Annotated in this window: 40 protein-coding genes and 1 pseudogene (1 of these 41 running past the window's edge); 25 read left to right on the forward strand and 16 right to left on the reverse strand. The window is 43.5% G+C overall.

Annotated features, from left to right (window positions below; translation table 11 throughout):
* Both Q0Q74_RS05440 and Q0Q74_RS05445 read right to left on the reverse strand, forming a co-directional pair.
* A partial coding sequence (locus Q0Q74_RS05440; RefSeq protein WP_294429236.1) for a PD-(D/E)XK nuclease family transposase occupies positions 1 to 277 on the reverse strand: 277 nt, incomplete at its 3' end.
* Positions 278 to 595: 318 nt separating this feature from the next.
* On the reverse strand, positions 596 to 3,499 hold the full coding sequence (locus tag Q0Q74_RS05445; RefSeq protein ID WP_294429238.1) for an amino acid permease: 2,904 nt from the start codon (positions 3,497 to 3,499) through the stop codon (positions 596 to 598).
* A 90-nt stretch (positions 3,500 to 3,589) separates the two neighbouring features.
* Between Q0Q74_RS05445 and Q0Q74_RS05450 the strand changes: the two are divergent.
* Positions 3,590 to 3,793 (forward strand): annotated as a pseudogene (locus tag Q0Q74_RS05450) (DnaJ domain-containing protein); the annotation flags it as partial.
* A gap of 450 nt (positions 3,794 to 4,243) precedes the next feature.
* Here Q0Q74_RS05450 and infA read toward each other — a convergent pair.
* Positions 4,244 to 4,465, reverse strand: coding sequence for a translation initiation factor IF-1 (gene infA, locus Q0Q74_RS05455; RefSeq protein WP_184661244.1), 222 nt, complete (start codon positions 4,463 to 4,465; stop codon positions 4,244 to 4,246).
* Between the two features lie 121 nt (positions 4,466 to 4,586).
* On the opposite strand from infA, the gene Q0Q74_RS05460 reads away from it, so the two are divergent.
* On the forward strand, positions 4,587 to 4,943 hold the full coding sequence (locus Q0Q74_RS05460; RefSeq protein WP_294429240.1) for a TraR/DksA family transcriptional regulator: 357 nt from the start codon (positions 4,587 to 4,589) through the stop codon (positions 4,941 to 4,943).
* Positions 4,944 to 4,976: 33 nt separating this feature from the next.
* Here the strand turns inward: Q0Q74_RS05460 and Q0Q74_RS05465 are convergent, their stop codons facing one another.
* From Q0Q74_RS05465 to Q0Q74_RS05475, 3 genes are read right to left on the reverse strand one after another with little or no spacing between them, the layout of a single operon-like run.
* A complete protein-coding gene (locus Q0Q74_RS05465; RefSeq protein ID WP_294429241.1) occupies positions 4,977 to 5,843 on the reverse strand; it encodes a histidinol-phosphatase in 867 nt (288 codons plus the stop codon).
* Entirely contained in the window at positions 5,840 to 7,501 is a 1,662-nt protein-coding gene (locus tag Q0Q74_RS05470; protein WP_294429242.1) for a response regulator, read from the reverse strand. Before Q0Q74_RS05470 ends, Q0Q74_RS05465 begins: the two co-directional genes overlap by 4 nt.
* Positions 7,488 to 8,732, reverse strand: coding sequence for a response regulator (locus Q0Q74_RS05475; protein ID WP_294429243.1), 1,245 nt, complete (start codon positions 8,730 to 8,732; stop codon positions 7,488 to 7,490). Before Q0Q74_RS05475 ends, Q0Q74_RS05470 begins: the two co-directional genes overlap by 14 nt.
* Positions 8,733 to 8,862: 130 nt before the next feature.
* Here Q0Q74_RS05475 and Q0Q74_RS05480 point away from each other — a divergent pair, with 130 nt between their 5' ends.
* Entirely contained in the window at positions 8,863 to 9,486 is a 624-nt protein-coding gene (locus Q0Q74_RS05480; protein ID WP_294429244.1) for a DJ-1 family glyoxalase III, read from the forward strand.
* Between the two features lie 65 nt (positions 9,487 to 9,551).
* On the opposite strand, the gene Q0Q74_RS05485 is transcribed toward Q0Q74_RS05480, so the two are convergent.
* The 4 genes from Q0Q74_RS05485 to Q0Q74_RS05500 all read right to left on the reverse strand — a co-directional run bounded on the left by Q0Q74_RS05485 (position 9,552) and on the right by Q0Q74_RS05500 (position 13,027).
* Positions 9,552 to 10,886 carry an acetate kinase gene (locus tag Q0Q74_RS05485; RefSeq protein ID WP_294429245.1) on the reverse strand — a complete coding sequence of 445 codons (1,335 nt, stop codon included), beginning with the start codon at positions 10,884 to 10,886 and terminating at the stop codon, positions 9,552 to 9,554.
* Between the two features lie 106 nt (positions 10,887 to 10,992).
* A complete protein-coding gene (locus Q0Q74_RS05490) occupies positions 10,993 to 11,607 on the reverse strand; it encodes a response regulator transcription factor (RefSeq protein WP_294429247.1) in 615 nt (204 codons plus the stop codon).
* A complete protein-coding gene (locus Q0Q74_RS05495; protein WP_294429249.1) occupies positions 11,604 to 12,428 on the reverse strand; it encodes a sensor histidine kinase in 825 nt (274 codons plus the stop codon). The genes Q0Q74_RS05490 and Q0Q74_RS05495 overlap by 4 nt, the downstream gene beginning before the upstream one ends.
* Entirely contained in the window at positions 12,419 to 13,027 is a 609-nt protein-coding gene (locus tag Q0Q74_RS05500; RefSeq protein ID WP_294429251.1) for a hypothetical protein, read from the reverse strand. The genes Q0Q74_RS05495 and Q0Q74_RS05500 overlap by 10 nt, the downstream gene beginning before the upstream one ends.
* 233 nt (positions 13,028 to 13,260) lie before the next feature.
* On the opposite strand from Q0Q74_RS05500, the gene panB reads away from it, so the two are divergent.
* The 9 genes from panB to Q0Q74_RS05545 all read left to right on the forward strand — a co-directional run bounded on the left by panB (position 13,261) and on the right by Q0Q74_RS05545 (position 20,083).
* Entirely contained in the window at positions 13,261 to 14,043 is a 783-nt protein-coding gene (panB, locus tag Q0Q74_RS05505) for a 3-methyl-2-oxobutanoate hydroxymethyltransferase (protein WP_294429252.1), read from the forward strand.
* A 181-nt stretch (positions 14,044 to 14,224) separates the two neighbouring features.
* Positions 14,225 to 14,980: a pantoate--beta-alanine ligase gene (panC, locus tag Q0Q74_RS05510; protein ID WP_294429253.1), complete on the forward strand. Its 756-nt coding sequence runs from the start codon at positions 14,225 to 14,227 to the stop codon at positions 14,978 to 14,980.
* On the forward strand, positions 14,980 to 15,525 hold the full coding sequence (locus tag Q0Q74_RS05515; RefSeq protein WP_294429255.1) for a flavoprotein: 546 nt from the start codon (positions 14,980 to 14,982) through the stop codon (positions 15,523 to 15,525). The genes panC and Q0Q74_RS05515 overlap by 1 nt, the downstream gene beginning before the upstream one ends.
* Positions 15,522 to 16,199: a phosphopantothenoylcysteine decarboxylase gene (locus Q0Q74_RS05520; RefSeq protein WP_294429256.1), complete on the forward strand. Its 678-nt coding sequence runs from the start codon at positions 15,522 to 15,524 to the stop codon at positions 16,197 to 16,199. Before Q0Q74_RS05515 ends, Q0Q74_RS05520 begins: the two co-directional genes overlap by 4 nt.
* Positions 16,196 to 16,966 (forward strand): type III pantothenate kinase, encoded by a 771-nt coding sequence (locus tag Q0Q74_RS05525; RefSeq protein WP_294429257.1) that lies wholly within the window; start codon positions 16,196 to 16,198, stop codon positions 16,964 to 16,966. The genes Q0Q74_RS05520 and Q0Q74_RS05525 overlap by 4 nt, the downstream gene beginning before the upstream one ends.
* A gap of 9 nt (positions 16,967 to 16,975) precedes the next feature.
* Positions 16,976 to 17,329, forward strand: a complete 354-nt coding sequence (gene panD, locus Q0Q74_RS05530; RefSeq protein WP_294429258.1) for an aspartate 1-decarboxylase — start codon at positions 16,976 to 16,978, stop codon at positions 17,327 to 17,329.
* A 15-nt stretch (positions 17,330 to 17,344) separates the two neighbouring features.
* Positions 17,345 to 18,337: an omptin family outer membrane protease gene (locus tag Q0Q74_RS05535; protein ID WP_294429259.1), complete on the forward strand. Its 993-nt coding sequence runs from the start codon at positions 17,345 to 17,347 to the stop codon at positions 18,335 to 18,337.
* 20 nt (positions 18,338 to 18,357) lie between these two features.
* On the forward strand, positions 18,358 to 19,497 hold the full coding sequence (locus Q0Q74_RS05540) for a hypothetical protein (protein ID WP_294429260.1): 1,140 nt from the start codon (positions 18,358 to 18,360) through the stop codon (positions 19,495 to 19,497).
* Position 19,498: 1 nt separating this feature from the next.
* Positions 19,499 to 20,083 carry a Smr/MutS family protein gene (locus Q0Q74_RS05545; RefSeq protein ID WP_294429262.1) on the forward strand — a complete coding sequence of 195 codons (585 nt, stop codon included), beginning with the start codon at positions 19,499 to 19,501 and terminating at the stop codon, positions 20,081 to 20,083.
* 16 nt (positions 20,084 to 20,099) lie between these two features.
* On the opposite strand, the gene lysS is transcribed toward Q0Q74_RS05545, so the two are convergent.
* Positions 20,100 to 21,728, reverse strand: a complete 1,629-nt coding sequence (gene lysS, locus Q0Q74_RS05550; RefSeq protein WP_294429264.1) for a lysine--tRNA ligase — start codon at positions 21,726 to 21,728, stop codon at positions 20,100 to 20,102.
* Positions 21,729 to 21,921: 193 nt separating this feature from the next.
* Here lysS and Q0Q74_RS05555 point away from each other — a divergent pair, with 193 nt between their 5' ends.
* Genes Q0Q74_RS05555 through Q0Q74_RS05565 form a run of 3 tightly spaced genes read left to right on the forward strand, consistent with a single transcriptional unit; the run spans position 21,922 to position 24,166 of the window.
* Positions 21,922 to 22,716, forward strand: coding sequence for an ABC transporter substrate-binding protein (locus Q0Q74_RS05555; protein WP_294429265.1), 795 nt, complete (start codon positions 21,922 to 21,924; stop codon positions 22,714 to 22,716).
* A gap of 13 nt (positions 22,717 to 22,729) precedes the next feature.
* Positions 22,730 to 23,389 carry an amino acid ABC transporter permease gene (locus Q0Q74_RS05560; protein ID WP_294429267.1) on the forward strand — a complete coding sequence of 220 codons (660 nt, stop codon included), beginning with the start codon at positions 22,730 to 22,732 and terminating at the stop codon, positions 23,387 to 23,389.
* An 18-nt stretch (positions 23,390 to 23,407) separates the two neighbouring features.
* Complete coding sequence (locus Q0Q74_RS05565) at positions 23,408 to 24,166, forward strand: amino acid ABC transporter ATP-binding protein (RefSeq protein WP_294429268.1); 759 nt, start codon at positions 23,408 to 23,410, stop codon at positions 24,164 to 24,166.
* Between the two features lie 78 nt (positions 24,167 to 24,244).
* Here the strand turns inward: Q0Q74_RS05565 and Q0Q74_RS05570 are convergent, their stop codons facing one another.
* Positions 24,245 to 24,904: a response regulator transcription factor gene (locus tag Q0Q74_RS05570; RefSeq protein WP_294429269.1), complete on the reverse strand. Its 660-nt coding sequence runs from the start codon at positions 24,902 to 24,904 to the stop codon at positions 24,245 to 24,247.
* A gap of 242 nt (positions 24,905 to 25,146) precedes the next feature.
* Here Q0Q74_RS05570 and Q0Q74_RS05575 point away from each other — a divergent pair, with 242 nt between their 5' ends.
* The 4 genes from Q0Q74_RS05575 to Q0Q74_RS05590 all read left to right on the forward strand — a co-directional run bounded on the left by Q0Q74_RS05575 (position 25,147) and on the right by Q0Q74_RS05590 (position 31,935).
* Positions 25,147 to 30,420 carry a hypothetical protein gene (locus Q0Q74_RS05575; protein ID WP_294429271.1) on the forward strand — a complete coding sequence of 1,758 codons (5,274 nt, stop codon included), beginning with the start codon at positions 25,147 to 25,149 and terminating at the stop codon, positions 30,418 to 30,420.
* 155 nt (positions 30,421 to 30,575) lie between these two features.
* Positions 30,576 to 31,007, forward strand: coding sequence for a hypothetical protein (locus Q0Q74_RS05580; RefSeq protein WP_294429272.1), 432 nt, complete (start codon positions 30,576 to 30,578; stop codon positions 31,005 to 31,007).
* 2 nt (positions 31,008 to 31,009) lie between these two features.
* Positions 31,010 to 31,576 (forward strand): hypothetical protein, encoded by a 567-nt coding sequence (locus tag Q0Q74_RS05585; RefSeq protein WP_294429273.1) that lies wholly within the window; start codon positions 31,010 to 31,012, stop codon positions 31,574 to 31,576.
* On the forward strand, positions 31,573 to 31,935 hold the full coding sequence (locus tag Q0Q74_RS05590) for a hypothetical protein (protein ID WP_294429274.1): 363 nt from the start codon (positions 31,573 to 31,575) through the stop codon (positions 31,933 to 31,935). Before Q0Q74_RS05585 ends, Q0Q74_RS05590 begins: the two co-directional genes overlap by 4 nt.
* A gap of 15 nt (positions 31,936 to 31,950) precedes the next feature.
* Here the strand turns inward: Q0Q74_RS05590 and Q0Q74_RS05595 are convergent, their stop codons facing one another.
* The 3 genes from Q0Q74_RS05595 to Q0Q74_RS05605 form a co-directional block, all read right to left on the reverse strand.
* Positions 31,951 to 32,793 carry an Rpn family recombination-promoting nuclease/putative transposase gene (locus Q0Q74_RS05595; RefSeq protein ID WP_294429275.1) on the reverse strand — a complete coding sequence of 281 codons (843 nt, stop codon included), beginning with the start codon at positions 32,791 to 32,793 and terminating at the stop codon, positions 31,951 to 31,953.
* 210 nt (positions 32,794 to 33,003) lie between these two features.
* Positions 33,004 to 33,996: an Rpn family recombination-promoting nuclease/putative transposase gene (locus tag Q0Q74_RS05600; RefSeq protein WP_294429276.1), complete on the reverse strand. Its 993-nt coding sequence runs from the start codon at positions 33,994 to 33,996 to the stop codon at positions 33,004 to 33,006.
* A gap of 368 nt (positions 33,997 to 34,364) precedes the next feature.
* Entirely contained in the window at positions 34,365 to 35,756 is a 1,392-nt protein-coding gene (locus Q0Q74_RS05605) for a discoidin domain-containing protein (RefSeq protein WP_294429277.1), read from the reverse strand.
* 729 nt (positions 35,757 to 36,485) lie between these two features.
* Here Q0Q74_RS05605 and Q0Q74_RS05610 point away from each other — a divergent pair.
* Positions 36,486 to 50,198, forward strand: a complete 13,713-nt coding sequence (locus tag Q0Q74_RS05610) for an Ig-like domain-containing protein (RefSeq protein ID WP_294429278.1) — start codon at positions 36,486 to 36,488, stop codon at positions 50,196 to 50,198.
* 9 nt (positions 50,199 to 50,207) lie between these two features.
* Here the strand turns inward: Q0Q74_RS05610 and Q0Q74_RS05615 are convergent, their stop codons facing one another.
* On the reverse strand, positions 50,208 to 51,095 hold the full coding sequence (locus Q0Q74_RS05615) for an AraC family transcriptional regulator (RefSeq protein ID WP_294429279.1): 888 nt from the start codon (positions 51,093 to 51,095) through the stop codon (positions 50,208 to 50,210).
* 78 nt (positions 51,096 to 51,173) lie between these two features.
* Between Q0Q74_RS05615 and Q0Q74_RS05620 the strand changes: the two genes are divergently transcribed.
* From Q0Q74_RS05620 to Q0Q74_RS05640, 5 genes are all read left to right on the forward strand, one after another.
* Positions 51,174 to 52,562, forward strand: a complete 1,389-nt coding sequence (locus tag Q0Q74_RS05620) for an MATE family efflux transporter (RefSeq protein ID WP_294429280.1) — start codon at positions 51,174 to 51,176, stop codon at positions 52,560 to 52,562.
* Between the two features lie 60 nt (positions 52,563 to 52,622).
* The gene (gene asnS / locus Q0Q74_RS05625; protein WP_294429282.1) at positions 52,623 to 54,071 is read left to right on the forward strand and encodes an asparagine--tRNA ligase; all 1,449 of its coding nucleotides are present in this window, start codon (positions 52,623 to 52,625) and stop codon (positions 54,069 to 54,071) included.
* Between the two features lie 81 nt (positions 54,072 to 54,152).
* The gene (locus Q0Q74_RS05630) at positions 54,153 to 55,439 is read left to right on the forward strand and encodes a YhjD/YihY/BrkB family envelope integrity protein (protein WP_294429283.1); all 1,287 of its coding nucleotides are present in this window, start codon (positions 54,153 to 54,155) and stop codon (positions 55,437 to 55,439) included.
* Between the two features lie 127 nt (positions 55,440 to 55,566).
* Positions 55,567 to 56,844, forward strand: coding sequence for a ribose-phosphate diphosphokinase (prs, locus tag Q0Q74_RS05635; RefSeq protein WP_294429284.1), 1,278 nt, complete (start codon positions 55,567 to 55,569; stop codon positions 56,842 to 56,844).
* Between the two features lie 136 nt (positions 56,845 to 56,980).
* Positions 56,981 to 57,671, forward strand: partial view of a hypothetical protein gene (locus Q0Q74_RS05640; RefSeq protein WP_294429285.1) — the 5' portion only. 434 nt of this gene lie beyond the right edge of the window; only the first 691 of its 1,125 coding nucleotides appear in the window; the start codon lies at positions 56,981 to 56,983; its stop codon lies beyond the right edge, outside the window.

Here is a 57,671-nt window from a genome sequence, read left to right on the forward strand (position 1 = left end):
CACTCCCGTCCGCCAGCTTGCAGTGGATGTCGAGTCGCGGAAACTTGCCGTCTGTGCGGGTTGGAAGCAGTTCGGGGTTCAGCACTTTTGTTTCTGTGACTTCCTGCCCGATTACCGCCGAAAGCATTTTGCGTCTGCAATAGGCAGACTCCGGGCACTCTTTTGAGAAGAAGGATTTGAATACGATGTCGTTTTTTAGGTTGAGAATCCTTCCTTCTGCGACAGCGCGTGCGGCCTGTTCCTTGACTTCATCGTCGATTATGATTTGATATTTCATATCGCCACCTTTTTTACAAATAAGTTTTGCATAAGGTGTTCTTTTCCCCATGCATATATTTATTTGAAAAAAAAGTCATGTTTCGGCAATGTCCACAGATAATAATTTGTTATAATTACAGAAAAGGCCGCTCCGCTATGGAACCCCGAAGTTGCCAGCTTGCTGGCAATGAGCGCGAGCGAAGGGTGGAACAGCGGCAGACAAAGAAATTTGCGCAATAAAAACTCATTCGTAGCGAAGTGGCGACATCCATGTCGCCCTCTTGTGAAAGCATTTTGCGTCAAAAAAAACAATTTATCGTTGATTGCTTTTTCCGACTTATTTAAGCACTGAATTCAACACTTCGAGCAGGCGTTCTTCATCGATTGGCTTTGCGACATGGGCATTCATTCCGGCGGCGTAAGCGTTTCGTTTGTCTTCCTCAAAGGCATTTGCGGTCATTGCGATGATTGGAATCTCGGCTTTTTGTTTGTCGGAAAGAAGCCGAATGTGCTTTGTTGCTTCGTATCCATTCATTTCTGGCATCTGAATGTCCATTAGTATCGCGTCGAAATAATCTGACGGCATCGACTCAACTTTTTGGAGGGCGTCTTTGCCGTTTACAGAAGTTTCGACCATGAATCCCATTTCTCCGAGAAGCATCGCCGCAATCTCGCGGTTTACTTCAACATCATCGACAAGAAGCAGGCGTTTTTTAGTGAAATCGATTTTGTTATTCGAATCAGAATCTTTGGTTTCGTTCGGCTGTTCTGGATTCGCTTTCTGTTCAAGATTTTCGCAATTTTCTGTCTGAGTGTCGCTTGACTCCTGAACCCGGAGCGTCAGCTGGATTACAAATTCTGTGCCTTTTCCCTGCTCTGTATTGACGGTGATTTCGCCACCCATTAGGTCGATTATGCTCTTCGTGATTGCCATTCCAAGGCCTGTGCCCTGAATTCCGCTGACTGTGCTTGTGCGTTCCCGTTCAAAGGCCTCAAAGGCTCGTTCGGCAAATTCCTTGCTCATTCCGATTCCAGAATCTTTTACGATGATTTCGTAACTTGAAATGCCGTCTTTTTCTTCGCCTGTCTGAAGAATCTTAAGCGTGACTTCTCCATCTTCCGGGGTAAATTTGTAGGCATTGCTCAAAAGATTCAAGAGTACGCGGTTGAGCCTGTTTTTGTCGCACCAAACTTTGGGATTATGCAAATTCTCGCAGTCCACATTGAAGTTAATCCGCTTGATTGACATTTGCGTAGCAAAAATATCTTGTACTTCCTTCAAAAGTTCCCTGAAATCGCACGGACTTTCTTCGATTTCCATTTTGCCGCTTTCGATTCGGCTCATTTCAAGGACATCGTTAATCAGCGCAAGAAGATGTTTGCTCGAAGAATCGATTTTTGAAAGGAACTCCCGCATTTCCTGTAGCGAAACGCCTTCTTTTTGAGCGAGTTTTGTATAGCCGATAATTGCATTCATCGGGGTTCGTATGTCGTGACTCATGTTTGAAAGAAAGGCCGTTTTTGCCTTGTTTGCCCTGTGCGCCTCCAGTTTTTCTTCCTCAAGGATTTTTTCTCGGCTTCTCATTCTTGAATAGACACTGAACATGATTCCGAGCGCAACAATAATCATAACGAGCTGGACAAGACTGTTGTTCATAAGCTCGTCGAGGATTACAGACAGCTTGGAGTTGATGAAGGTCGTTGCTGAAAGCTGCAATTCTCTGTTCGCGACGAAGCCACGACTCTGCATTTCATCAACATAGAATTCATTGATGTCGTTCAAGACAGTTTCGGTCGTTTTATGAGTTTTCTGGCGCATCCACATGATTGAAGTGAAAAAGACCATGAAGATGAGGACAATCCAGACTATGGTTGATTTTCCGAAACGGCGTTCTTTGTCGTTCGTAAATACCGTGCGGAAGTAAAGGAAGCCGAATACACTCCAACAAGCCAGAATGAGGTATGATTCGGGCGAGAGCGCGTTGATTGACCAGAAATTCGGAACCATAAGGAAAAGGCTGAAGAAAATTGCCGAAACGATGCCTGTGATGCCTGTGAGCTTGATAATGAGGTTTTTCTCTGTTTTGGCAATTTTGTACGCGCAGGCAGATGTGTAGCCGTATGAGATTGCCGCTCCGATTGTGGTGACATCGACTATCCAGCCGATTGCAGTGCGACCCAAAAACGGGATGATTGCACAGGTGATGGAGATTAAAAGAATTGCGTTTACCGGAACCCCTTTTGAAGAAGTCTTTTTAAAGAAGGAAGGCAGAATTCCGTCATCGGCCATTGAATAGAGCAGCCTGCTTGCCGCGATTAAATTTCCGATGATTCCCGTGATGATTGCCCCAAAGACTGCAAGTGAAAGTATGATTGTGCCGGTTTGGCCAGCGAAAGTCTTGATTGCGAAGAATACCGGCATGCTCACGAGATTGTATGCCGGAACGGCCGTGTAAGTGAGCAGCGTGTATGCGGCGAATCCAGCAAAAATCGCAATAAACATGATTGGAAGAGACTTTTTGCGCGAAAAGCGGAATTCTCTTGACGAATGAGAAATTGATTCAAATCCGATGAAAGCCCAGGGTGAAAGTGCTGCGATTGAAATGACTTGAATGAGCGGCTTGTCCATTGATTTCAAATTGTTGAAGGCGTGATTAAAGACCGTGTTGAATGATTCTGAAGATTTAATGGTAAAAAAGCACCAGAGTACGCCAAAAATCAAAAGGAAGGCAAGCACGGTCTGAATAATGACGGCCGTTCTTTTTGCGAAAATGCAGGTCAGCGTGATGAAGATGAGCATGGAGATTTCAAGAAGAACTTCGCCAAAATAAATGCTATAACCTGCTATAGAATAGTAGAAACCGAACTGAAAGAGCGTTCCAAAGATATTCCGCGCGATTAGTGCAAGCGCCGTGACATTTGCCCATGTAATCGCAATATATGTAAGCGAGAGAAACCACGCGCTCAAAAAGGCATGGTCGTAACCAAAAATGTTCTTTGTATAGGAATAAGTGCCGCCAGCGTCATCATAGCGGTTTATCATGAAGTGATAGTTCGCGCCAATCAGAAGCATGATTAGTGAGCCGAAAGCCATTCCGAGCGCGGTTCCAACAGGACCTGCAATCGGGAGAAATGTGGTGCCGGGCATGACGAATGCACCCCAGCCGACCGCAGAGCCGAAAGAAAGAGCCCAGGCTCCCGCAGGTGAAATATACCGTTCAAGATTTGCTTTTTCTGTCATAAGAAAATTCCTATTACAAAATATTATACACGATTTTTGGAAATTTGCTTGTATCTTTGAGAAATTATATGTATTTTTAATATAGATAATATGGAAGATTTATACGAAGTTTTAGGAATAACAAAAACAGCGACTCAGAGTGAAATAAAATCCGCTTATCGAAAACTTGCGGTCAAATACCATCCAGACAAAAATCCGGGTGACAAGGCCGCAGAAGAAAAATTCAAAAAAATTACTGCCGCTTACGATGTTCTTTCTGACGAAACAAAGCGCCGCCAGTACGATTCATACGGCTCTACAAACTCTTACGGTTCAGGCTCTTCTTCAAATCCATATGGTTCTTACGGATGGAATCAGCAGGGAACCTGGCAGGGCCAGTGGCAGAGAGGCGGATGGAATGCCGAAACTCAGGATGATTTTAATGACGCGTTCAATCAGTGGTTTAATTACGCAAATTCACAGCGTCAGAACGAGCAGAATACCTACTACTATGATTTTAAGCGCGCAAGTGAACCGCAGACAAAATCAGAGAATATAGTTTACATTCTTCAGAAACTTGCGATTCTTCTGATTGGAGCATGGTCACTCAAATTCTCATGGATTTTGCTCCCATTCGGCCCGATTTTGAGCTTTGCAGCTATTGTTCATGGCTTTACGGGAATCACAAGGGGTGTGAGAAGATTATTGAGATAGGATTTTACTGAATTGAGAAAGCCTGACCGTGCAATGCACGGCAGTGCCCGATTATCGTTCGCGGAAAATGATACGACCGCGATTTAAATCGTATGGTGAAAGGGCAACTTTCACGCTGTCGCCCGGTACGATTTTAATGTAGTGCTTTCGCATTTTGCCAGACAAATGCGCCATAACGACATGACCGCCGTTTTTGAGTTCAACTCGGAACTGTGTGTTTGGCAATGCTTCTTTTACAATGCCTTCGACTTCAATAGCTTCTTCTTTAGCCACGATTCCTCCAAAAAATTGTACAAAAATCTTGCTGAAAAAATTATAGATTTTCCTTGTCTTTTCAAGATTTCTCCCTTATTATTATCTAATAATAAAAAAAATTGTCAACATGGGAGTAATCATGGAACAGGCATTCATTGAAAAAATGCAGGTAGCTCTTACGGAGCAAAAAGAACAAATCTTAAAATCATTGGCGGACAAACATTCTGAATATAAAAAGATGGTTGAAAGCGGAGAGCCGGGAGATGAAGTTGATATCGCATCTGATGTAATCGACGGTGCATTGCTCGAATCTTTGGGCGCTCAGGATGCTAATCGTCTCACGATGATTAACAACGCTTTGGACAGAATCCAGCAGGGCAAATACGGCATTTGTCTCAAATGTCACAAAGAAATCCCTGTGGAGCGACTTGAAGCAATTCCTTACGCGTTCATGTGCATTACCTGTCAGAGCGAAAACGAACGCAGAAACAGATAGATTTTCAGCTTCTATTTTGAGGCGTGCACTTTGCTAGATTCTGCAGAATTTATAGCCGGTTCGGTCGATGTCGTAAATGACTTCGCTGTAACCGGCTTTTTTTGCGAGTGCGATTGTCTGGTCAAAGGCACAGTCGAGGCTTTCTGCTGCGTGCGCGTCTGCCGTAATTGCGACAGGAACGCCTTCTTCATAAAGAAGACCCAAAAAATACTCGCTGGGGTAGGGCTTTGAAAGCCAGTTCCTGCTGATTGCACCGCTGTTGATTTCTGTGGCACGACCGCTTTTTGCGATAGCCTTTGCCATTTCTTTCAGTTCATTTTTGTACCATTCTTCATTTTCATCAAAAAACGGAAATTTCTCGTTAAATTTGCGGATTAAATCAGGATGACCGAGAAGTTCAAAATCTCCCTTTTCAAGCATTTCCCGTTGGAGAGCAAAATAATCTGCGATGGCGGCCTTCATATTTCCGTTGTAGTGTTCAGCGACACCGTTTGCCCAAACTGTCGGCGTATTGTCGACTCCAAAAACTCCGTTCCGCTGAAAAATATAATGCACTGAGCCAATGAGATAGTCCGGCTTGAATTCCGCGTAATTTGCATGGCGCGGGAAAGTGATTCCGGGAATAAAATCTGCTTCAAAAGCAAGGCGAATCTTGATTTTATCCTCGTACTTTTTTTGAAGACGGTGGATTTCCTGGCAGTAAGCGGGAAAATCTTCGACCTTCATGTTACATTCAGTCCAGAACGGGTACATTGAATGCGAGGTAAAACCAAGCACGCGGATTCCTTTTTGAATTGCCGAAAGCACATTTTCTTCGGGCGTGTTTTTTCCGTCGCAGAAAGTTGAATGTGTATGCAGGTTTGATTTTATGTATTCGTTTTCGATTTTCTCTGTGTTCATGATTCGCCTTCCTCCTTTTTCATGAAAAAGTTGCTTTCTTTATTGAGAATTTTTATCTGCTCGAAAGACATTGTTTGCATTACTGTTTTCCATTTTTCTATCATAGTCTTTAAGGTTTCGCTTTTAAATGGCTTTAAGAGGATATCATTGATTCCGATTCGCTTGTATTCGGCAAAATCGTTCGTGTCGTTGTTTGCGGTACAGGCGATGATGATTTCATTGAAGTGCATCGCCCGAAGCTCTTTTGCGGTTTCGATTCCGTCTTTTTTGGGCATAAAAATGTCCATGAAAATCATGCGGATTTCACTCTGTTTTTTGATGATTTCAAGGACTTCCTCACCGTTTTGCGCAATGTATACATCCGCCCCAAAGCGCCTGAGAAAGGTCTCCATGAGCTTTCGATTCATCGGGTGGTCTTCCGCGACAAGAATTTTGATTCCTTCTGCAATTTTTTTCTCATCGAAGGTCTGCGCTTCAAATTTCTTTTTTTCATAGACGGTCAGCGGAGGAAGTTCTTCGGGCTCAGAAAACTGTTCTTTTAATAGTTCAAGAAGTGGTTCCCGTTTAATCGGTTTGTAGAGATAGGCTTTGAAAAGATCGAGCACCTTCATTTTTGCTTCTTCGTGCATCTGACCTTCTGGCACAAGAAGATAGAGGGCCGGAGTTTTTTTGAGTTTTTCAGAATGAACTATGTCGAATGCAACATGCCATCCGTCATTTCCGCCGTCAAGAATCATATCGATGAAAACTGCCGCGAACGGAAATCCTGCTTCTTCCGCCTGCCTTATTATTTCGCCCACTTTTGCGCTCTCACAGCAAATTTCGACCTGTGAAAATCCGAGAAATGCAAGCTTTCGTTTAAGGCTTTGTGCTGCCAGAGAAATGTCGTCAACAATCAGGATGCGCTGCTTTTCGGGGGAGTTGAACGCCCAGTTCTTGTGTGCCTTTTCGACCGCAATTTTTAGAGGAAGTTTTACCCAGAAAACGGAGCCTTCGTTTGGTGCTGATTTTACGCCGATTTGCCCGTTCATAAGACTGACAAGATTCTTGCAGATGGAAAGGCCCAGCCCGGTGCCGCCAAAGAGACGGTAAGTTGAAATGTCTGCCTGAAAGTATTCGGTGAAGAGCTTTTTTTGCTTTTCTTCGCTGATTCCGATGCCTGTATCCGTGACCGTGAAGCAGATTCCGTATTCCTTTGTGTAGTCAACTTCTATGCGCACAAATCCTTCGTTTGTGAATTTGACCGCATTGCTGATAAGGTTGTGCATGATTTGCCGGACGCGCATTGAATCGCCTGTTACGAGTGCCGGTACTCCTGCCTTGATGTCAAGAATCAGCTCAACGCCCTTGTTGAATGCCTTTACGCTTTCTGAATCGACCACATGTTCGCAAACATAGAATATGTCAAAAGGAATGTTTTCGATTTTGAACCCGTTTTGATTCATTTTTGCAAGGTCAAGGATGTTGTTTGCGAGTTCCAGGAGACCTGTTGAACTGAAAAGGATTTGCCTTATATATTCGGTCTGCTCTTTGTCGAGCTTTGTATCCTGCATTAGTTCCGCAGCACTGATTATTGTTTGAATCGGTGTGCGGATTTCGTGAAGTGTGTTTGCCAGAAATCTTGTCGTGCCATTGAGTGACTGACTATTGCTTTGCATTTATGATTTCCAGAACTTTCTGCAATATGACTTCTGAAGGTTGCGGCTTTATGAGATAGCTTGATGCTCCCATTTTAAGCGACTGCATGATGAGTTCTTTTTGGACGATGCGTGAATAGATTATTACAGGCAGGTCAATGCGCTTTTCGATGAGATATTTGAGAACATCAAGGCCCGTGACTTCGGGCATGTACATTTCTGAGATGACAATATTAAACTGATTTGGTTTAAGCTGTGCGAGGAAGTCTTTTGCGCTCATGAAGACCGTGATTTCACCGATTGTTTCAAGAGTGTCCTTCAACTGCTTTATAGTCGCTAATTCTGGATCAACGACTGCGATTTTAACCTGCTCTGTAAGGGCATCTGATTTATCTGAATTTTTGTGAGCGTCTGAATTGAATCGGAGCTCGATGGAACCCTGGTCACTGTCCTTTGATGCAGTGAGGATTTTATCTGAAATCATGTCTTCGAGGCTGGAATTTACATCGCCTTCGACAAGGGAATTGAGGACTGCCGAAAGATTCTGCACGACCTGAATGCCTTCGTAGATTTGATGGCCTTCGATGAAGTCAGAAACAAATTTGTCGAGTGACAGGATTTTTATATTGCGCCGTATGATTCGTTTGTCGGCCGTGATGTTTTCCAAAAGAAGTTCCATGTTGAGGCCGTCAACATAGCTGAGACTCAAATCAGTCATCATAATGACGACTTTTGGAAGAAGAAGCTTGTTTTTTTCAATCAGTTCCGAAAGCTTGTACTTTAGGAGCATGATTTTTTCGCGGTTTAAGCCCATCGCCATTTCGATGAAGATGATGTCGTGGTTCAAGTGAATGTCGAGGACTGAAGGTGTGTGGTCAACTGCAAATGCGAGATGAAGAACTCGCCCGATTGCGTCAAAATAAAGGTCAAACTGAATTGGCCGTGTAAAGTATTTTATGACTCCGTACTGAACGAGTTCGCTTGCTTCATAGCGTTCGATTTCTGGGCCTGACATGATGACGGGTATTTTTTTACCGTTTGGATCAGACTGTTTTTTTTCAAGGAAGTCGATTATGTCGATGACCGACTGTTCAATGTTTATGATAAGCAGATCTGGAAGCATCGAAAGGAATTTAGGCAAAGCATCTCTCTGGCCATCGGCTGTTTCAACCGTAACTTGCTCGGCAGAAAGCTTTTCTTTGAGAAATTCCCTTAGCATGGGTGGTGCATCAACAATCAGAACACTTTTCATAATACAAATATGATACCGCATTTGCAGCGGATTTTCAATTAAGTATTTTCCCAAAACTCAAAAAATCTGATTTCCGTATTTGCTTTTCTGTGTTACACTTTATTTGTTCCGATGGGAACAGGAGTTTTTTATGGCAGATGTTGCTGTTTTTTTAGCACCGGGTTTTGAGGAAATTGAAGCCCTTACAGTCGTTGATTATCTTCGCCGTGCGAATGTGAATGTCATTACAGTCGCAGTTCCGCTCAATTCTGATGATTCTCCAATGAGCGTTACCGGCAGTCACAAAGTTACGGTCATCGCAGATACTAGCCTCAAGGATTTTATTGAAAAAATGGACGGAGAACTTCCTGATGCGGTTTATTTCCCAGGTGGAATGCCGGGCGCAAGCAATCTGGCTGCAAATCAGTATCTCTTCCAGTTGATTACAAAAATGGACAGAAGGGGCAAACTCGTGGCGGCAATGTGCGCGGCTCCTGCTGTGGTTCTTGCCAGAACAGGAATTCTTGCAAACAGAAAGTGGACCTGCTACCCTGGAATGGAACAGAATCTTGCTGAATATTGCGGCTCAGAAGTCGGGGCGCGTGAATTGACAGAAAATACAAGGCATATTGAGAATGTGCCTTTCGTCTTTGATAATAATGTGCTTACAGGAAGAGGCCCGGGAACAGCCGAGCAGTTTGCGATGAAGTTTGTGGAGCTTCTGGCAGGCGCAGAAACCGCCGTAAGAATTCACGACGGCTCGTGCCAAAGATAATTAAATTAACAAATTAGCAGTGAGCAATTAGCAATTAAAAACATCCTATTGCTCACTGCTATAATCTACGGTCTAACGATGATGCTTGCGAGGTCTGGGTGTTTTTCCAAATCCTTTTTGAGACCTTCTTCGCGGGCCTTGTTGCGGTATGCTGGGTCCTGGAAAGAATATGTGAAGTTTGTGTGAACATCGTATGTGCCCTGCATGATTGCAAAAGCATCTTCTGTCATTACAAGCTCTTCGTCTGTTGGGATAACGAAAACTTTGACCTTTGAATCGTCTGCTGAGATGCAAGTCTCGGCATTGCCTGTATTTGCAAGAGCGTTCTTTTTTGGGTCGATTTTAACGCCGAGCCATTCGAGGCCTTCGAGAGCCTTTGCACGGATTGTAGCTGAGTGCTCGCCAACGCCTGCTGTGTAAACGATTGCGTCAACCGGGCCGATTGCTGCCATGTATGCACCGAAGTATTTCTTGAGGCGGTAGCATTCCATGTCCATTGCAAGCTGGCAGTCTTTGTCACCTTTTGCAGCATTTTCTTCAACATCGCGGCGGTCAGTGTATTTGCCTGTGATTCCGAGCAAGCCTGATTTTTTATTCATTGCTGTGTCCATTTCATCAGCAGACATTCCTGTCTGGCGCATGATATAGAATGGAAGAGCGCAGTCCATGTCGCCTGAGCGAGTACCCATTACCAAACCTTCGAGAGGAGTGATACCCATTGATGTGTCGTAGCAGCAGCCGTTCTTTACAGCACACATAGAAGCACCGTTACCGACATGCGCGATGATGACATTCGTGTCTTTTGGAGCTTTGTGAAGAAGTACAGAAGCGCGTTTTGCTGTATAAAGGAAAGAAGTTCCGTGGAAACCGTAGCGGCGAGCACCGTATTTTTCGTACCATTCTTTTGGAATCGCGTAGCGGAATGATGAAGCGGGCATGGTCTGATGCCAAGCCGTGTCCAAAACCGCGACATGCGGAACATTCGGGAGAACCTTCTGAGCAGCTTCGATGCCCATGATGTTCGCAGGGTTGTGCAATGGTCCCAAATCCTGAACCGAGCGGAATGTTTCCAAAACTTCTGGAGTAACTTTGACAGATTTAGTGAATTTGTCGCCGCCGTGAAGAACTCGATGGCCTACTGCACCGATGACGCTCATGTCAGAGATAACGCCATGGTCTTTGTCTGTGATTGCGTTCAAAATCAATTCGATTGCTTCTTTGTGAGTTGGACAAGGGCTTTCGAGAACGAATTTGTCTTTTCCTTTTGGCTTGTGTGTGATTACAGAACCGTCCTGTGTAACGCGTTCAACAACACCTGTAGCCAGAACATCTTTGTTGTCCCAGTCATAGACCTGATACTTTGCGGAAGAAGAACCGCAGTTCAAAGTTAAGATTACCATAAAAATCCTCTATGTGTGATATAATAAAATTTACGAAAATATTATAAAAGTTTGAGAATATTTTTTCAATTAAAGTACTTTGTAAAAGAATGGCGTTTATTATTCTTTAACCGAACTGTGCGATAAGCTCATCATTGTTGCGGCATCCGGTTTTTGCACGAATCCTGGACAGGTAGCTTTCGACCGTTCTTGTGTCCATGTCGAGGGCGGCCGCCATCTGATTCATGTTTTTGCGTTCCAGAAGCTTTTTGAGGACGCTTTGTTCGCTTTTAGTAAGGCTCGCGAGAATGCATGTGTATGTCTGAAGCCTTTCGATAAGACTCTGCTGGATGTAAGTTTTTCCTGAAGAAATTTCTTTGATTGCCGTTACAAGCTCTTCTTCGGAACTTGCCTTTGAGACGAATCCTTTTGCGCCGCTTTCAAGCACAAGGCTTACGATTCCAGGATTTGAATACATAGAATAAACGACTACTTTAATAGAAGGAAAATGCCTGTTTACTTCGCGGAGAATGTCGATTCCTGAATATTCGCCCAAAAACAGGTCAAGAACTAAAACTTCCGGCAGAGAGCCTGTCATGTCAAGTTCGGTCAGTTTTTCAAATGCTTCTGGCTCCGATGAGGCAAAACCTGCACAGTTGAGGTCGGTGTTTGCCTGCAAGATTTCACGGATTCCTAAATTCGTGAGGGCATGGTCTTCTATGACAAAAAAAGAATGTTTCATTGCTGCTTTCCTGTGTTTTTGTTTAGTTTAACTATGGTGATTTGTGAACCTTCCCCATATTCGGAGTTGATTTCAAGTTTTGCATCGATAAAATCGGCCCGCTGTTTCATTCCGACGAGTCCGAAATGATTGAAACCTGAGGCGTAATTCTTTTGCGTGTCAAAGCCCACTCCGTCATCAGTGATGAATATGTAAAGTCCCTTTTCTTCTGAACCGATTTCATTTCGCATCATGACGGTGACTTCTGAGGCGTGCGCGTGCTTTGATATGTTGGTGAGTGATTCCTGGACGATTCTGTAAAGATTGAGGTTTTCTTCGCCGGTTAAGAAGCTTGTGTCGATTTTTTCAGGGGCGACCATTCTGAAATCAGTTCCCGAATACTGCTTGAAATTCTGACATAGATTCATGATATTTGCCGCAATGTCGTTTTTGGTGACATCTGGAGGCGCAAGATTGTAGCTCATTGAGCGCACTTCCGTGACCGATTTTTCAAGGATTTCAGACAGAGACTTTTGAAGTTCTGGCTCAGTGATTTTGTTGACGAGACTCCTGCAATAACGGAGATCCTGTGCAACCGTGTCATGCAGGTCGCGTGCGATTCGTGCCCGTTCTTCTTCCTGACCGCGGATTGTGTAGCGCAGGTAATTTCCTGAGGCATGAAGGCTTCGCTTTGATTTTAAGAATCTGATTGAAATCATTATGATGCCGAGAAGAAGTGCAATAAAAACGGTATCAAAAATGAGGAAGAAGGTTGCATAATTTCTGAGGATTCCCTGAAGCCGTTCGATTTCAGCAAGAGCGCTTTCAAGTGTCATTTCCATCGTTCATTTCCCATAACTCGAACCATGCAGCGGTAAACTCCATAGCCCGCAAAAGTTGTAATCATCCTGTCTGTGAGCGATACAGGAATTTGACCAAGAAAGCATGATGCAAGAAGCGAATAATGCAGGCTTCTGAAAGTGTCGGTAAAATCTTTGATTGGTGCCATGCGGTCCGGCAAGTCAGCGAACGTGAATCTGATGCAGTCGATTACTCCGCCGGCAATTACGGACATGAATGAAGAAACCAGTGCAATCAGAATCAGGTAAAGAACTGTAATCGTCTTTGAAATGCGGAAATCTTCTTTATGGCGTGCAAAAAGCCAGGTCGAAAAGGCGACAAGTGCACCGCAGATTGCGAAAAGCATTGCGTAAGGTTCAAAGGTATAGTCCCTGATTGGAAAGGTGAGGGTTGCTATAACATTATAGAAGATTGCGACAAGGACACCCGGCAGAAGTCCGCAATAAAATGTAATCGCGACGGTAAAAATCGTGTCCATGAAAAGGGGAAGTTGAAGCGTATCGTAAAAGATATATGCGGTTATTAAATTGAGGGCTTCCGCAACAATACAAAGCAAAATCGTTCTTGTTGAAATATGCATAGAATCTCCGTCTCCTTTTTGAAACTATAACACATTTAGCATGTGCTGTTAACACCTTCGTAAGCTCGGAAAATCGGGCGGTATTTGAACATTTTTTGCATTTATTATAATATCTTCGTCATGGCAGAGACTTTCGTTGGAAGCTTTGACCTTTGACATTCATGTCACACATTTTTCTTACATTTTAGGCTTGACCTGAGCTGGCTTAAAGCTCAATCAATAAGGCAGGTACTATGACAACTCTCGATTTTCACAAATTTAAAAGCGAAAACCGCAAAATTTCAATGGTGACTTGTTATGATTCCACCTTTGCGCGAATCATCAACGACTCAGACATTGACTGCATCCTGATTGGAGACAGTGCTTCGATGGTAATGCACGGCGAAAAGACCACTGTTCCGGCAAAAATGGAATGGATGGAAGAGCACACCCGAAGCGTCCGTAACGGTGCGCCCGACAAATACATCGTCGCGGACATGCCGTTTTTGACAACTCGCAAAGGACTTGAGCATGCAACGGACTGTGCAGGCCGTCTTCTCGTGGCAGGAGCAAATTCCGTAAAGATTGAAGGAATTTTCGGTCAGGAAGAAATAATCGCGCACATCGTTCAAAGCGGCATTCCTGTAATGGCTCATCTTGGCTTGACCCCGCAGTTTTACAATGCGTTCGGAGGGCACAAAATGCAGGGACGCACGGAGGAAGCAGCCGAAAAAATCATTGAAGAAGCAAAACTCGCAGAAAAGCTCGGATGCTATGCAATCGTTCTTGAGTGCATTCCGGCTGCTCTTGCGGCAAAAATCACAAAGGCTGTCTCAATTCCGACGATTGGAATCGGTGCGGGCGTTGAATGTGACGGGCAGGTTCTAGTGCTTTTTGACATGCTTGGCATGACAGGGTTCAAAATCCGATTCGTGCGACAGTATTTGAACGGATTAGAGCTGATTAAGGGCGCGCTCAATCAGTACAGCGCGGATGTGCACTCGGGTGACTTCCCTAAAGGGGAAGAAATAAAGTAACGGGGCGTTGCGGGTAGGGAGCGACGGCGTAGCCGGCAAAAGTCGTGAGACGACTTTTGAGCGAGTCTCGGTGAGAGCTGTGCTCGAACCGTCTCCCGCAGAGAGGGTGGTGGAAGACTGCGAAGCAGGCTGGAACCAGGGGGAGACTTCCCCCTCCCAATTAAATATATCGAGGCGAAATATGAAAATTATTAAGACTGTTGAAGAATTTAAGGAAATTAGAAAAACTTTTGGTGATAAGAGCGTTGGTTTTGTGCCGACTATGGGCGGGTTGCATAACGGGCATTTGAGCCTGATGAAGAGGGCGATTGCTGAAAACGACATCAGCGTGGCAAGCGTTTATCTGAATCCGACTCAGTTTAATGACAAAAAGGATTTGGAGACTTACCCGGCTAATTTTGCTGATGACTGTGCCCTGCTCGAAAAGGCCGGCGTGGACTATCTTTTTGCACCGACTTACCCGGTCATGTACCCGGATGACTATGCTTACATGTTGACAGAAAAACGCTTCAGCAAAGAATTGTGCGGGGCAAAACGACCGGGCCATTTTGACGGTGTTCTCACTGTTGTAATGAAGTTTTTCAACATCGTTCGCCCGACCCGCGCTTATTTTGGTGAAAAGGACTATCAGCAGTACAAACTCCTTGACGGAATGGTAAAGGCTTTCTTTATGGATATCGAACTTGTTCCGTGTCCGATTGTCCGCGAAGAAAACGGCCTTGCAATCTCAAGCCGAAACCGCAAATTGAGCAAAGAAGGTCTTGCGCTTGCTCCGAAGTTCCATGAGATTCTTGCAAGTGGCGGTTCGGAAGAAGAAATTGCGGCTAAACTTGAGGCTGCGGGCTTCAAAGTCGATTATGTCACAATCAAAGACAACCGCATTTATGCCGCCGTCTTCCTCGAAGAGGTAAGATTGATTGATAATTTGGAGCGATAATGAAAGATAAGCACATCCTGTTGCATGTGACAGGCTCAATTTCCTGCTACAAAGCATGCGAACTCACAAGTCTTCTCGTAAAGGCCGGTGCTGAAGTTCAGGTAACCATGAGCGAAGGTGCCTTGAAATTCCTTCAGCCCGCTGTGTTCGAAGGATTGAGCCGCCGCGAAGCACTCACGCCTGACATGTTTGCGCGTAAGCCTGACTGCATTCCGCACATCACTTTGGCTCAAAAATGGGCTGATTTGATTATCGTGTATCCGGCTTCGGCAAACTGCATTGCTCGCCTTGCTTCTGGCCTGAGCGATGACCTTTTTGGTGCGACATTCCTTGCCAACAATTTTGAAAAAACGGTGCTTTTGGCGCCCGCAATGAACTCAAGCATGTTCGCTCATCCGTCAACGCAGGAAAACCTCAAAAAGCTGGCAGGCTGGGGCACAAAGATTCTTCCGACCGAAGAAGGCCGTCTTGCTTGCGGGGCAGTTGGATTGGGAAAGTTGATTTCGCCAGAAAAGGCACTGGAATTTATAAAAGAAGCGTTATGAAAATTTTGATAACTGGCGGCGGATGCCGGGAATATATTGATAGTGTTCGCGTGGTGACTAATTCTTCGAGCGGTCGGACTAGTGCCGAGCTTGCGGAGGAGCTTTTTGCAAAGGGCTTTGAAGTCACGCTGATTACGGCAAAAAGTGCTATAAAACCGCAGGTTTCTTCTATTAATATGCGTTTCTTTGAGACTGGAGAAGAACTTGCTGTGGCTATTCGGAAAGAGCTTACTTCATGCCAGTACGATGCCGTGATTCATGCGGCGGCCGTGAGTGACTTTGTGCCAGAAACAATCCAGATTGCAGGCGAGACGATAAAGGCCGGAAAGAATGCGAAAAAACTCCCTTCCGGCGGCGAAATGACCGTAACCTTTAAGGCCAGTCCGAAAATCGCTGACAGCTTGCACGAATGGGCAAAAATCGGCGGAAACGCAAATGCAAAGGTCGTGTGCTTCAAACTTTTGAACAATGCAGATGAAGAGGCAAAAACAAAAGCCGTTTCGAGCCTCTTCGGTCATTCAAAAGCCGACTTCGTTGTGTACAATGATTTGAGCCAGATTACAAAAGAGAGCCATCCGTTCAAGATTCTAAAAACTAACGGAGAATGTGTTGCAACAGGAAATACAAACGCAGAAATGGCGGACGCTCTTTGCAAGGTTTTGGAGAAATTATGATTTTAACACTTGATATCGGGAATACTCAGCTTTCGGGCGGGGTTTTTAAGGACGACAAGATTACGCTGACTTTCCGCTGTGCGACGACTCACGGAACTTCGAGTGATGAACTGGGAATCTTTTTGCGGTCGGTGCTGCGTGAAAACGGAATTGATTCTAAGCTGATTTCGGACATTGCGGTCTGCTCGGTCGTGCCTTCGCTGAACTATGCGGTCACAAGTGCCTGCCTCAAATATTTCGGAATCGAGCCGCTGATGATTCGTTCTGGCATCAAAACAGGACTCAGACTGCGCTATTCAAATCCGCGTGAAATCGGTGCGGACAGAATCGCGGCTGCAATCGGAGCAAGCGCGCTCAAACTGGAAAATCACCTGATTGTCGTTGACATGGGCACTGCAACAACGGTCGATGTAATCACAAAGGACTGCGAATATTGGGGCGGTGCGATTCTGCCTGGAATCAACATGATGATGCACGCACTTTCTTCAGGAACGGCACAGCTTCCAAGTGTCGAAATCGTTGAGCCAGAAAAGGCATGCGGAACTTCAACCGTAACGGCAATTCAGTCTGGCCTTTACTACGGCACTCTCGGTTCAATCCGGGAGCTAATCACGCGCTTCACAAAGGAAGTGTTCAAGGGAGAAAAGCCAATCATAATCGCAACAGGAGGCTTCTCAAACCTCTTCCGCGACTCCGGCCTTTTCGACCGAGTTGAAAGCCAGCTGGTTCTGGATGGATTAAGAATCGCGCTGGAATTAAATAAATAGGAGAAAATTGTGAATATCGAAGTTTTGAAATCTAAATTGCATCGTGCTACTGTGACTCAGACTATTTTGGATTATGAAGGGTCCATTTCTATTGATACGGAGCTTGTTAAAAAGGCGGGGATGCATCTTTGGGAAAAGGTTGAGATTTTCAACATCAACAACGGTGCGCGACTTGCAACCTACATCATTCCTGGAAAGAAGGGCGAATTCTGCCTTAACGGAGCGGCCGCTCGTCTTGCACAGCCGGGAGACAAAATCATCGTCGTTACTTACACCTGGATTGACGAGAAGGACGCGGATTCATGGAAGCCGAAGATTGTCCTTTTGAACGACGACAATTCGGTTAAGGAAGTCAAAGAATAGACCTGCGCGCTCAAGATGAAGTCTCGTTTTTTCCTGGCATTTTTTAGTTTTCTTCCGATTTTCTCTTTTGCGGAGATTCCGCTGCATTTTTCGCTTGAACCGTATTTTGCTTATTCGCAGGGGCAGATAAATGAACTTCTGTATGATGAGTGGCATTCCGGGCGGATTTTGAGCAGTCTTGAATGGGACAGGAATTTGTTCTTAATCGGTGTGGATTCCGCGTGCTCTTTTGGGCGGCTCAATTTGTCGGTTGATTTTTCATCTTCGGTGCCACAGGATAGTGGCAACATGCAGGATTCTGACTGGATGAACCAATCGGCTCCACAAATGCGTACGACTTATTCTTGCGGGACTAACGAAGCTGTTCAGAATTATGACACGAATCTTTCGCTTTCCTTTGATTTTTTTCCTTTTAATTCGGCGGATGAGAGGGTACTGGTTTTTTCGCCGATGGCACAAGTTCAATATGCCTACGATTCTTTTGAGCGCACTAAGGCAAAGGGCTGGTACGGTCAGGGCACCTACTCTTCGGATTCTAAAAATCACTGGTGGTACGAAGAAGAAGCAAAGCGTTTCCCGGTGACTTACTGGAACGATTCAAAAGGCCGCTATGTCACCCAAAGGCTTGCCGGAGTTTCCTTTAGTCAGCATATTTTTTCAACTTTTATCGGGGCGAAAATTGCTGCAAGAGTCTCAAAAAGGCTTTCGTTCGATTTTTCGGCTTTATTTTCACCATTTTCATACACTGAATTTACGGACACTCATCACGGAAGCGAAACGCGCTATTCCCATGCAGGCAGAAATTTCTGGAAGCAGGCAAAATATTCTTTTGGCGGAGACTTTGCTTTTTCAAAAAGACTTTCACTGAATCTTTCTGGCTCAATTTTTTCTTTCCAGCGCACCAAGGGCACTTTTTACATTGATGGAATCAAAGATTATGCCCATAAGAACGGAACGGGGCGTTTTTCGATGACGGCAAAGGCCGGGATTCGCGTGAAAGTTTTATGATTTTGTGCTATACTTTCCGCATGAAGCGCACTTTTCTTCTATATATATTGTTTTTTTTCTCCATTCCGATTTTTGCGCAGTTTTTCTCGAAGAACAAATTCCGTGATTTGCAAGTCAAAGCTCACTCGGAGATTTTCTTTACGCAGACCGAAAATTGTTATGCGCTTGAACTTCCAGGGGTAGACCCGTCTTTGATTCAGATGGAGCTTCCTGAACTTCCTTTGGGCACAAAATTCATTTCATCAAAAAAAGAAGGATTCCGTGCGGATTCGGGCGAGTTGGGCACAGTCATTTCGCTTTGGTTCAATTTCGCGTATTCGGGTGTCACGCGTATTCCGCCGCTGCTCGTAAAAATCAAAAACAGAACTTACTACTTTGAATTCGAAAAGGTGATGGTTCATGAAAATCCGAGCCTGATTTCCCCGGTTCTTGAAATCGTGTTCGAAAATCCCAAAAATCTGATTTCTGACAAAAAAACTGGCCGCAAAACGCTGAAAGTCCGCAAGGGCGAAAAGATTTCTTTCGTGCTCTCTTTGCGCTATGCCGTTCAGGTTCTTGATTTTTCATGGAAGATTCCAAAGGATTCAATTTTTACTGAAACCGAACGGTTTGATTTTGCGAACGGAATCACTAAAATCACTCAGTTTACGGGCGATGCAAAAAATCTTTCAAGGTTTGATTGGCAGATTTTAAAAGACGGCACTTTCAGCTTGCCAGAAATTTCGGTCAGGGCACTGGCTTACAACGGTTCGCAAAAAGAACTTCATCTGAATCAGAATATTGCGCTCGCTGTTTCCGGGGTGGCATCTAATCTTTCTGATGACAAAGGAATCAAAGGCAGTGATGTTTTTTCTGCGGCGTTCGAAAAACCTTCTGAGCAAGATTTTGCCGAAAAGCAAAAAGCTTTCACCCGCGAGGACTGTGAAATCATGTCTCAAAAAGAAAGGCGCTCGCTGATGCAGAAACTTTTCGGGAAAAAATATGCAGTTTTTTCTGGTGGCGAGATTTATCCTGTTCCCGAAAAAAAATCAAACGGGCAGGCCTTTTCCGGCGGTCAGAAAGTAAAAGTCAGCGAGCAGGCCGGGGAATGGGCTTTCGTGGAATGTAACGAATTTTCCGGCTGGACATTAAATGAAAATCTGTTTGAAATAAGAGGATAATATGGATTTTGGTGATATTTTGAATCAATGGGGAGACATGCAGAAAAACGAGAAAAAAGTGGCCCGCGAAAAATCTAAAGTGCCTCAGATTTCTCGCAAAATGGCAAATGCTCCCACCGCTGAAGAAAAAGCCGCACGCAAAAAGGCAAAACTTGCAGCAGAAGGCAGAAGTTACGAAGAGCAGATGGAAGCTGATTCCAAAAAGACGATTAATCCGATGGAACTGTGGCTGCGCCGTTATGGGGTTACTGACAAGGACAAGGCCGCAGACGAATATGCAGAACGCACCAAGATGGAAAGCCGTGAATATCTCAGGACAATGCGCCCCGAAGCCAGAATTGATTTGCACGGACTTACCCGCGATGAAGCATGGGCTAGGCTTTCTTCATTTGTAAATGATTGTATTCGTCGTGGATTAAAAAAGATTTTGATTATTCATGGAAAAGGAAATCACTCTCACGGAAGTGACCCTGTTCTTGGCGCGATGGTAAAGACTTTCATCGAGCAGAACAAAAATCTGGGCACTTCCGGTCACCCCGACCGCAGCATGGGCGGAAGCGGGGCAACATGGGTGATTATAAAGTAAGTGTTCTCTTTGAACCTTAGTAAACGCTCAAGATTTCAGCAAGTCGGTCTTTGCCGATGATTTTCATGAAGCTTGCAAGGCGCGGTCCCTGATCTTTGTTAATCAGTGCGTGATAGAGCGCGGTGAACAATGCCTTTGCTTCAATACCAAGCTCTGTTGCGATATCGTACATTGCCTGCTGGCAGTCTTTGTCTGTAGCGAATGAGCCGACCTTTGGAACGACTTCATCACGAACGCGTTTAACTGCTGTAAGAAGGTCGCCTGTGATATCGCTTGATTTGCTTCCGTCTGTGCGGAGAGAGAAACACATATCCGCGGCACAGTCAGGAGCAGATTCGTTAATCCAGTACCAAGCACAGGCACATCGTTTGCGCAAAGTTTCTTCCTGTTCTGGTTTTACATCGCCCAAAGACTTGATTACTGCATCAACATCACCTGAATATGTCTGCAAGAGAGTTGTGAGCAATCGGAACGGAACCTGATATGGCATGACTTTTGGCATCTCGCCAATCTGGCTCAATTCATAAAGTCGTTTTTCGCGGAGAAGAAGCTGTTCTTTTTTTGCAGGATCCTTTTCTTTCGGCTCTTCAACTCCCCAAACCAATCGTTCTGTTCGGTCGTATGCTTCGTAAATTGTGATTACATCAAGGTCGAAGCTGATACTGAATTCGTGGTCAACTTTGTTTGAAGCGAAAATGTATCGCAAAACTTCCGGCTGATAAACTTCGAGGGCATCAACCAGAGAAATTACCTTTCCTTTTGAAGAAGACATTTTGCCAGGAACGCCCTTGAGCTTAACGAAGTCGTACTTCATTGTGACAGGAGCATCCCATCCGTAAAGGCGTTTTGAAACGAGTTTAGCTGTGTCGTAAGAGCCGCCTGGACTGATGTGGTCTTTTCCGCCTGGTTCGAAGCAGACTTTTTCTTCATTCCAGCGCATTGGCCAGTCAACACGCCAGCCGAGCTTGAATTCTTTTGATGTGCGCAAGTCGCCCTTTTCAACATGACCGCAGGCATTACACTTGTAAGTGATTCCGTACTCGCCGTCGTATTCGAGGATTTCTGTTTCGTCTTTGTTACATTTGCAGCAGAATGCGGCAACAGGCCAGTAAACATCGCTGTCCTTCATTTTGTGCTCGTCGTCGCGGTACTCGTTGAGGCACTGCTTGATGACATCACGCTTCTGCATAGCGATTTTCATGCCCTCTGTGTAGCGGTTTGCACGGTAGCGGCTTGCCTGATACAAAAATTCCGGGTGAATTCCAACTCGTGGAAGCTGAGTCTCAATATCGACCTCATGGTGGCGCGCATAGTTCTCGTCACGGCCGAAGGTGTCTGGAACCATTGTGATTGGGTAGCGGAGGTATTTTTCAAGAATCTCTGGTTTTGGCATGTTTCCAGGAACTTTTCGGAATACATCGTAGTCGTCCCATGAATAAATGAATCGGACATTTTTTCCGTGGTCACGCAAAGCGCGTACAACCAGATCAACCGTGATGATTTCGCGGAAGTTACCGATATGAACAGTGCCCGAAGGAGTGATTCCCGAAGCACAGGTGTATGAAGGCAAATCGCCCTTCTGTTTGATGATTCGTTCAGCCTGCTGGTCAGCCCAGTGGCATAATTCTTTAGGGTCTCGTGACATAAAGATTCCTTTACTATTCAGATTTTTCAATATTATAGTAAAAAACGGCATGTTATACAATGAAGTGCGGGATTCAGTGCGATTCAAGTCTCGTACTTGCATAAATATGTATAATTTCTGTATAATTATTCGCAAATTAGGATAAATTCTTTGTCTGTGGGGCAAAATCCTTCATTATTATCAGGAGCTGGATATGAAAAAAATCGCTGTTGTTGTTGCAGCTTTTGCTGCTGTTCTTGCCTTGACTTCTTGTAACAAAAAGGTTGAGGCTGGTGAATTCACTGTTGAAAAGGGCAAACTCAAAGTTGGTATGGAAATCGGTTACCCACCAATGGAGTACTATGATGCTGACGGAAAAACTCCAATCGGTTTCGACATTGAATTGGGTAAGGCTGTCGCTGCAAAACTCGGTCTCGAAGTAGAATTCATTGACACTGCATGGGATGGAATTTTCGCAGGTCTTGAAACAAATAAATACGACTGTGTTATGTCTGCTGCCACAATCACTCCAGAGCGATTGGAATCAATGGAATTCTCAAAGCCATATGTTGGAAACGGTCAGGCAATCGTTGTTCGTGCAGACAGAGATTTCCGCCCGACTACACCAAGTGAACTTGAAGGCAAAACAGTTGCTTATCAGGCAGAAACAACTTCTGACATCTTCATGCAGAAACAGGTTCAGGCTGGTCTCAAATTCACTCCTGCTGAATTCGACAAAGTAATCAATGCTTACGATGAACTCAAACTCGGTCGCTGTGACGCTGTTGTTAGCGATGCTCTTGTTTATGCAAATTATGCAAACGACCCGTCTTTCATTTCAACATGGGTCGGAAGTGCTGATGAGTATTTTGGCGTTGCAATCCGAAAGGGCAACACAGCTCTTCTTGAAAAAGTAAACACTGCAATCGATGAAATGCTTGCTGACGGTTCAATGACCGAAATCTACCTCAAGATTTTCGGTGCTGACATGTCTGACACAATAAAATAATTTTGGAGATAAAATGACCTCTATACAGAAAATAATCGGATGGATTCCTGCTCTGCTCGATGGAGCAAAAATCACGATTCTCCTTACGCTCACTTCGGTTGCAGCTGGAATCGTAATCGGGCTTTTTCTTTCTCTCGGAAAAATGTCAAAAGACAAGTTCCTCAAAAAAATCTGCTCGGTATATATCTTCTTTTTCCGGGGCACACCGCTCTTGATGCAGCTTTATTTTCTGTATTTTGGTCTGCCAAAATTGTTCCCGGTTCTTACGCTCCGCAATAAGTTCCTTGCAGCTTTCATTGCATTCGGTTTGAATTCGGGCGCTTACATGGCCGAGTACATCCGTGCGGCAATTCAGTCAATCGACAAGGGGCAGAAAGAAGCAAGTCATGCTCTCGGTTTCAGCTATGCTCAGACAATGGGCTTGATTATCGTTCCGCAGTCAATCCGCCGTCTTATTCCGGCAATCGGCAATGAATTCATCATGGTCTTAAAAGACGCTTCTTTGGTTTCACTTATTGCACTTGAAGACATCACAAAAGTCACACGAAGCATTGCATCTTCTTCTGGAAACGAACTTGTTTACATTCCGGCAATGATTCTTTACCTGATTATCACCGCTGTGTTCTCTGTTGTATTTAATAGAACAGAAAAGCGATTCAGCGTGTATGAGTAAGCGTGAAGGGGAAGCAAAATGAGTATAATTAAAACAGAAAATATCGGTGTTGCTTTTGGCGATTTGCATGTTCTTAAAGGCGTTTCTCTTACTGTTGAACCAAAGGAAGTCGTTTGTATTATCGGGCCGAGTGGTGCAGGAAAATCAACTTTCTTGCGCACGCTCAACCATCTTGAAAAAATCGATTCAGGCAAGATTTTTGTTGAAGATAATCTTCTTGATGATTACGAAAATGGCAAGGTTAACTTCAAGATGCCTAAAAAGGAGAGGGCAAAGGTTCTTCTGGAAATGGGAATGGTTTTCCAGAGATTTAACCTCTTCCCGCACAAGACAGTTCTTGAAAATGTTATGATTGCACCGGTTCATGTCAAAAAGGTGAGCCGCGAAGAAGCAAAAAAGAGAGCCATGGATTTACTGGCTCGTGTCGGACTTGCTGACAAGGCTGGCGAATATCCTTCAAGGCTTTCAGGCGGTCAGCAGCAGCGAGTGGCAATTGCCCGTGCTCTTGCAATGGAGCCAAAAATCATGCTTTTTGACGAGCCGACCAGCGCACTTGATCCAGAGCTTGTTGGTGAAGTTTTGAATGTTATGAAGCAGCTTGCCCAGGACGGCATGACGATGATTGTCGTGACCCACGAAATGGCATTTGCCCGTGAAGTTGCGAACCGCGTTCTGTTTATGGAAAGCGGTAAAATCGTAGAAGAGGGCAGCCCGGAACAAATCTTCGGTGCCCCAAAAAGCGAGCGTCTGCAGCAGTTCTTAAAAAGCGTACTTTAGTAAATGAGAGACCTGTCCAAAATCTGAGGTTAGCGGGCAGGTCTTTTTTTATCAAAAGAAGTGTTTTTTGTAAAACTACTATACAATTACCCCCCCCCATCCAATCTTTTTGAATAGTAGAAATTTGTCTTTGATTCCAGTTTTGGTGTAGATGTGGGAAATATGATTTTCAACAGTGCGGAGTGAAACACCAAGCTTTTCGGCACACTGCTGATTTGAAAGCCCCTTCTGAATCTCACTTAGAATTATTTTTTCAGTCTTTGTGAATGAAGCGTAAAGTTCTTCAATTTCGGAAAATTTAGAAGCAAGTTCCCGCTGAATGTATGGCTTGTCAAAATAAACGGATTCAATCGCTTCGATAAAAGCAGGCCTTCCTGCTGTTTTTGAGACAAAGCCTTTTGCCCCGTATGTATCACTCATTGCCTTGCGGATGTTGTGCCCTTCGTCAAGAGATGTGAAAACGATTGCCCTTAGATTTTTACCCGATTCTTTGATTGCCTTTAGAATAAGAAGCCCGCTGTCATTTTGGTCCTCGCCGCTTTTACGGAAAGAAAGTTCGGTGATAACGATGGCGTGCTGTTCTTCGGTGATTCTGGCGTTTTGGATGATGCGGATTGCGGCATTGACGCTCTGTGCCGTGGCGGCAATCTCAACATTTTTGAAGGTAGAAAGCCAGCTCATGATTCCTTCGATTATGACATCAGAACTGTCAAAAACATAAAGCAACACTTTTTCCATGGCAAATAGCTTAGCACGACAGTATTTTGAAGTCCAGCATTTTCTGTGATATTACTTATTTTTTTACACATAAAAATTGTGCGTTATTGTGCATTTTTCTTAAAAAAAAGTAAAAAATTTATGAGAATTTTCTTAAATGTGTGCGTTACACTCATGAATTTGAGAAAAACCTGTTATAAGATTTATCTCAATATCCTCGTCGAGGAGTAAAAAAGTTTATCTCAATAAAGGGAGAAAATCTTATGAAGAAAATTTTGGCTTTGATGGCTGGGGTTGCATTGCTCTTTACATCAACAATGTTTACTTCATGTTCAGACAGTGATGATGATTCAAGCTCTTCTGGCTCATCATCAGCAAACAAAACCGGCTCAATCGTCGGTGTTGTTCTGGACAACAAAGGTGAACCGGTAGAAGGTGCAACAGTCACTCTCGGTTCAAAAACTGCAACAACGAACTACGGTGGTGAGTTCGAGATTAAGGATGTCGCTGTAAACGACGCAGCCTTAGTCACTGCTGGTTCAAGTGTATTGCCTACAACAGGTTCTACAACTGATACGCGTACAACAGCTTACACTTTGACTGCAAAGAAAGACGGCTACCTTTCTTCAAAAGTAACTGGTATCTATGTTACTTATAAAGAGAAAGAGGCTGCTAAGTCTAAGGACTATCAGGATGCTCTTCGTGGTGCTTTGACAAACGACTATGCAACAATCCTTGATGATTATGCACAGAACACCACAAATAGCACACAGGCTGCTACAACAATTGTCGGAACTGCTGCTGGTACAGATGTCGGATATTCTCAGACAACAACCAACACAAACGACATTTCTGGTGTAATGACAATCATTGCAAATGCATTGAAAGATCTTGAAAGCTTGTACAAAGATTCAGAATGGAGTGTTGAAAACTATGCTGATTTTGCAAGTGCTGCATTGATTCCTTGTGATGCTTCATTCACTGGTTCTGTAAAATTGAACCTCTCTCCAATTGAGAGCCAGACTGGTTATTCAGAAAAAACATACATTCCTACATCTGAACCGACAGTACGAATGTCTTATACATCTGGAACAAATGACTATGTATTCACAGCTAAAGTAGCCAAAGACGGAACTTTCAAATTCGAAAAACTTCCTTCTGGTGTTACTCTTAAATTGACTGTTGATGCATTCATTGAAAAGATTGAAGACACACAGTACTACTTCTCTGGTACAGCTGCTGACTACATTCTTGATAATACTACTACATCTGAGCAGAATGGTACTAATATCAAACTTGGAAGCGGCGATGCTAACGAGAAATCTTGTGTCCTCATGCTCCATGCACAGTACGACAAGATTTGGATTGTTGAATCTAACCTCTTCGAGAACGAAACTGGTTCATTGATTGATGTTGCTACACCGTTCACATTCACTTTCAACAAAGAGATGAAAGAAGTTGGAATTACAGCAACTAATCTTAAAGATGTTACAGACAAAGCATTCACTGTTACACTCAGCGATGACAAAAAGACTGCAACTGTAACTCCAACAGACGGAAGCTGGACTGCAAGCGCTGCTGCAACAAACCCGACTGTTACACTCACTGCTCATGCAGTTGACGGTACAAATGTTATTGTTAACGGAAATGCAATCACTGTTTACCTCGATGTTTACAACTATGTTTCACTCGTAACAACAAGCTACGATGATGAGACTTCACGCCTTGCCCTCGACAGCGAAATCAAACTCGCATTCTCTAAGGCAGTTAAGGGTGATGTTGTATTGAACTCACCGAATACATACCAGTACACAAAGACATGGAGTGATGACCGCAAGACTCTCACTCTCAAGCCTGTAACTTACTGGCCTGCATTTACTTCAGCAACAAATACTGCTACTAACTTTGCTATTGCTACTGCAAAATCACTTTCTGGCGATGATGAATCTGCAACTGTGACATTCAAATACTGGAAGGCTCATTCATCAACTACTGGTTTGGCTGTTTACTTCAACGCATATGTTGATGTTGAACTTGAAGATGCAAGCACAGCAAATCAGGAAGCATTTAAGATTAAGTTCTCTAAGGCACTCAAATCATTTGATGTTAAGGGAAATACAAATCTTACAGCAGTAAAGATTGGTGCTGATACACTTACTATCAATAAAGATTACACTCTCTCAATCAATGATGCTAAAACAGAAGTTACTGTTTCTGCAAAAGACGGTGTATTCACAAAAGAAGGTAATGTAAAAGTTTCACTTGCTGCTCTTGAAGCTGTAGACGGAAGTACACTCATCCGTGAAGTTGGTAAGCTCACAGCTGCTACTACACTTGCAAATCTTACTTCTTACAAGTTCGCATACGAAGGCTTCTGGCTCAAACCAGTTGCAATCGAAGTTGTAAACACATTGCCAGCAAGTGCAAAACTTTCTCGTGCTGCAATCATCGATGCAACAACTGACCAGTACCTCAAGCTTTCTTTCAACAAGAACATCTACAAATCAGCTATCACTCTCAAAACCGGTGATGACGCAACTGCTGCAGCTGCTGTTGTAAATGGTGATAAAGCAAAGAACTACATCGACGGAAAAGATGTCTATGTTGCTCTTGCAGATGTTGCTAATGTAAAGAAAGTTCTCGTTCTTGCTGATTTGGCTACTGTTACTGCAGAAGACGGTGAAACTCTTGATACTACATCACACACTGACTGGACAACTCTCACATCAGGTCTTGAGTTCCGCATTTACGCTGCACTCACACTTGAGGGTTCTAGCCTTGTTGCAGAAACACCAGATGTTAACGGTTACAAGACATACAAAGAAGCTGACCCTGTAGCAAACAAAACTGTTACATTCACCTTCAACAAAGAGCTTCCAACAACTTACACAGCAGAAGTTGACTTGTATTCTTGGAACGCTAAGAAAAACACTTACACAAAATCTGTCGACACAGCAAAAATTGCTTGTGACGGCTCAAAGACTGTAACATTCACATCTGACAAACTTCTTCCAATCATTGAGAAAGAAGTTTCAAATGCTGATAATACAGCAGTTTACACAACACACTATCTCTCACTCGTAGTTAAGAATGAGGCAGGTGTTGTTCTCTTCTCAACAAAAACAGCCAGCTTCGGAAACGAGGCAGGTTCATTCGATGTAGCATTCGATGCTCTCGTTGACAAAAAATCTGGAAGTTCATGGGCTTCAGCACAGGAATTCAACACTGTAAAAGTTAATGTTGCTCCATATGCAATCACTAACTACAGCCTCGTTACAGAGGTAACAGATGTTGCTGGTAACAAATCTTACAAAGCTCTTCCGGCTGTTCCTGCTAAGACTCCGTTGGTATTCACATTCAACGCTCTCCCAGCTGGTGCAACTGCAAGCTATGATTTGGAACTTGATGGAAAACTTATCGAAGAAGCTAAAGCCGCTACAGTTGATGCAACTGCAAACAAAGTTACAATCGCAAGCGACAAGCTCGTATTCGATGCTGACAAAGCTGCTGCTGCAACAGGCCGCACAGAATACAAAGTTACTCTCAGCGTAAAAGATGCTGATGGAAACATTGTATTCACAACAGACAACACACAGAAAACTAAGTTCGCTGTTGTTAAAGATTCTTACGAGCAGAAAGTATTTGTTCCTGTAGCTGGTAAGGAAGTTAAGGACAGCACAGACACAACTGCTAATCCAGCACCTGTTGCTCTCTATGCTGCTCCAAAACTTTCTGTTAAGGTTGCACCACTCACATTGGTTGGAACAAGCCTTGTAAAAGCAACAGTTAATCCTCTCGATGAAACTGATGTTACTTACAAGCTTCTTAACCCAATCGTTCCAGGTGCTTCTGTAGACTTCACATTCAGCGATGACCTCACAGGTGCAACTGTTGAAGCAAATGTTTACGGTCCAGCAAGCAAAGCTACTGTTGGAACAAATGTTAAACTCGAAGGCACAACAGCAACTGTTGCTGGTAAGACAGTAACTGTATCAAATGCTAAGATGCTTTCTTACAGCAATACAGCTTCAACTTCTTACTATGTTGAACTCAAGATTATTAAAGACGGTAAACTCTTGTTCTCAGTAGAAAAAGATTACTTCGGTGCTGTTGATAAGACATTTGAGAAAGTTGCTGTTGTTGGTAAGCTTTATTATGACGATACAGACTACAATGGTTCTACAGATGAACAGGCTGCTCTTAAGAGTACTGTAACTGTTAATGCTGTTGATCATGCAGCAATCAAAGTTGATGTAGTTAAGACTGCTGTTGTAACAAAAGCAATGAGCAAGACTGCTACAACAACAACTTCTACAGACTTCGCTAAGTCTTACAACTCAGACATCGTTCTCCAGTTCACACACAATGTTCCTGGATACACAGCTGTTTTGTATAAGACTGCTGCAACAATCAATCTTAACGACAAGCTCGCTGATGTACAGAAACTAGCTGGAAATGTTGGTAAGATTTACGATTCTAAAGTAGTTGCTGCTGCTTCTAACAATGTTACACTTTCAATCGGAACTAATAAGTACTTCTCTTCTGGAGAAACTGTTAAAGTTGCAATCTTCGATGACAGTGATGACAAAGTTTGTGTAATCACAGATGTTAAGACAACTGACAAAGACGGTAAAAATGATGGTGATAAGGCAAACTTTATCGCTAAGGTAGCTGTTGCTGGTGATGAAACAAACGACTACATTTCTAGCTTGACAGCTGGCGAGCTAGCCCTCACTGTTGATGGTGAAGCTGCAAAAGTTGGTAACACTAAGAAAGTTAAGTTTGGTCCAATTCCAGTACACTTCTCTGCAGATAAATCTACTCCAGCTACATACACAGTTTATGGAAAAACATTCAGCTCAAATGCCGCTAACAATGACAAGTGGATTAAATTGTCTGATACTACTGCAACAACGGCTGCTGTAAGCTATGAAGATGCTGCTGACGGTAAGGGTGTTGTAGATGCTGATGACCTTACATACACAGATTACACACTCCATAACTTCAAGTATGCTTATGTAACTGTAACATTCGCTAGCGACGCATTCGGCTACGACGGTGTAGTTGATGTAGCTGTTCTTGAAGAATATGACGAAACACGTGCACTCTTCTCTAAGACTGGATTGAAAGATGTTGTTGCTCCAGAATTGACATTGTCAGGTGCAGGTTTGGTTGCTGATGGAAGCGATGTAACTAAATACAGAATCACTGGTATTTCAGCTGTTGCTCCTGCTAATGCTTCAACTGACCCAGTTGCAGATCCTGTTGCTTGGAACAATGTTCTTACAATCACTGGTAACGAATGGCTTTCTACTGCTAAGGCAGAACTTCTGGCTACAGGAAAGCATACAAGTGCTCATGTAAGCGATGGTAAAGTTTCTACAACAGAAGCAGTTATTGGTAAAGTCAACTGGACTTCTTCTACAACAGGAACTGTTGAGTTCACTAAGACTGCATTCTTCAAGGGTGATATTATTACTATTACTGCAACTGATGCTTCTGGTAAAGAAGCAACTTACACAATCACAATTGAGTAATAATCTTTACCCCGCTGGTTAACCCCAGTGGTGTAATGTCACACTAAACCAAAACAGCCACCTTGTATTGCTGCAGGGTGGCTGTTTTTTTTATATATTTTATTTTGAATAATTTTCTCTTAACTGTTAGAGCTGTCTGTGATATAATATAGATAATGGATATAAGATTTTACGAAAAATTTCCATGTTGTTTCAAAAATGCATTAAAAAGTGGAGAAGTTATTTTTTCACAAGAGCCACAAATTTATTTTAATACTTTTAGGGCTTATAGGGGAATTTTTCGTACAAAAGGTGGAAATTTTTCAAAAATTACATTTGATGATTTTTTATCACAGGCAGAAAAAGGTCAAAATTACAATCCAAGATGGGGAACGAAAGAAAGTTATTATTCTTGCTCATTATTCAAAAACTTGGAGGAGTGTAAAAAAGCTTTAGTATTTCCAAATCCTAAAGAAGACCGTCAAATTGCTTTAGGGCCGGTAACGCAGAACGATGGCTGTATACGAGAAAGTTTGAGAGATTCCCATGTGGATTATTGGATATATGAAAATCATTCTGATTTTTGGACAAAGTTTAAGATAGTATAAATATGAATAATGATGTTTGTTTTATAATAAATTCAAAGAATCTCTATATTGATGAATATCTGGTAGAAATGAATATTCCAATTTTTTTTATCTGTAAAGATGATGATAATAATAAATATGCAGTTTTATGTGAAGACACTTCTGAATTGGAATATTTGATTTGCCGTGTTTCAATTGATTCATTGTATAAAATGCTAAAAAATGAATTAACTCTATATGATTTTATTCACGAATCAGATGAAAAGTGGATTCTAAAATCAGGTGATAGCCTTGAGACTGATTTAGTTGAAGAAGTTGGAGAATTGGAACCAGCTTATTACCCTAAAAAAAATGAATTCCTTGCTTTGAATAATGAAAAGATTTGTGATTATATAAACCGGATTCAAAGTGAGTGCAGCGAAGCATTTTCAGAAAACAATTCAATTGAGCTGCAAAAAATGATTCTCACAACTCTTACACGATTTAAAACTACTGTAAGCAAGTCTAATAAAGAATATAATTTTTTTAGAAATTCTGTTAAACAAAAATATAATCTAAAACTCTCTTTGGTTGGAGGCGTTTATTTATGAAAGTATTAGACCCTAAAATTTCGAATTTAAATTTAAATTTTGGGAAAACCCTAAAAGAAGATCAGGAAGTAAGTGTAATTTTAAATGCTCATATTACATTCTCAAAGGAAAATCAAGATAATTACCTTGTAACAGAAATATTAGATATGTTTTCAGCTGAGAAAAATAAGATTTTTTCTGTTGAAGTGGCATGTCCTCTGACTTTTGAAAGCAATGATGTAAAGGATACAGCGCAAAGAAATGAAATAATAAAAAACGATGTGTTTCCTATGCTTTATAACAAAATAAAAACAGTTTCCGATTATTTATTGTCAAATGCTACTGTTGTATTACCGCCATTACCTGAACGCTTTAACTAGAATGAATTTGTATTTTTAATTGTGAATTGCTATTTCTTCTTTAAGCGCAAGTACCTGTTCCAATGGGAGAGAAGTGATTTGTGAAGTTTGTTCTGGGGAAAGTCCCATTCCAAGAGCGTTCTTTGCATTCGCGATGGAAGCCTTTCTTATTCCGCGCTGCTCGGCGTTGTACATGCCTGTGTTATAGTCTCTCTGGGCCTTGAAAATTGAGTTCTGCTGTGCCCATTTGATTTCGTCTTCGCTCACAGTCAGCAATGATGATTTTGCGTTCATAAGCCCCTCCTCGCTTTGCGTAAGGCAGTTGATGTATTCAGAGCGCTTCTCGTCGCCCGCATACGAAAGGAACAATCCCCATTTTTCGAGCTTCGAGAGATTTTCAACCGGCTTCCCGAAAAGCTTGTGGATTTTAATCAGGTCGAAGAAAATCACATTAAGTTTGTCAGAAAGCTGCGTTCCGTCTGCCTTACGCATATTGTACCACGAAAGCGGTGAGCTGTCATCTTTGTCGAACTCGAAATTCAGCACCGAAATCTGATACGCGGGCGGCGTGCTCCAGTTTTCGCCCTTCATGTTTGATGTGCTGAGCAATCTCGCCACCTGGATTTCGGCACGGTCAGCATAGTCGTAGTCCTCGTTCCTAGTCTGCACCTCGATGTCAGCCCGCTCTCCGTCATTGAACTTAACGCTGACATCGAAACTCATCTGAGACTCCGTTGCAACCTGCACGGTCGGCTCATTCGGCATCAGCTGAATTTCCAGAATTTCGCGGCTCAGAATCGTCGAGAGAAAATCCTTCAGAGCGGCATTTGATTCCTTTGTGTCGGCCGTGAACATCGCCTTGAACGAAGAATCACACAAATGAAAAATTTTTGAAAAATTAAGATGGGCATATCACATAAAAGAGCATTGATAAAAAAAATACGGCAATAGTTCTAAAAAACTGTTGCCGTATTCATGTGATACTTAAATAATGTACGCGGATACTATTGCTATGCTCTTGTCGTACTGCGAAAAGAGTACGATTAAACTGTTTCCGTAGCATCAAAAAGCTGACGGACAGATTTTGGTTTAGTTCGTTACACTAACGACTTCTCGCGCAAGTTCCTCTTTGAGCGCAAGCACCTGTTCTAACGGGAGAGATGTGATTTGTGCGGCTTGTTCAGGAGAAAGCCCCATTGCCAGAGCATTCTTCGCATTTGCGATGGCATTTTCTATGCGGCCATCGTTTCGGAGCGTTTCATCGTAAGATTCCTGGTCAAACTCGGTGTAAATGTCATCCAAAATCTTCATGCGATTCTCCCGGAAAAATCCTTCAAGGAAGTCGCTTTTGATTGCGAAGTCAACTGCCTCGTTAACCGCACTGTCAAAACTCATTCCGCTCGAAAGGTTTTCCTTTACTTGATTTACGAACTCTCGATAATGATACAACGGCTCGCAGTTTTTTGAAAGGCTTTCGTTGTGGTTTTTGTTGATATTTATCACGGTTGCGGTCCATTCAAATTTCGTGACATTCTTATGAGCATTTTGCGCCTGGCCGTCTCCCTGCGGGATTTCCGTCGTGTTTTTTAATTCGTCATCTTTTAAAAATGCATCAGAAAGTTTGTATTCCACAATATCCGCCTGTTCCGCGTTGCCATTATAAAACACGATGAATTGTGGGGCAGGAATCTTCACGAGCACGCTGCCGTAGAGGTTCTTTTTGTGCTTGTCGATGTACTGCTGATACAGCTGCGAGAAGTATAGCATCCCTCGGAGCGGCATATTCGGATTCACTGTCGATTGATGTTCATACAGGCACATCTGCGAATGAATCAGAAAGGAAAGGTCGTTTTTGATCGAGACATAAATCACATCTTCGAGCGTGGTGATTTCCAAGTCTTCGATGTTCGTGTGATTTTTCCCGCTAAGCGCGTTATAGAGCGAGAGTAGCCATCGTTTACTGCGTTCGTCCTTGCCGCCAAAAATCGTGCGGAACAAGCTGTCGCGGTAGGTGCGCTTTGGCTTTCGTTCGCGGGCTGCATTATGGCGATTGCGTTTTTTGTTTCTAATTCTTTTTTTCATGAACTTCTCCAAATAAATAAGATGTGAGAAAGAAGAAGCGTGTGTTCTTTTCTCACTACATCTATTTATTTGAAAAAAAAGTCACTTTTCGGCAATGCCCACAGATAATAATTTGTTATAATTGACGAAAAATGCCGCTAAGCTATGGAACCCCGAAGTTGCCAGCTTGCTGGCAATGAGCGCGAGCGCGAAGGGTGGAACAGCGGCAGAAAAGGAAATTTGCGTAAAAAAAACATATATCCTCTGAATCCTGAATGTGTTTTTTTCTTCTATATATATGCTTCAGAATCTGGGAATAAAAAAAAGAACCACCCCTGTTGTGGAGGCCAGCAAGGATGATTCAGAATAAGCTGTTTGGTTGTTAAATTTTACTTGTTGTACTCGCCGGCGACAGAGGTGTATTTTGTTGTGCCTGTTGGGTCGGCGGCGGCGGGTGCTATTTGTTCGGCGTATTTTTTGCTTAATTTGTCTATCTGGGTGAGCAGTGCTTTGTCGTAGGTTGTGGATTTTCCTGATGTACTGTCCGAAACATATGAGTTAATCAGTTTTGAAAGAATTTTCACATCTTCGTCTGTGTATTCTTTGCTTCCGTCCTGCGGGAAAATCGTGTGGAAGAAGGTACTTGCGCTCAAGAATGAACCGATTGGCTGAGGATGCGTATCATCGCCAGAATCATAATAGCTGACTCCGTTCGTTTTGCTCAAATCGTAGAAAGCTTCTCCTGCCGGGGCGATGAGGGCATTGTATTTCTGTGCTTTGTCCAGATAGCATTGTGTGAATTCGGCTGTCCGGTCATCGCGCACTGAATATTTTGGCCATGTCGCATAGTAAACGAGTTTTGCATTCGGGTTGTGTTCGAGGATTTTCGGAACAAGGGCTGCTGAACCGCGAGTGAGTTTGTCATCGGTAAATGAGCCGCAAATGTCCTGCATTACGATATAATCGAAATTCCCTGCTTTGATTGCGGTTTCGGTGTTGTGTGCTGTCGAATGATAAATCAGGTTTTTGCCACCGAAGGTTACGGCTGTCGCGTTTACATTATGTCCGCGGAATCGTGAAAGTCCTTCAAAGACTGACCACATATTGTTGTAATAGGTCAGTGAATTTCCGATAAAAAGAACATTTGTCGCTTTTCCGAGGCTTTCGAGTGTCCGTGATGTGTCGGGCGGAAATACTGAGATTTCAAGGAGTCCGCAGTAGTCGCCGTTGTATTGTTCGACAAGAACTCGAACCCAGCGCGATTCTTTGTTTTCAAAGTGGAGTGTCTTTGCTGAAAGGGTGCCGTCTTTGACTTCGCAGATGGTCATCCATGATAAGCGTTCGATGGAATCAGGGCTTGAAATTCCGTCTTTTTCCATTGAGAACTGAATCTTGTAATGAACAGGATATGCGTCCGGGTAAGATTCTTCTGCATCCTGACCGCAGCCTGGAACTATTCTTATTGAGTTAAAAGATTTGACTGAGCCTAAATCGATTGCGAACCACGGTTTTTTGTCTCCGCCGGTCGTGTTTGCCAGTGCATAAGACTGAACCGAAGTGCTTCCGTCTGTAAGGTTGTTGACCGAAACTGGTGTGGTTTTCGACTGTCGCAAATTTGAGCTTGCATAGCCTTTTACGGCCGTATAATTTTTCGAATTTGCCAAATCATCTGGAAGTGAAGCGTAAACAACTGACGATTCTTCTTCTGATGAACCGCATGAGCACAGGCCGAGCGAGAGAAGGCAGCCTGCACAAAGACTGAAAAGTGTGACTTTTTTCATATAAGCCTCAAGAGAATGTAGAATTAATTATGGTTTAACGCTAAACTAATTAAGTTCAGTTTACACGCTTTTATTTTCTTGTCAAGAAAAAATGTAAAAAAAAAGTCATTTTTAGTCAAAAAAGTGCTAAATTATGACAATTCTTATATTTTTCTTGCCATTTTGTGAAAAAATTTGCTTGTTTTACAGGAAAATTCATAATAATATGTGAAAGATATAAAATTTTGCCGAAAATTTAAGTATAGATTGAATGTCGAGTTTTGTTGCACTGACATTGCAAAAATGGTGCACTACCAGAAAAGAGACTGTTGTTCAACACGGTTGCGCGTAATAGGTATCTGACTCGCTAACGCTCGCACGCGCAAAGTGTTTCACAACAGCCCTGCTTTTCTTCCCGTGCCCCATTTTTGATATTACTGTCAAGCAAACTCGACATTTTTCTATTCTATGCTCATAAAACCGTCTAATGACGAGTTTTGAATTGGTCAGGTATTGCAAAAAACGGCGCGAGGGAGCGAAACGGCTTACGAAAACACTCGTTTTGTGCTGCCGCGCAAGCGGCAAATGTATATAGTTACAAGCACAAAACGCGTGTAGCAGGCTAGCCTGCGGTTTCGATAAGCCGTTATCACGACTGGGAGCCGTTTTTTATGCAGCCAGTAAATTTCAAAACTCAACATTCGAGCTGATAGAAAATTAAAAAAGTTTGTCCGTTCTTCGGAGGATTCTATGAAAAAAGTGTTGCCGAAAGTTTTTGCTGTTACAACTGTCTTTGCTAAAATCGGATTTTTTGCAATTTCACTCTTTGCGCTTGCTTCCTGCGGTGAGGATTCAGGTCTTGGTTCATCTGTTGATACCGAGCCTCCGAGTCTTACCATAACTTATCCGCCTTCATCAGCGGTAGTTAACGGCTCATTCGTTTTTTCAGGAACGGCCACTGATGACAAGCAGATTGCTTCGGTGAGTATTTCTGTCGCAGATTCTCTTGGAAAGGAAGTTTATAATGTGGAAACGATTCCAGAGAGAGACGGAAGCTGGAGTGTCGAGCTGAACAAGTATGATTCTTCAAATCCTGCTTATTACAACGGCTGGCAATTTGCTGACGGTACATATAAAATTTCTGCGATTGCTTATGATAATGCCGGCAGAAAGTCGGGACTGATTCCTCATACGCTTTCTGTGGACAATACGCCGCCTGTTCTGGTTCTTACAAAGCCAACCAGCGTCGGTTCTGATGACGCTCAAACTTACGGTCAGGCCGTTCTGCTTCAGGGTTCTGTATCAGAAATGTCAAACGGCGGAAAATTCAATCTCACTGTTGATTTTTACAACGAAAACGGCAAATATCTTCTTTCAAGTACTTTCGAGAACATAATTGATATGTCTAGCGCGAATCCGCTTACAATCGCGCAGTATTATCCAGAAAGTGCGCGTCCTTCTTCTGAGAGTGATGCGAACTGGGAAAAATGGAACAATTACAAGACAATTTACGGCATCGATTACATTAAGGCTTATGAAGAGTATCGTGACGGAAAATCGAGCCAGAAGCCGGATGATAAGACTTTCTATTTCACTGTTACGGCAAATGATACTGCATTGAATTATACAAACAAAAAGTCACAGGAAGGAACTGGCAGCGGTAATGCGACTTCGGTTTACTATCGCGGAACTCCTGAAATGCTCAAGCTCATTGAGGGCAAATCGATTCAGAATTTCTCTGTTCTTTCGCTTCAAAACTATCTCAACAAAACTGATTCAACATACGCTGACAATGCAGATTTGAAAAAGATTCTCGATGAGGCGGCGAGTGTAAGTGCTAAACTCGAAGATTCTTCTTCACGCACGCTTTTGGATTCTTCTAAGGATATTTCTGATTCAATCAAAAACACTGACACAAAAGACGGTTCGGTCTACCTTAATTTCCAGGTGAACCCGCTCAACAATCCGACTTATTCTATTAACGGCTATCTTGTTGACGAGTCTAAAGTTAGCGAAAATGAATATTCGAGCGGAACTGAAGAAGGTGTCAGTGCGGGCTTCCATCGTTACTTTATGGATTCTAATCTCACTGTGAGCGTAAGTCCTGGACGCGATGAAACTCAGCTCAAACCTGCTACAGTTTCTTTCTTTATGAACAACACCGATCCTGCTTCAACAGACGACCAAATCCTTGTCTGGACATGGAATAAAGAAACAGCAATCGCATACGCAATGAAAAAGAATTCTGTCGGAAGGGAAGCAGCAACTGCGGCAATCGAGGCTCTGACGGCTGCATCTACCGAATACCGCTACACACCGACTCGAAGCGAGGCAATTCTTTCAAGCATGAGCATTGATACAACTCTTGGCGAAGAAGATGGCCTTGTGAGCGGAAAAACATACATTTTGTCGGCTGAAGGCGAGGACAATGACGGAAATGCCCTTGTTCCTGTAAAAACTGCCGGTTACGGAATTTGGGCCGCAATGAATGCCGAACCTCCTGAGGTCAGTTTTGGCGATACGGACAGCACGACAAACACGAATCTTGCGCAGGATTCTGTAATTAACTCTATAAGCAGGGAGTCACCGTTGCACTTTACGGGAAATGCGCTTTCTGCAGTTGCATTGAATGAAAATGACGGCCTTACCTATGCCGTTACTTTGACTGATTCTTCTGATTCAAAACGGACTGTCACAATTGAAGGAACTGCTGCTTTTTCAACAGAAGATACAAGAAATCCTTTCAATTATGCATGGAATTTTGATTTCCCAGCTGCAACCCTCTCAGAAGAGAAATTTGCTGAAATTCAGGAAATCTACGCAAATGAAGGCCGTTACAAGCTTGAAATCTTTGTCTGGGGAAAATCTGTCGGCGGAAAATCAAAAGAAAGCCGCTCACTCATAGTTGATACCAAAAAGCCTGTCGTACGAAACCTTTCAGTCACTAATTCTTATGCGAAAAACGGAGTCACTTACATAAGCGGAAAGTCAGATTTTAAGATTTCCGGCTCTTCAAGTGATAACTATGAGCTTGCTTCGACTGTATGGAAAGTTTCTGGAACCGATAAAGACGGAAAACTGATTAAAATCGAAGGCGGCATCGAAAAGAGCGAAAACTGGGAAGTTACAGTCACTTCCGAACAGCTTAAAGATTTCGTTTCTGTAGACGAAATTTCGGACATTACGGTTTCTGCGTATGGAACTGACATCGCAGGAAATGTTGGCGAGGAAGCGGTTCTTTCTATTGAAATTGATGCGACTGCTCCTGTTTTAAAATCTGATAAAATCGGCGGTACGGCATATTCTGGAAACGGTAGCTGGCAGAAAAGCACGACTATTGGCGTTGAGGGCGAAATCACCGAAAATCAGAGTGGAGTCAAGGCGGTTTACTATCAGATTGAACCTTCTGATTCAGCAAGCGATTTTGTCAGAATGACAAGCGAAAATGCCGCAAATGTGCAGCATGGCGGCGTGATTTATACTGTTTCAGGTGATTCAAGCGATTCCTTTACTCAGACACTTGAATTCAAAACGGGCACAAGCACCCTCAGATATGCGATTGCCGATAATCTTGGCAATGTTTCTGAAGTTTATGAGCGCACGATTAAAACCGATTCTTCATCACCAGTCGTAAGCGAGCTTGAAAGCGGAAATCCTGAGCGCACATCATTCTCAACCGCACAGTTCGGAAACAGCGCATCAAAATTCTCTTTCGCATACTACATTTCTGATTCAGAGAGCGGCGTGAATGCTGATTCAATTTCTGTAAAAGTTAACGACAAAACGGTCTCTGCTTCGGATGACACATACGGCACATTGCGAGCTGATTATATAGAAGAAAAAAGCGCATATCTTGTAAAAGTCACCCTCAAAGATTCTGAATTCAACGAAAATGACCTTTACACCGTGACTTCAAATGTGAGCGATGTGGCAGGAAATTCTGCACAGAATCAGGTCGGAATCTTCAGCATTGACAGGACTCCACCTCTCGTAAAAATCAGACAGGAAAGCGGAAGCAATCTTTTTGTTCGTGAGGGAAAGACTGTCAGTGCTACCGTGAGCGATGTCGGCGGAATCTCTGAAATCACATGGGCTGTATTTGAGAAAGGCGAAAATGCTGACTATGATTCAAACCCGAATCCTGTAGAAACGGGAACTGCGGAAGCGGGAACTAGCGCGGACATAACTGTTCATTTTGATAAAAAGGCTGAGGACGACACAACTTATATCTTCGAAAGTGATAAGGAATATGTAATCTGCGTAAAAGCAAAGGATGAGGCTGGAAACGAAGGTGCTTATTCAGCTTCAAGCGCGTATATTGTTGACCGTGACGGCCCGATTTTTGATGATGAGCATGACGGCCTTAAAGGAAGCGACTGGTTCAATTCAACCACAATCGTTGTTTCTGGAAAATGGAATGATGGCTCAAAGGGCAGTGGTGCGACAACTCTCTATTATCAGCTCAATGGAGAAAATGCGCTTACACAGGAAAACTACGAGGAAGTCGGAAAACCTGTCGCAATCGATTCAAAAGGTAATTTCAGCGTGAACATTGCCGATTTTAAGAGCAGTGATGCAAACAAATTGCTTTATGTTGCAGTTGACCTTGTTGGCAATGTTTCTGAAGTCAAAGAGCATGTAATCAAGGTTGATACGAGCAAGCCGATTTTCAGGGATGCAACGGTTGATTTACAAGGAAATTATCCTGAGCTGACTGTTGAGACTCAGGAAGCAATCAAAGATGACGAAAAGACCTTTAAGGTTGCGGTCTGTGATACAGGCAGTGGAATTACAAACTCAGAGTCACAGAAAAAATTCTCTGCAACGGTAGCAGGTCTTAGTGAAAATCCTGCCTTAGAGCGGCCGATTTGGATTAGCTATGAGCCTGATGAGACTCCTGCAAGCGGATACCAATCTTCGGGTGTTGTAACTGTTACAATCAAGAAAAATCTCATCAATGCTTTGCAAGAAGGTGTTGCGAACGAAGTTCTGCTTACCGCAGAGGACAATGCGGCAAACTTTACTACGACAACAATCGGCTACATCAAGACCGATGTTTCGGCTCCGCGTGTTACAGTTCAGCTTGAAAGCGGCAAAAATCTCTATGTAAACGGCCAAAAGACCGTGAATGCCACAATCACTGATCAGGGCACAATCAAAAAGATTGAATGGGCTGTGTTCCAAAAGCGGGAAGACAGAAAATACGATACAGATGGAATTACGCCAGTTAAGAGCGGAGAATTGACTGGAAATGCTATTACAAACAGCCCATCGGTTACGGTTGATTTTAATGAAAAAGTCGATGAAAATTATCTCTTTAAAGATTCAGAAGAATATGTAATCTGCGTAAAGGCAGACGATACTGCCGGAAACTCAGGCGTTTACGAACTCAAGACCGGCGACAACGGAAACTTGTACGGCGGCGGCATTTCAAACGTATATCGCGTTGACCGCACAGGCCCGGATTTGAGCGAAGACAAGATTTCTGATGCTGGTTATGACTCATCAAAATGGCTTAACGCAAATGTACTCACTGTAAACGGAACTTGGACTGATTCATACGGAGCTGGTTCTTCTGTTACAGGCAGTGGTGCAAGTGCTCTCTATTATGTGCTTACTCAGACAGAAATTTCTGAAATTTCTGCAAGTGCAATTGCAGGCAGCGCACTCAGAAAGACTGTCGCAATTGACGATAACGGCACATACACTACGAACATTTCAGGATTCAAGACAGGAAACAACTATCTCTATTATGTTGCAAGCGACTATGCGGGAAATCTTTCTGCAGTTAAATCACATACAATTAAGATTGATACCAAGGCACCTGATGCTGTATCGGATGTTACTGTAAACGAAAGTGCGGTCGATTCAGCAAATTCATTCTACACGAATAAAACTAAGGCTCTGACCAATCCAGTAGATGCAATGTCAATTTCTTTCACTGTGGCTGATGAAACTGGCGGTAGTGGAATTGACACAAATAGAGTTTATGTCCTTCCATATAAGAAAGTCTCAAATGAGGAAAATGACAATACAGAAATTGCTGGAAATAAAGCAGATCTTTCTTCTGGAACAAACGGAACCTTTACCTTCAGCATTTCTTCTTCAAAAATCGAGAATTCTGGCAGTGTTTATGCGCGAATCTACGATAAAGCCGGAAACGCAAGCGATGTGAACCTGTTTGCCTTTGTTGTGGACACAACATCTCCACAAATCCAGAACTATACGGTTGCTGACGAAAAGCCTGGATTTGCGGCATACAAAAAGACAAAAGACGGTGATGAAAATCATTTCTATGTACACAGCGGAAATTCTCATACCTTCACTCTTTCAGGGGTTGCAACCGACAATCTCGGAATTGAAAAAGTTGAGCTTACGCTAAAGGATTCAGCTGGTGCGGTTCTTTCTGGCTACCCGAAAACAAGTTCAGATGTTTCAAACTGGAAGTTTGAGGAAGAGTCTCTTTCAGGTGTTGCTTCTGCTTTAATCGAGGTAACTGACAAGGCGGGAAACACGGTGGAACAGACCATTGCCTTTACACAGGATGTTACTTCACCTGTCGCAAAACACGAATATGACGCTAAGAAAAAGGATTTGTACTTCCGTGTGGGCGAGTTCGACAATGATCTGGATGAAATCAAAAAACTGGTAACTGGTGCAACAACTCTGGATAATAACCTTGATAAAGATGTTGGCGGCAAATACAGTGCAGGAACTTGGGGAACTGCAAGCACAATCACAATCCGCGGTTACTGGACGGAAGAAGGCTCAGGGGTCAAGACGATTTACTATAAGATTTTCAACGATGTACCGACAGCAGAGCAAATTACTGAATTTAACACCAAATATGCACAGACAGGGGAAAGCGACGGAAACTTTGCACCTTGTGCTGAAGTGACAAAGCGCGTTGTTTACACAAAATCCCTGAATGATGATGGAAGTACAAATGAACAGGGAACGGCAGAAATTCCATATTCATTCAAGACCGCAATTCCAGGCTTCAATTCTGAAAAGAATTATCTCCTTCTTGTAGCAGTTGATAATGTCGGAAATGCAGCGATTGACACTTTGGGAGCTGACAAAGCTGATGGTGTAACAACGGATGTTACTTCGGAAAACTGGAACTCTGGCCTTGCCGCATTCTCGCTCAATGTGGACACCGTGGCTCCAAGCCTCACTTCAAGCACATCAGGCTCTCAGTATACGAATAAAATCACCCCAATCAAAGTTTCCTTTGGTGACACGGATGAAGCAAAGGGAATTGTAACGGACGCTTCTTCTGGAGTTAAGTCTGTCGTTCTTTCAATCGAAGATGTTGCAGATTCAAGCGTCACTGTAGAAAGTTCTGAACTTGTAGAAGATTCAACAGATAAAACAAAAAAATACTGGAAGGCAACGATTCCAACGGACATTCTTTCTAAACTTTCAAGCGGAACCTATAATGTAAACGCCACAGTAAAAGATAATGCTGGAAATAAGGCAGATAGTACAATCTTCACGCTTCAGGTTGATACGGATGCTCCAACTGTCAGCATGGTCACTCCTACTTACAACGCAACAACGGCAAGCGCAGTAAACGGCAAAATCTCCGTAAAGGGAACGAGTGAATACACAGGGGCTGCACCAAGCAAATTTGCGCTCTATTATACGACAACAGAACCAAAATCAACTGCAACAAATGAGAGCGGAACTCCACTTTCAGCTTTGACTCCAATCACACTTGACGGAACTACATCTTCTGCAACAGAAATCACGGATTTGAGCAAAATCACCAGCTGGGAGATTAAAAACTTTGATTCTTACGCGGTATTCGGTGATGACACGACAAGTGCTGCAAAAGACATTTACATCGTGCCTGTCGTTTATGATGTTGCGGGTAACTGCAACATTTATCGCGAAGAAGTTACAGAAACTACAAATGGCGAAACGGTAACTCAGACTGTAACAAGAAGCTACAGCTACACAGAAGGCACAAACTTCTTCAAGTATAGCGTAGACAAAAATTCTGACCGCCCGATTATCACTCTCGGAAACTGCGATGTAAGCGGAACAGCGTTAAAGAGCACATCAAAGGCTTACGGCACAATCGAAGACGACGACGGACTTACAGGACTTCATTTGTTCTATATTGCAAAGGGAAATTCTGTTCCGTCTGCATTCCCGACTGTAGAAAACGGCTCTGTAACATTGAATGGCTGGAAAGAATGCCCGCTTACTTCGGGAAGCTGGGATATTGATTCTGGTGTGGAAGGTCATTTCTCTTATTATCTTTATGCGATTGACGCTGAGGGCGGAAAATTCTGGTCTACAGCGGAAAGTGCACTTTCACAGATGTATGTTTACAATGGAGTGAATGACAAGAGCGAAAAGAAAGACGAGAAGGTGGGACTTTCATTCAGTGCGGACTTGAACCCGCCGGAAATTGAAAGCGTTGAAATCGCTCACAAATCACTTCCTGCTGACTTTGTTGCTCAGGGCAATGAGACAGGCTGGAGTGCTGTAACTGAAACATTCGGTCCGACAGATAAATCTTTGTATCTCAAAGTCGTTGTTTCGGAATTCATCGGTTTGAAGGAAAAAGATAACCTCACAGAATCCGACACGACATTGCTTGCTCGCCTCTCAATTCCAACTGTTACAATCGGCGGAACAAATGTTACGCCAAATCTAAAATCTGTTGCTTCTGAGACAAAATCAAAAACTGTCGGGGATAAAACTGATACGACATACTACACATTCCTCTTTGATGCAATTGATTTGTCAACGCTCAATTTGACAGGCGCAAAGACTGCAAAAGTAGTCGTGACTGATAAATCAGGATTTACGGGGCAGGGAACAATCGGTATCAACTACGACCGAACTGCTCCAAGCATCAAGATTATCTCTCCGACTGCGGCAATTTCTGATGCGGTAATTTCTGCGACAAGCGTAAAGGGAACTGCATTTGATGATTATTCTTCAATTCAGAAACTTGAATATGTAATTCCAGCAAACGGTCAATCGTATACAACCGACTCTGACAACTGGATTACAATCGGAAGCAGCACCGGCACCTGGGAAATCGAATTTGATTCAGGAAGCACGGAATCTCCATCAAGTCTTCTCTATTATGCGGCAAATCATGATGATTATGTTGGTGTTGAAGAGGTCTCTGAGGGACTTGGAATTTATGCAATTCCGTTCTATTTCAGGACAACTGACTCTGTTGGAAATGTTGAAGTCCATAAAACTTACAGCGAAAAATCGGGTGAATCTTCTGTGAGCAAGCCATTCATCGTTTACGCAAATCCTGATGGTGGTAAGCCGAGCGCATGGATTAATGCCCCGGAAACTGGAATCACAACAAGCGGAACCGTCACTATTTACGGTGGTGCAATGGACAATATCAGCGTTAAGACTGTTTGTGTTCAGATTGACGCAAACGGCGACGGTGTTATTAATGATGACGACTATACTTATCTTATGGCTACCAATGAAGGTGAAACACAACCGAATTATGAGGTATTTGGGCTTGAGGCTGGAAGTCTTGTAGAATCGACTGTAAAAGATGGGGAAAAACAGAACGATTGGTACATCAAGGCTTCAGGCACAAACAGCTGGAAGGTAATTCTCAACACGAATAAGATTCCTTCTTATGAAGTTTCGGCTGGAGGTTCGGGGACAACTGTTTCAGGCATAACTTTGGAGAACGGAAAAAAATATCTTCTCGTGCGGGTTCGTGCAATAGACGCTGATGACAACACTAGAAAATATACTAATCCGAATGTTGTTAAAATTGACAATGTTGCTCCATATTTTAAGAACCTCAAGCTCGTTCAGTATGGAAAAAATGCCACTGCAAGTGTAAGCAAAACTCCTGTCACGGAACGAGAGTATGTTTCGGGTATGTACATCAGCAACATTACTGCAGAAAAGAATGGTACATGGTACCTCTATGCTGAAGTTGAAAGTCATTCTGATATTAAGAGTATCACGGCGGACACCCAGGCTTCTGAAACTGCGACGGTAATTCCTTTGTCAGACACGACAACATTTGTCTCAAATACGGAAAAAGTATATGCCACAGGTAGCGGAACATCTTACAAATTGCTCATTCCGTTGAATACAACTGAGTCTGGTGTTATTTATTCGATGTTGAAAGCTGATAATGTTAGCGATGGAGCACCTACAGGCGAGCAAACAATCAAAATCAACATTGACTCAACAGCACCGAGTCTTTACACGACTGGCGGTTCTGAGACACTGGATGCCACTTCCACAAATGATGGACAGGGAACCCTGCGAATCAAGAGCCAGAACAAGATTCTTGGTACAAATTCTGAAAGCAATGCTGTAATCGAAAACTCAGACGGCTACTTCTCACTCGGTGACACTGTTAAGGAAGCTGGTTCAGGCTTGGCTTGGCTTGCCTTCTATTTTGAAAATGACATCAAGGGCATGGTCTATGATCCGATGATTAAGGTCTCTGACAGCACTTACGGTGGAACGACTTTTGCGGCAAGTTCAGAAAATCTTTCGAGCGGAAGCGTTTACATCAACTCTGACAATCTTGCTGCTCTTTATTTGACAGACGTAACTCGTGGTTCTGATACGACATTCTCTCTGACAGCAGCAAATGACCATGTTCGGATTGGCGGTCTTGTTAAAATCGGTGGAACTTACCACACGATTAGCGGCGTGGACGAAAGGACTGTTACATTCACACCGGCAGTTTCGACTTCATTCACTACTGTTGAACTTATTTATGCTCAGGTTGTTGACCATGCTGTAACCGAGAATATCGTAGTTGATTATGATGACAATGATATTGGAACTGAGCGAATCGAAAGCGATGACGGCGACGGAATGTGCGAGAACCTTACCCAGCAGGGCTCTTACTACAACTGGAGCGCAATGGTTGATTCAAACAATATTCCTGACGGCACGACATATATCCGCCTGGTTGCAATGGACAATGCGGGCAACCTCTCTCACGGAAAAATTGCCTCAATGGTTGCAAACAACCGTCCGCGTCTCACAAAGGTCTTCATCGGAACTGACTTGAACGGCAACGGCAAGTATGACTTTGATGCAGATGATGGAGATGCACCGGTCGTTTCAACAAGCAATAAAACCCGCACAAAGAGCGGCACAAGCTTTGGAGAATTCAACTATTACACCGCATACAACACCCGAAGCGGCGCTGCCCAGTCAAAAGTCACTCTTGATTCTAGTGCATTCAAGGTAATCTCAGGCCTTTGTATCGTTCCTGAATTCACCGGCGGCAACGGAAGCCTCAAATACACCCTGACAAACGGCAGTGATTTGAATCCATATGCAGGCGGCGAATTGAAGGAAATGGTTCCGCGAAATTCTTCTACTGCAAGCGATGCAACTATGGAGAAGAAGGGGGAATCTGATACAAATTACTATATCAACAATGTCGGAAAACTCTCGCTTTTCGGAAACACGGCAATAACTGACGGTGACAATAAAAACGCCGTTGCTTACGGAATTAGTGATTCGGAAAGCGGAAACAACTATAAGGACTTCGGCGGAATCGTAATCGCTGATGGTAATGCTGTAATTTCGGGAAGCGACGGTGCAACAAACAATGTAAAAGTCACATTCTTCGACAATACTGACAGCACAGACGGTGCGGCTCATGCAGACGGACAGTGGGCGACACTCGTGATTCCTGTAACAATCAAATCAAGCGACACGACCGTTCCACAGCCAAAGATTAAGCCGTTCCATTGGGCAGATTCAACTGACAACAGCCTCTATGTTAAAAAAGATTCAAACAATGTATATCAGGCTGCTTCTGCAACAGAAAAGAACGGCGTGATTGCAGGACACATTGAACTTGAAGGTGCTTTGCCGACTGGTTCAAACTTGACGGCTGATTTGCCGAAAGTATCGGGCATCATAAAGGTTGAGGGAACGATTTTTGATGATGTCCGACTTGAAGCAATCAGCATGAGCATATTCGGTGGGGCAAACACAAAAGTTGCTTCGTATACAAGCGGTGCTTGGGGAACCGCAACTTCTTTGCCGACAGGACTTGTTTCATTCACGGCAGTTGATGAGGACATGAGTCAGAAAGGACACACAGTTAAGTACACGGCCGTCATTGATACGGAAAAGCTTTCTGTAAGCGGATACCCTGTCGGAAAAGCGCAGTGGATTACTGTGGGCGCAAGCGACTGGAAGCACAACTATGTGACTTCGAACGCTAGTGTTACAGGCGGAAGTGCGCCATTTACAGTTGGTGACGGTACTTCGACTGCTGTAACACCTGCTCAGACAAAAAGTGCAACAAACACAAACTGCTATCAGATGGATGTCGTGCCGTATGTTACGGAAATTGTGACACATTTGAGTGCATTCTCCGGAACGGCTCACAGTGTTTACGCACGCACAGCACATGGTCACTATCCGTGTTATGAAGGGGAGACAATTGAGTTCAAGGGCTACAACCTTGGAAGCGGAAAGGCAAAGGTCGTGATTCAGGGAATGACAGCTGGTGGCGATGCACTTTCGGAAGCAAACAAAATTACTCTCACAGCTACAAGCACTGGAAAAACAGGTGCTGTTTCCGGGGCAATTTCTCTTAGCGTGAACGGAATTCCTGCGATGAACAACATCAACACAAACAATGCATGTGGTTCATACACGACAGAAGATACAGGAAGGGCTTACACCGATGACAATTATGCTCACTGTTACAACCGCCAGCCGAACGGAGTGAACAACAACACACTCACCGACGACCTTGAACTTGATGTATGGCAGTTCAAGAATGCAGCTAAACCTGTAAACGGTGGAGCAGAGCGCGTAACGATGAAGATTCGCCCAACTGACGGAACTCCAGGATTCAGCTATGCGAACTCGGTATTGTATTTCAGTATGCCGGGATATAATGCTGACCATACCAATGACACTGCATGGCGTTCAGAAAATGGTACAATTAATGGTACATATGCTTCTCAGATACCATTCGGAATGAACTACGGTGGTTTCAGTCATAACTCATTCACATTTGATAACCAGGGATATTCTTATGGTGCGGCAATGTGTACAGACACAAATAATGCATCTCAGTCAGCATTTTTCCAGTTCTTTAGTAAGGAAACTCCACTTCCTTACAATTCTTACGACCAGAACATGAATTATGCAAACGAAGCAAATGCCAGCCGACTTGATTCTTCAACGATGAATGTCGGCACAGATAATTCTCAGAACTGGCAGTGCAACATTAACCGAATTCAGTCAATCAGCATGGAAACTTCTAATTTAAATGGAACTGCTGCAGCAACTGATGAGGCTCCTGTTTATGTTTTCATGGCATATTATGATGCAATTGTTAAGCAGGTTCGTTTCCGATGGGGAACGGTCGGCGGCTATTCTGACTCAATCGACGGAAAATCAAATAATAATAATCAAGACACATTCAGCACACGAAAAAACAATGCTTACGGTCTGGATGATATTCATGACTCGAAGTACACAGGCCGTGCAGAAGATGGAAAAAATGCTGGTGGATGTCGTCCAAGCTATCTTGCAGATTCTTTCGTTAAGTACAGCAACACAAATAATGGCGGCATCCCAATCCAGGTAATTGCTGCCAGCGGCATGGCTTACAGCGGTATACACAATTCTATTTACAATAAAATGGAGTACACCGCCGGACAGTATGTTTCTCTTTCAATTCTTGGAAAAGATACTGCAAGTCCAACAGCCTGTGTATTCTGGTATGACGGTTCCAAACTCATGATGGCCTACAACAGCTCACCGACCACAAGCAATTCATGGACTTACAAAACTGTCGACACCGACGGCGGCCTGCATGTTAAGTCGGCCGTTGACAGTGACGGAGGAATCCATCTCGCTTACTACACTTCAAACGGCGGTAACTTGAAGTACGCATATTTGAGCGGTGTTACAGCGGACCCACAGATTGCTACAGTTGATGCGAACGGTGCCGTTGGTACAAAGTGTACGATTGATGTTGCAAAAGTTGGCGGAAATCAAGTTCCGTACATCACATATCAGATGATTGGTGGTGTTTACACTTACAACGCAAAGATTGCTTACCGAACAAACTTTACTTCAACGACTGTACCAAATGGTGCGGACAGCAAAGATATGTTCACTGGTGACTGGGAAGTTTCTGTAATCCCAACGGAATCAAGCCGACTTTTGAACGACGACACAATCAATGTCGGTCTCTGGCGAGATTCAAACGGTGCGGCACAGGCATTCACATCAAATGCTTACTGGAAAGAAAGCGACAAATGGTTCAATGCTGCAACGAGTGCAACTCTCGGAACTCTCACTAACGGTGAAGATGGTGCGACTGGTGTTTCTAATAACACAATGAATGTCGGAAACCCATCGCTCATCTACGGTAACAACACCGCAAACCCAATCGTCGGTTACGGCATTGAGTCTGGTGCAATCGAAATGGCCCAGAAAAAATAGGCGGTCATTTTAATCATCTGACTCAACTCGCGATTTGCCCTGTTTCCTATATTCATTCGGAGACAGGGCAAATTTTCTGCGGAATAGGCTTATGAAGTATGAGAGATTTTCAAATCCGTTTTCAAAGGCGATTTGCGTGACGCTTTTTGTGCTTTGCAAAAGTTCTTCGGCTGAAAGCTCTAGCCTGTAATCGTTCAGGTATTGAATAAATGCCATCCCGGTCTGCTCCTTAAACATCTTCATGAAGCGGCTTGGCGAAAGATTCGTGAGTTTTGCGGCTTCTTCTACGGCGATATTCCTTGAAAAATTCTCCTGAATGAACGAAAGAACTTTTTTAAGCCGGATTCTTTTTTCGTAGGATGACGGCGTTTCGTTTGGTGCCCCTACCTGGTTTTTGAGATGATGCATCACCTCAAAGAGCCGTGCTTTGATTAGAAGCGCATTTTCTTCATAACAATCATGCGGAATATCAACAAGATTTTTTAGCAATGGGAGCAGTTTTTGATTCAGTTCGCTTCCTTTTTCGACATGAATTTCCTTGAGTTTCGAATTTTCTGAAAAATTCTGGAAAAATGCCCTGCTGCAAAAAGATTCGGGATTTTCTTCCAGAAAAGAAAAGTCAAAAAGGATATTGTGGTAAGCCATAAAATCTTCGTCTTTGCGCGCGATTGAATGAACCTGCTCCGGCGGAATCAATATGATGTCGTCTTTCTGGCAAAGGAATTTTTCTCCCTGCACGGTTATGTAGCCCGTTCCGTAAGTCAGAAAGATGATTTCAAATTCCCGGTGCCAGTGCAGCGGATACCCAGAAAGCCATTCTGGAATCCTGCCCTGATATATTGCGAAAGGAAAGCTCTTCTTTCCGTGTTCTTTTAATTCTCTTAGTGTCTGTTTCATTTAAAACGCCATTTTTCTGTTATTATTATGCCATTTTTCTTGAAGATTTTGCAATAAAAAGGCATTATTCTTTTAAACATGAACGAAAAATCTATTATTTCAAAAGCATTTCATTTCGACAGGGATTTTAAGGCCCAGCTCATACAGATTGCGCTCCCGGTTACGGTGCAGGTTTTAATCGAAGCATCCCTTTCTTTAATCGATCAGATTATGATTGGTCGTCTTGGTAGTGAGGCAATTTCTGGAATCGGTCTGGCCGGAAAATTCATCTCGCTGTATCATGTTGTTCTTTCATCGATTGTTTCTGCGGCCGGCATCCTGATTTCTCAGTATTTTGGTGCAAAAAACAAAAAGGGCATCAATCAGAGCTTCTTTCTTCTATTTTATAGTTCTTTTTTCGTGGCGGCGGTTTTCTTTACTCTTTCAATTTTCTCTCCGAATCAGATTATGTCGTTTTATTCGAAGGATTACGGAACTGTAGCCGAAGCGTCGGTTTATCTGAAGTGGCGTACAATCGGCTTTTTTCCGTGCGTGCTCACAATGTTCATTTCTGCAATGCTGCGTAATATGAAGAGGGCAAAACTTCCTGCCTTTGCCGGTGTAGTTGCAATCTTTTTGAATACGATTTTGAACTGCTTTTTGATTTTCGGCCTGTGGATTTTTCCGAAAATGGGTTCTGCGGGTGCGGCTCTTGCAAGCAGTATCGCTCAGCTTACCGAAATGCTGATTCTTCTTCTGCTTTTCCTGCGTGAAGAGAAAAAACAGAATTTCGCTCTCAGACCGGTTTTTGCATTTGAAAAGGATTTTGTTTATAAAGTTGCGAAGATTCTTTTCCCGATTCTTCTCGGTGAATTTATGTGGTCTTTGGGCGAAAACATGTATGCCGTAATTTACGGTCATCTTGGTACAGAACCTTGTGCCGCAATGACTTTGATGTACCCGATTCAGGGGATTGCAATCGGTGCCCTGTGCGGAGTTTCAAGTGCTGCCGGAATCATTACGGGAAATTCGCTTGGTGCGAGCGACAACAACAAGGCATGGTCTCAGGCGATGGGATTCGTAAAACTCACTCTTACGGCGGGCATTCTGATTGGAATCGCTGTAATCTCGATTTCTCCGCTGTATGTCCGTCTGTTCAATGTCGCGCCAGAAACACGCCTCGTCACAATAAAAATCCTTGTCGCATTCTCGGTCGTGTTCACTGCAAAAGTTTTCAATATGGTTGTCGGTGGCGGCGTTCTGCAGTCGGGCGGGCAGACAAAATTCCTCACTGCGGTCAACATCATCGGTACATGGGGATTTGGCGTGCCGCTCGGTTTCATTTCGGCTTATGTTTTCCATCTTCCAATCTGGTGGGTTTATTTTATGCTTTCACTTGAAGAGCTTGTGCGCGTAGGTATCAGCGTGTGGCTACTTCGCTCACGAAAATGGATGAAAAATGTCACGGAAAATCAGGAAGTTGCCTGATTAGAGGTTTTTTTTGCGGACGGTGGATTTTCTTTTATCAAAGTGCTAGAATAGCTGATTATGAAAACAGAACTTATCAAAGACATTCTTACTTCTAAGCCAGACGGCCGAATCGTTACCGTCTGCGGATGGGTTCGCACTATGCGTGACTCAAAGAATCTCGTCTTCATTCAGGTGAACGACGGTTCCTGCTTTGCGAACATTCAGCTTACTTTTGACCGACAGAATCCTTCAAATCCAAATAATGCTTCTTCAATCGAAAATGCACTCTCAAATATCTCGACTGGTGCTTCTCTCAAAGCCACAGGAAAGCTTGTTGAATCACAGGGCGCAGGTCAGGCTGTTGAAGTCAACCTCGAATCTCTCGAAGTCCTTGGCAAATGTCCTTCTGACTACCCGATTCAGAAAAAGGCTGCCACAATGGAATTCCTTCGCGAAAATGCACATCTCCGTGGCCGCACAAACACTTTCGGTGCCGTTTTCCGAATGCGCAGCCAGATGGCTTACGCCGTTCACACCTTCTTCCAGGAGCGCGGTTTCTTCTATATTAACACTCCTGAAATCACTTGTTCTGACTGTGAAGGTGCAGGTGAAATGTTCCAGATTACCACTCTTTCCCTTGAAAAGATTGCCGAAACTGCAATCGAAAAGGGTGCTGCTGGCATGAAAAAGGAAGATGCTGCCAAGCTTGTTAACTACAACAAAGACTTCTTCGGAAAGCAGGCTTCACTCACTGTTTCTGGTCAGCTTGAAGCAGAAACTCTCGCAACTTCACTCGGTCGTGTTTACACCTTCGGACCGACTTTCCGTGCCGAAAATTCAAATACAACCCGCCACCTTGCAGAATTCTGGATGTGTGAGCCAGAAATGGCTTTCTTCGATTTGAACGATGACATGGACATTCAGGAAGAGTTCATCAAATATCTTCTCAACTGGGCACTCACAAAATGCCCGGAAGACATGGAATTCTTCAACAAGCGAATTCAGCCGGGCGTAATCGATACTCTCCGCCATGTTGTTGAAACTCCGTTCAAGCGCGTTTCTTACACAGAGGCAGTTGCCGAGCTTGAAAAACACGCTGATGAATTTGAATTCAAGCCATACTGGGGCTGCGACCTTGCCACAGAGCACGAGCGCTATCTGACCGAAAAAGTCTACAAATGTCCTGTAATGGTTTACAACTATCCAAAAGAAATCAAGGCTTTCTACATGAAGCTTAACGATGACGGAAAGACTGTAAAGGCAGTTGATGTTCTCGTTCCAGGTCTTGGTGAAATCATCGGCGGTTCTGAACGCGAAGAAAGCTACGACAAGCTTTTGAACCGAATCAAGGAACTCGGCTTGAAGCCAGAAGATTACAGCTGGTATCTGGACTTGCGAAAGTTCGGCACTGTTCCTCACTCAGGCTTTGGCTTGGGATTCGAACGCCTTTTGCTTTATGTAACAGGCATGCAGAACATCCGTGATGTAATTCCATATCCACGAGCACCAAAACTGGCAGACTTTTAAAGTATTAGACGCAGATTAACGCAGATAGACGCAGATATTTATTTTTATCTGTGTGCATCTGCGTCAATTTTTTATTCACGAATGAACAACAAAACGCCACGCAAATTAACATTCGTAACTTTCTCACAGGGAATTTTCCTTACCGCGAAATACTTCCTTCAGAACAGGCTTTTGTCTTTTGCGGGGGCATGCGCATTCAGCTTTCTTTTTTCTGTTATCCCGCTTTTTATGATGATCGTGATGGTACTGGTCAGATTTTTGCATGCTTCACCAAACACCGTCTCGGCAATCATTTCTGCCATCCCTGAACTCGAACGCTACTTTAACTCAGATTCAATCATTCAGTCCGTGCAGTCAATCAGAATGGTCAGCACTTTTGAAATCGTCGCAGCCGTTTTTGTTTTGTGGATGGCACGGCGTTTTTTTGCGTCGATTTTTGATTCGATGCAGAACATTTTTCACACACAGACAAAGCGAAAGGCTCTGTTCAATCAGATTCTCACTTTCGTTACTGAAATCGTCCTTGTTTTTGCATCTTCGGCCGTAATTTTCGCCTACATCTCTTTGCAGACGATTTCTTCAGTTGAAGTCTTTAAAATCCCGCAGCTTGCTTTCTTGCAGAACGGAATTCTTTCCGGCGAGCTGATTAATCTTCTTCCAAATTTGCTTATGCTGGTGATGGTCACCCTGCTTTACAAAACTGCTTCGGGAACAAAACCTTCTTTCTTGCTCTGTTCGGCAACCGGCGTGCTTTGTACGCTTTCTTTCTGGGGATTCCGGCTCATCATGCACTTTTTCCTCAATGTCAGCCGATATAACCTGATTTATGGAGTCCTTGGGCATGTAATCATTATGTTCATGGACATTTTCTTCTTTTTCGTGTTTTTCCTTGTATTCGCTCAGTTCATTTATGTCATTCAGTTTTTTGACGAACTTCTTTTGGGCGAGCTTTACCTTCTTCCAAAAATAGAGCAGGGCGGATTTGGCTCTGGAATTAAAAGGGCATTTTTTGTCCGTGCAGATTTTCTCATCGCAAAAAACAAGAGCAATGTCCTCTCTTTTAAGCCGGGTGAAGTCATTTTCAATGTCAATGATGATGATAATTATGCTTACTACATTATAAAAGGCAGCGTAAAATTCGTTCCCGAAGCAGAAGGGCAGGAGGGCGATGAAAAAGAACTTCTCGCACACCGCGGCGAATTCTTTGGCGAGACAGCCTGCATCCTGAATCACAAGCGTGATGTTACTGCCGTCGCTGTAATCTCAACAAGAATCATCCGAATCGAAAGCGAACGCTTCAGATTTTTGATTCACCAGAATCCCGAAGCTGCCAAAAAAATCCTCAAACAAATTTCTCCGTTCCTTTAATCCTTGTATTTTAAAGAATTACAATTGTAAAAAATTTCAGAATTCTCTTGTATCTTTTCCCCGCTCACATTGACCACACGCCTTTAAAAAGATAAAATAGAGACATAGAAAAAATAGGGAGACCTACATGCCGTATTCAGAACCGACCAATCTTGGTGTTGTTGCTTGTCCGGGTGGAGCAGTTTTTGCTGATGAAGTTATCGCACATCTGCGCCATATGTATAAACATCGTTTTGCTCTTAAGAGCGATGTCATTTCCAAAAGATACAATCTTGAGAAAGAAAAGCTGGTACAGGACATTAATTTCCGAAATGACCTTGCCACTTCTGACTTGGTTTTGCGTGGTACTATCGACAAATACCGCCCGCCAGTATTCAAGGTTGAGACACAGTTCACTTGGTTTGCAAACGGTGAGGTCAAGGCAGAACTTCTTGAGTGTGTCCGTGGAAAAGACATTTACATTTTCCAGGATGCAGAAAATCATCAGCCTATTCCGATGAATGGCGGAAAGAACATGGTCACTTTCTCAGTAAACGACCATGTGATGACCCTTCTTGTTACAATCGATGCTGTTCAGCAGGCTGGTGCAAAATCAATCACCCTTGTTCTTCCTTCATTCCCTTACAGCCGTCAGCACAAAAAGAAGAGCCGCGAAGGTCTTACAGCTTCGCTTCTCTGCCACATCTACGAAATGAAGAATGTCACACGAGTCATCACTCTCGACATCCACTCACGCGAAATCGTAAATGCTTTCAATACAACTTACCTCGACAACCTTCACGCTTCTTATCAGATTATCCGTGAGCTTGCCAAAGTCGTAAACCTTTCTGGCCCAAACAAAGAAGATTTAGTCGTCGTTTCTCCAGATACAGGTGCAATCGACCGCAACAAATTCTATGCTACCGGCCTCAAAGTGCCTCTCGCAATGATTTACAAAGAGCGCGATTATTCAGTCGTCACTCAGGATGCCAAAAACACCAACATCAAGAGCGTTAAACTCCTTGGTGATGTAAAAGGCAAAGTCGCTTTCATTGCGGACGATATGCTTGGAACTGGCGGCACACTTCTCAAAGCCATGGAATTCCTTCACAACAATGGAGCCACAAAGGTTATCGCAGCCATTTCGCTTCCGTTCTTCACAGGAAACGCAATCGAGCTGTTCGACAATGCTTACAAAGACGGTCTTTTCTATCGCGTAATCGGTACAAATGCCGTTTATCATCCAGATTTGAAGGATAAAGAATGGTTCATCTCAACAAATGTCACAGGCCTGTTCGCAAATGTAATCACACGAATCCATCACGACCAGAGCTTGAGCGACTTGCTTGACAACCGTTCAATTATCGACAAACTGATTAAGAAAGATTCGGACGCTGCTGCAAAAGCTGAAGCAAAAGCAGAGTAATCAGGCGCCAAATTTTCTTGTCTGTCGCCCTTCCGCCCTTCGCTCACGCTCATTGCCACTTCGTGGCAACTACGGGGCTACACGGCGGGGGCGGCATTTTTTTTAATCCACAGAACTTTTTCACACTGTTTTTAATATGACAGATACAATCCTTTGCATAGACATCGGAACATCTTCTCTCAAGGCAGCTCTTCTGCCCGATAATCTTTCAAAAGCAGAAATTTTTGTTTCAAGGCAGCCTTTCCCGAAATCAGCGTTCCGCGAATCAAATTCCGCACAATATTATCTTTCTGCACTCAAAGCCGCGCTTGAAGAACTGCATCAGAAAAATCCTGACTATGCGATTGAAGCCGTATGCGTGAGCGGAAACGGCCCTACCTTGATTTCTGAGGACGGAAAAACACTCCTTTACAGTGACTTGTTTGAGCTTCCTTCTCTTGGACGAGTCGCGCATCAAAAAAAAGAAGCGTTAAAAAACACAAAGTCGCTTTTTATTCCGCGCCTTGCGGCATTTAGGGAACTTTTTTATGAAAACTGGGCAAAATCAGCGCATATTTTCGGCACGCCCGAATTTCTTCTTTATAAGCTGACAGGGAATGCAGTCTCGATTCTTCCTGAAGAGCGCTTTTTGCCAGCTTACTGGAACGATGAAGAGCTTGAATCCTGCGGATTTTCGGCTTCTGAAATCAAAAAACTTCCGCCATTCGTAAATTCGGGTGCGTTTGTCGGAAAGGTGAGCGAAAAAGCCGCGCTGGAGACAGGCCTGCTTGAAGGTACGCTTGTTTTTGCCGGTGCCCCTGATTTTGTCGTCGCGCTGATTGGAACAG

This window comes from uncultured Treponema sp. (genome assembly GCF_946187725.1).
Taxonomy (GTDB): Bacteria; Spirochaetota; Spirochaetia; order Treponematales; family Treponemataceae; genus Treponema_D.

What these genes read in the sequence shown, in the direction of transcription:
- Q0Q74_RS05540 (WP_294429260.1), top strand. Translation starts at nt 18,358, where the DNA reads ATGAAGCGCACTTTTCTTCTATATATATTGTTTTTTTTCTCCATTCCG.
- Q0Q74_RS05480 (WP_294429244.1), top strand. Translation starts at nt 8,863, where the DNA reads ATGGCAGATGTTGCTGTTTTTTTAGCACCGGGTTTTGAGGAAATTGAA.
- Q0Q74_RS05590 (WP_294429274.1), top strand. Translation starts at nt 31,573, where the DNA reads ATGAAAGTATTAGACCCTAAAATTTCGAATTTAAATTTAAATTTTGGG.
- Q0Q74_RS05560 (WP_294429267.1), top strand. Translation starts at nt 22,730, where the DNA reads ATGACCTCTATACAGAAAATAATCGGATGGATTCCTGCTCTGCTCGAT.
- Q0Q74_RS05520 (WP_294429256.1), top strand. Translation starts at nt 15,522, where the DNA reads ATGAAAATTTTGATAACTGGCGGCGGATGCCGGGAATATATTGATAGT.
- Q0Q74_RS05555 (WP_294429265.1), top strand. Translation starts at nt 21,922, where the DNA reads ATGAAAAAAATCGCTGTTGTTGTTGCAGCTTTTGCTGCTGTTCTTGCC.
- Q0Q74_RS05620 (WP_294429280.1), top strand. Translation starts at nt 51,174, where the DNA reads ATGAACGAAAAATCTATTATTTCAAAAGCATTTCATTTCGACAGGGAT.
- Q0Q74_RS05545 (WP_294429262.1), top strand. Translation starts at nt 19,499, where the DNA reads ATGGATTTTGGTGATATTTTGAATCAATGGGGAGACATGCAGAAAAAC.
- Q0Q74_RS05580 (WP_294429272.1), top strand. Translation starts at nt 30,576, where the DNA reads ATGGATATAAGATTTTACGAAAAATTTCCATGTTGTTTCAAAAATGCA.
- Q0Q74_RS05525 (WP_294429257.1), top strand. Translation starts at nt 16,196, where the DNA reads ATGATTTTAACACTTGATATCGGGAATACTCAGCTTTCGGGCGGGGTT.
- Q0Q74_RS05610 (WP_294429278.1), top strand. Translation starts at nt 36,486, where the DNA reads ATGAAAAAAGTGTTGCCGAAAGTTTTTGCTGTTACAACTGTCTTTGCT.
- Q0Q74_RS05460 (WP_294429240.1), top strand. Translation starts at nt 4,587, where the DNA reads ATGGAACAGGCATTCATTGAAAAAATGCAGGTAGCTCTTACGGAGCAA.
- Q0Q74_RS05600 (WP_294429276.1), bottom strand. Translation starts at nt 33,996, where the DNA reads ATGAAAAAAAGAATTAGAAACAAAAAACGCAATCGCCATAATGCAGCC.
- Q0Q74_RS05470 (WP_294429242.1), bottom strand. Translation starts at nt 7,501, where the DNA reads ATGCAAAGCAATAGTCAGTCACTCAATGGCACGACAAGATTTCTGGCA.
- Q0Q74_RS05515 (WP_294429255.1), top strand. Translation starts at nt 14,980, where the DNA reads ATGAAAGATAAGCACATCCTGTTGCATGTGACAGGCTCAATTTCCTGC.
- Q0Q74_RS05475 (WP_294429243.1), bottom strand. Translation starts at nt 8,732, where the DNA reads ATGAAAAGTGTTCTGATTGTTGATGCACCACCCATGCTAAGGGAATTT.
- Q0Q74_RS05490 (WP_294429247.1), bottom strand. Translation starts at nt 11,607, where the DNA reads ATGAAACATTCTTTTTTTGTCATAGAAGACCATGCCCTCACGAATTTA.
- prs (WP_294429284.1), top strand. Translation starts at nt 55,567, where the DNA reads ATGCCGTATTCAGAACCGACCAATCTTGGTGTTGTTGCTTGTCCGGGT.
- panB (WP_294429252.1), top strand. Translation starts at nt 13,261, where the DNA reads ATGACAACTCTCGATTTTCACAAATTTAAAAGCGAAAACCGCAAAATT.
- Q0Q74_RS05615 (WP_294429279.1), bottom strand. Translation starts at nt 51,095, where the DNA reads ATGAAACAGACACTAAGAGAATTAAAAGAACACGGAAAGAAGAGCTTT.
- asnS (WP_294429282.1), top strand. Translation starts at nt 52,623, where the DNA reads ATGAAAACAGAACTTATCAAAGACATTCTTACTTCTAAGCCAGACGGC.
- Q0Q74_RS05570 (WP_294429269.1), bottom strand. Translation starts at nt 24,904, where the DNA reads ATGGAAAAAGTGTTGCTTTATGTTTTTGACAGTTCTGATGTCATAATC.
- Q0Q74_RS05585 (WP_294429273.1), top strand. Translation starts at nt 31,010, where the DNA reads ATGAATAATGATGTTTGTTTTATAATAAATTCAAAGAATCTCTATATT.
- lysS (WP_294429264.1), bottom strand. Translation starts at nt 21,728, where the DNA reads ATGTCACGAGACCCTAAAGAATTATGCCACTGGGCTGACCAGCAGGCT.
- Q0Q74_RS05495 (WP_294429249.1), bottom strand. Translation starts at nt 12,428, where the DNA reads ATGGAAATGACACTTGAAAGCGCTCTTGCTGAAATCGAACGGCTTCAG.
- Q0Q74_RS05535 (WP_294429259.1), top strand. Translation starts at nt 17,345, where the DNA reads ATGAAGTCTCGTTTTTTCCTGGCATTTTTTAGTTTTCTTCCGATTTTC.
- Q0Q74_RS05630 (WP_294429283.1), top strand. Translation starts at nt 54,153, where the DNA reads ATGAACAACAAAACGCCACGCAAATTAACATTCGTAACTTTCTCACAG.
- Q0Q74_RS05565 (WP_294429268.1), top strand. Translation starts at nt 23,408, where the DNA reads ATGAGTATAATTAAAACAGAAAATATCGGTGTTGCTTTTGGCGATTTG.
- panC (WP_294429253.1), top strand. Translation starts at nt 14,225, where the DNA reads ATGAAAATTATTAAGACTGTTGAAGAATTTAAGGAAATTAGAAAAACT.
- Q0Q74_RS05605 (WP_294429277.1), bottom strand. Translation starts at nt 35,756, where the DNA reads ATGAAAAAAGTCACACTTTTCAGTCTTTGTGCAGGCTGCCTTCTCTCG.
- Q0Q74_RS05575 (WP_294429271.1), top strand. Translation starts at nt 25,147, where the DNA reads ATGAAGAAAATTTTGGCTTTGATGGCTGGGGTTGCATTGCTCTTTACA.
- Q0Q74_RS05465 (WP_294429241.1), bottom strand. Translation starts at nt 5,843, where the DNA reads ATGAACACAGAGAAAATCGAAAACGAATACATAAAATCAAACCTGCAT.
- Q0Q74_RS05500 (WP_294429251.1), bottom strand. Translation starts at nt 13,027, where the DNA reads ATGCATATTTCAACAAGAACGATTTTGCTTTGTATTGTTGCGGAAGCC.
- Q0Q74_RS05445 (WP_294429238.1), bottom strand. Translation starts at nt 3,499, where the DNA reads ATGACAGAAAAAGCAAATCTTGAACGGTATATTTCACCTGCGGGAGCC.
- Q0Q74_RS05485 (WP_294429245.1), bottom strand. Translation starts at nt 10,886, where the DNA reads ATGGTAATCTTAACTTTGAACTGCGGTTCTTCTTCCGCAAAGTATCAG.